The sequence below is a fragment of the Streptomyces sp. NPDC002573 genome, from assembly GCF_042889625.1.
Classification (GTDB): Bacteria; Actinomycetota; Actinomycetes; order Streptomycetales; family Streptomycetaceae; genus Streptomyces; species Streptomyces gibsoniae.
This window is the reverse complement of the sequence record NZ_JBIARC010000067.1, coordinates 1-41,396: the sequence shown is the minus strand read 5'-3', so window position 1 is coordinate 41,396 and position 41,396 is coordinate 1. Positions and strand designations below refer to the sequence as shown.

General features: G+C 69.2%; 29 protein-coding genes and 4 pseudogenes. 11 read left to right on the top strand and 22 right to left on the bottom strand.

Features of this window, described 5'->3' with window-relative positions:
* Nucleotides 1-84 precede the first annotated feature (84 nt).
* Nucleotides 85-369 (top strand): annotated as a pseudogene (locus ACFYX0_RS38095) (carbonic anhydrase); the annotation flags it as partial.
* Nucleotides 370-483: 114 nt separating this feature from the next.
* A complete protein-coding gene (locus ACFYX0_RS38090) occupies nt 484-759 on the top strand; it encodes a hypothetical protein (RefSeq protein WP_388977927.1) in 276 nt (91 codons plus the stop codon).
* A 50-nt stretch (nt 760-809) separates the two neighbouring features.
* Here ACFYX0_RS38090 and ACFYX0_RS38085 read toward each other — a convergent pair whose 3' ends face one another.
* Complete coding sequence (locus tag ACFYX0_RS38085) at nt 810-1,514, bottom strand: hypothetical protein (protein ID WP_388977925.1); 705 nt, start codon at nt 1,512-1,514, stop codon at nt 810-812.
* 200 nt (nt 1,515-1,714) lie between these two features.
* On the opposite strand from ACFYX0_RS38085, the gene ACFYX0_RS38080 reads away from it, so the two are divergent.
* Nucleotides 1,715-3,103 carry an IS1380 family transposase gene (locus tag ACFYX0_RS38080; protein WP_388977923.1) on the top strand — a complete coding sequence of 463 codons (1,389 nt, stop codon included), beginning with the start codon at nt 1,715-1,717 and terminating at the stop codon, nt 3,101-3,103.
* Between the two features lie 324 nt (nt 3,104-3,427).
* On the opposite strand, the gene ribA is transcribed toward ACFYX0_RS38080, so the two are convergent.
* The 12 genes and pseudogenes from ribA to ACFYX0_RS38020 all read right to left on the bottom strand — a co-directional run bounded on the left by ribA (nt 3,428) and on the right by ACFYX0_RS38020 (nt 17,162).
* Nucleotides 3,428-4,105 carry a GTP cyclohydrolase II gene (ribA, locus tag ACFYX0_RS38075; protein WP_388977920.1) on the bottom strand — a complete coding sequence of 226 codons (678 nt, stop codon included), beginning with the start codon at nt 4,103-4,105 and terminating at the stop codon, nt 3,428-3,430.
* 203 nt (nt 4,106-4,308) lie between these two features.
* Nucleotides 4,309-5,358 (bottom strand): zinc-binding dehydrogenase, encoded by a 1,050-nt coding sequence (locus tag ACFYX0_RS38070; protein ID WP_388977917.1) that lies wholly within the window; start codon nt 5,356-5,358, stop codon nt 4,309-4,311.
* 225 nt (nt 5,359-5,583) lie between these two features.
* A complete protein-coding gene (locus ACFYX0_RS38065; RefSeq protein ID WP_388977915.1) occupies nt 5,584-6,654 on the bottom strand; it encodes a tetratricopeptide repeat protein in 1,071 nt (356 codons plus the stop codon).
* Entirely contained in the window at nt 6,651-7,820 is a 1,170-nt protein-coding gene (locus tag ACFYX0_RS38060; RefSeq protein ID WP_388977912.1) for a DUF4331 family protein, read from the bottom strand. The genes ACFYX0_RS38065 and ACFYX0_RS38060 overlap by 4 nt, the downstream gene beginning before the upstream one ends.
* 34 nt (nt 7,821-7,854) lie before the next feature.
* The gene (locus ACFYX0_RS38055) at nt 7,855-9,198 is read right to left on the bottom strand and encodes a Dyp-type peroxidase (protein WP_388977909.1); all 1,344 of its coding nucleotides are present in this window, start codon (nt 9,196-9,198) and stop codon (nt 7,855-7,857) included.
* Nucleotides 9,199-9,298: 100 nt separating this feature from the next.
* On the bottom strand, nt 9,299-9,922 hold the full coding sequence (locus ACFYX0_RS38050; RefSeq protein WP_388977902.1) for a hypothetical protein: 624 nt from the start codon (nt 9,920-9,922) through the stop codon (nt 9,299-9,301).
* Between the two features lie 289 nt (nt 9,923-10,211).
* A complete protein-coding gene (locus ACFYX0_RS38045) occupies nt 10,212-10,799 on the bottom strand; it encodes a TetR/AcrR family transcriptional regulator (protein WP_388977907.1) in 588 nt (195 codons plus the stop codon).
* Between the two features lie 101 nt (nt 10,800-10,900).
* The gene (locus tag ACFYX0_RS38040; RefSeq protein WP_388977904.1) at nt 10,901-12,409 is read right to left on the bottom strand and encodes an MFS transporter; all 1,509 of its coding nucleotides are present in this window, start codon (nt 12,407-12,409) and stop codon (nt 10,901-10,903) included.
* A 43-nt stretch (nt 12,410-12,452) separates the two neighbouring features.
* The gene (locus tag ACFYX0_RS38035) at nt 12,453-13,790 is read right to left on the bottom strand and encodes an NAD(P)/FAD-dependent oxidoreductase (protein WP_388977935.1); all 1,338 of its coding nucleotides are present in this window, start codon (nt 13,788-13,790) and stop codon (nt 12,453-12,455) included.
* A gap of 108 nt (nt 13,791-13,898) precedes the next feature.
* Nucleotides 13,899-14,846, bottom strand: a pseudogene (cydB, locus tag ACFYX0_RS38030) (cytochrome d ubiquinol oxidase subunit II); the annotation flags it as partial.
* Nucleotides 14,847-14,868: 22 nt separating this feature from the next.
* Nucleotides 14,869-16,413 (bottom strand): cytochrome ubiquinol oxidase subunit I, encoded by a 1,545-nt coding sequence (locus tag ACFYX0_RS38025; RefSeq protein WP_388977933.1) that lies wholly within the window; start codon nt 16,411-16,413, stop codon nt 14,869-14,871.
* Between the two features lie 125 nt (nt 16,414-16,538).
* On the bottom strand, nt 16,539-17,162 hold the full coding sequence (locus tag ACFYX0_RS38020) for a hypothetical protein (protein WP_388977902.1): 624 nt from the start codon (nt 17,160-17,162) through the stop codon (nt 16,539-16,541).
* An 884-nt stretch (nt 17,163-18,046) separates the two neighbouring features.
* Here ACFYX0_RS38020 and ACFYX0_RS38015 point away from each other — a divergent pair.
* Nucleotides 18,047-18,448: a hypothetical protein gene (locus ACFYX0_RS38015; protein ID WP_388977900.1), complete on the top strand. Its 402-nt coding sequence runs from the start codon at nt 18,047-18,049 to the stop codon at nt 18,446-18,448.
* Between the two features lie 315 nt (nt 18,449-18,763).
* Nucleotides 18,764-19,843 (top strand): HoxN/HupN/NixA family nickel/cobalt transporter, encoded by a 1,080-nt coding sequence (locus ACFYX0_RS38010; RefSeq protein ID WP_388977930.1) that lies wholly within the window; start codon nt 18,764-18,766, stop codon nt 19,841-19,843.
* Between the two features lie 107 nt (nt 19,844-19,950).
* Here the strand turns inward: ACFYX0_RS38010 and ACFYX0_RS38005 are convergent, their stop codons facing one another.
* From ACFYX0_RS38005 to ACFYX0_RS37980, 6 genes are all read right to left on the bottom strand, one after another.
* Nucleotides 19,951-20,928 (bottom strand): amidohydrolase family protein, encoded by a 978-nt coding sequence (locus tag ACFYX0_RS38005; RefSeq protein ID WP_388977898.1) that lies wholly within the window; start codon nt 20,926-20,928, stop codon nt 19,951-19,953.
* A 169-nt stretch (nt 20,929-21,097) separates the two neighbouring features.
* On the bottom strand, nt 21,098-21,715 hold the full coding sequence (locus ACFYX0_RS38000) for a malonic semialdehyde reductase (RefSeq protein WP_388977896.1): 618 nt from the start codon (nt 21,713-21,715) through the stop codon (nt 21,098-21,100).
* A 149-nt stretch (nt 21,716-21,864) separates the two neighbouring features.
* The gene (locus ACFYX0_RS37995; RefSeq protein ID WP_388977894.1) at nt 21,865-23,883 is read right to left on the bottom strand and encodes an acetoacetate--CoA ligase; all 2,019 of its coding nucleotides are present in this window, start codon (nt 23,881-23,883) and stop codon (nt 21,865-21,867) included.
* On the bottom strand, nt 23,880-25,526 hold the full coding sequence (locus tag ACFYX0_RS37990) for a bifunctional 3-(3-hydroxy-phenyl)propionate/3-hydroxycinnamic acid hydroxylase (protein ID WP_388977891.1): 1,647 nt from the start codon (nt 25,524-25,526) through the stop codon (nt 23,880-23,882). Before ACFYX0_RS37990 ends, ACFYX0_RS37995 begins: the two co-directional genes overlap by 4 nt.
* A complete protein-coding gene (locus tag ACFYX0_RS37985) occupies nt 25,523-26,461 on the bottom strand; it encodes a fumarylacetoacetate hydrolase family protein (protein ID WP_388977888.1) in 939 nt (312 codons plus the stop codon). Before ACFYX0_RS37985 ends, ACFYX0_RS37990 begins: the two co-directional genes overlap by 4 nt.
* On the bottom strand, nt 26,458-27,603 hold the full coding sequence (locus ACFYX0_RS37980; protein ID WP_388977886.1) for a VOC family protein: 1,146 nt from the start codon (nt 27,601-27,603) through the stop codon (nt 26,458-26,460). The genes ACFYX0_RS37985 and ACFYX0_RS37980 overlap by 4 nt, the downstream gene beginning before the upstream one ends.
* Before the next feature lie 138 nt (nt 27,604-27,741).
* On the opposite strand from ACFYX0_RS37980, the gene ACFYX0_RS37975 reads away from it, so the two are divergent.
* Nucleotides 27,742-28,377: a TetR/AcrR family transcriptional regulator gene (locus ACFYX0_RS37975; protein WP_388977883.1), complete on the top strand. Its 636-nt coding sequence runs from the start codon at nt 27,742-27,744 to the stop codon at nt 28,375-28,377.
* Nucleotides 28,378-28,452: 75 nt separating this feature from the next.
* Here ACFYX0_RS37975 and ACFYX0_RS37970 read toward each other — a convergent pair whose 3' ends face one another.
* Entirely contained in the window at nt 28,453-32,595 is a 4,143-nt protein-coding gene (locus ACFYX0_RS37970) for a hypothetical protein (RefSeq protein ID WP_388977880.1), read from the bottom strand.
* A 225-nt stretch (nt 32,596-32,820) separates the two neighbouring features.
* On the opposite strand from ACFYX0_RS37970, the gene ACFYX0_RS37965 reads away from it, so the two are divergent.
* Nucleotides 32,821-33,795: a helix-turn-helix domain-containing protein gene (locus tag ACFYX0_RS37965; protein WP_388977877.1), complete on the top strand. Its 975-nt coding sequence runs from the start codon at nt 32,821-32,823 to the stop codon at nt 33,793-33,795.
* Nucleotides 33,796-33,913: 118 nt separating this feature from the next.
* On the opposite strand, the gene ACFYX0_RS37960 is transcribed toward ACFYX0_RS37965, so the two are convergent.
* Both ACFYX0_RS37960 and ACFYX0_RS37955 read right to left on the bottom strand, forming a co-directional pair.
* Entirely contained in the window at nt 33,914-34,960 is a 1,047-nt protein-coding gene (locus ACFYX0_RS37960; protein WP_388977874.1) for a zinc-binding dehydrogenase, read from the bottom strand.
* A gap of 162 nt (nt 34,961-35,122) precedes the next feature.
* Complete coding sequence (locus ACFYX0_RS37955; protein ID WP_388977872.1) at nt 35,123-38,344, bottom strand: cytochrome P450; 3,222 nt, start codon at nt 38,342-38,344, stop codon at nt 35,123-35,125.
* A 102-nt stretch (nt 38,345-38,446) separates the two neighbouring features.
* On the opposite strand from ACFYX0_RS37955, the gene ACFYX0_RS37950 reads away from it, so the two are divergent.
* From ACFYX0_RS37950 to ACFYX0_RS37935, 4 genes and pseudogenes are all read left to right on the top strand, one after another.
* Nucleotides 38,447-39,106 (top strand): TetR/AcrR family transcriptional regulator, encoded by a 660-nt coding sequence (locus ACFYX0_RS37950; RefSeq protein WP_388977869.1) that lies wholly within the window; start codon nt 38,447-38,449, stop codon nt 39,104-39,106.
* Between the two features lie 81 nt (nt 39,107-39,187).
* On the top strand, nt 39,188-39,775 hold the full coding sequence (locus ACFYX0_RS37945; protein WP_388977866.1) for a TetR/AcrR family transcriptional regulator: 588 nt from the start codon (nt 39,188-39,190) through the stop codon (nt 39,773-39,775).
* Between the two features lie 117 nt (nt 39,776-39,892).
* Nucleotides 39,893-40,267, top strand: a pseudogene (locus tag ACFYX0_RS37940) (hypothetical protein); the annotation flags it as partial.
* Nucleotides 40,268-40,524: 257 nt separating this feature from the next.
* A pseudogene (locus tag ACFYX0_RS37935) lies at nt 40,525-41,356 on the top strand (IS30 family transposase); the annotation flags it as partial.
* Between the last annotated feature and the right edge of the window lie 40 nt (nt 41,357-41,396).

The following is a 41,396-nucleotide window of genomic DNA, read 5'->3' as shown; positions in this document are numbered from 1 at the left end:
GGAGCCGTACCGAACTCCGCCGCTTCGCGGCTCCGGGCCAAGGATGCATTCCCTCCCCGACTAAAGTCGGGGATACCCTGCAAGATCAGGGATGGCATGGCCCCGGCGGGGTACGTCCGGGACGTCGTCGAGCGGGTGACCCCCAGCGTGCTGGCGGCGCGGGCCGCCGGACGGGTCGAGCCCGAGGAGATCCTCGCCGAACACATAAGGCACACCGCCGACCTTCTGCTGGACCGCTCCCGGGTGCTCGCCGAGGAGGTCGCCGCCGGGCAGGCCGCGGTGGCGGGCTTGTGCTACCGCCTGGCCGACGGCAGTGCGCAGCTCGTCGCCTCTCGCGGCCTCGATGCGGCACCCCCCACCGCGTCCTGACCGCCCCCGCCGTGGCTGCTCAGCGTGATTTGCCGCGGTCGGAGAACGCCCGTATACGTGGACGAGGAACCCACCGGGTTCACCGTTCGATCGTCCATGGAAGGACAGCGCCCGATGGCTCACGGAGCCGACCGCGCGCCCAGCACCGTCCCCCACACCGACCTGGCGCGGGCCGCGGGCTGCGAGGTGTGCCGGGGATGGGGAACGGTCGTCACCGACGACTGGCGGCACGAGCTGTGCCCGGCCTGCCAGACCGGTGGGCGCTCAGCCGAATCCGTTAGGAATCCGCCCGACTACATCGACTCCTGGAACAAGAACGCGAAACCCTTCACCTGGACCGCCACCACGACGAGATCCTCGTCAAGGTCCGACTCGTCCAGACCAGCGTGAAGAAACTCGTCAATAACAACGCGAAGTAACGCAATCAGGATCACGAGACACTAGAGATTCTTACCCGTATTGCCGTCGCCATTCGATGAGTCCGGCCGCTTCCTCTCGCCCGGAGCAGTAGCATCCTCTTGCCCGCCCAGCAACTCCAGGAGTGCAGCGTCCGCCTTCTGCCTGTCCTCCTTCGTCAGTTCAATAGGCGCGTTGCTGTAGACGGCGTACCGATGGGGGTCAATGATGTTGGCAGCTCTAAAGGTGAACGTCAAAAGCGGGCGCCACCCCTTTCGGTGTCCAAGTCTCGCTTGTATCTGAACCTTGTAATCACGGGCCTCTGGAACAAATCCGGAAAACGGTGCCTCGAATTCGAGGAAGAGTTGCCGCGCTTCTCTGCCGGCCACGGCGAATCCGGCCGGCAAATTCCGCTCTTCGTCCGACCCGGGCTGGAGACGGGAGGGTGAAGACATCCACAGGAGTGGGAGATGAGAGGCGGGCTCATCAGGGAAGGTCAGCATGAGATCCTGCACGACTATCGGCTTGGCGCCGGTGTTGTGAAGGACGATCGGAAGCCGCAGGCGAGCCATGGAGCAGTCGACAATAGCCGCAAAAGAATGTGGCTCCCACGACTTCAGGCGCCCCTGTCTGGCGTTGAGCCACCAGAATGAGGCGACGGTGAAGAGCAGCGCGCAGACCGACACGAAGCCGGCGCCAGAAAGCGGTGAGGACGCAATCTGATCGGCAGCGGCCATCAGCGGAAGCACAAATTCAGTGTGCCAGCCTCAGGCGAGGCACGCTAACAGAACCTGGTGGCGCGGGGCCCTTGAGCGGCTCAGCTCCTCAACCTGGATCCGCCGATCGGTGACGGGCCGCGGGAGGGGCTGACGCAGAGAGGTGCCCGCTGAGCTGGGATGATGGGAGTTCCTACACAACCATCAGGCCCGACCAACAAGGCACCTCTTAAGTGAAATCCTCCCACAGTCCCGCGGCGACGTTCGCCGCCTTCGATGACCCGAACCTGCTGGCGCACGGCGGGCTGGCTCCGGCGGTGCGCCTGGCCGAGCGGTGCGGCCTGCCGGGCCTGGTGAGCGCGAAGGTCCGCCTCGACGGGGCGGGCAACGGGGCCGGGGCCGCGCCGGACGCGAAGGTGATGTCGCTGGTCGCCGCGATACTCGCCGGGGCGGACAGCATCGACGACACCGACGTGCTGCGGCATGGCGCGATGCGCCGGGCCTTCGCCGGGATGCGCGCACCCTCCACCCTCGGCGGCTTCCTGCGCGCTTTCACCTGGGGACACGTGCGGCAACTGCAGTCCGCGACCCGGGCGTTCACGTGCAACCTGGCCGGGCACTGCAACCTGCGGCCCGGCGGTGACCAGGTGGTCTACCTGGACATCGACTCCAAGGTGAAGCAGGTCTACGGCGCCGGCAAGCAGGGCGCCGAGCACGGATACACCAAGGTCAAAGGCATGCACTTCCAGATCGTCGTCGCCTCCACCCCGCTCGCGGCCCCGGTGATCGTCGCCGAACGGCTGCGCCGAGGCTCGGCCGGCTCCGCGAAGGGCGCCGCCTCGCTGATCGCCGAGGCGATCAAGACGGTGCGGGCCATGGGCGCGACTGGAATGGTCGTGGTCCGCGCCGACTCGGCGTTCTTCTCGCACAAGGTCGTCGCCGCCTGCCGCCGCCACAAGGTGCGGTTCTCCCTCGCGGTCGCGCAGCGCAAGAAGATCCGTGAGCTGATCGCCACGATCCCCGAGGACGCCTGGACGGCGATCAAGTACCCGAAGGCGATCTGGGACAAGGACGAGGAACGCTGGATCTCCGACGCGGAGGTCGCCGAGGTCGAGTACACCGCGTTCACCGGCAAGGCCAAGAAGTACCGGGCCACCGCCCGGCTCCTGGTCCGCCGCGTCAGACGGCTGAACGACGCCCACGCCCCGGACGGGCAGGGCGAGTTGTTCAAGGTCTACCGCTTCCACGCGGTGTTCACCGACAGCCCCTACGAACTCGTGGCCGCCGAGAAGTGCCACCGCGCACACGCCATCGTGGAGCAGGTCTTCGCCGACCTGGAGGACTCCGCGCTTGCTCACCTACCGTCGGGGAAGTTCACCGCGAACGCCGCCTGGCTCACCCTGGCCGCCCTCGCTCACAACCTCACCCGTGCCCTGGGGACGCTCGCCTCCGCATTCCACGGCAGGGCCCGCACCGGCACCATCCGCCGCCAACTCCTGGCCATCCCCGCCAGATTGGCTGGCGGGGCCCGCACCCTGACCTTCCACCTGCCAGAACGCTGGCCCTGGGAAGCGGAGTTCACGGCCCTGTGGACAGCGGTCGGCTGCCGCCTGCGGACCTGACCGACGCGATGCCCTGCCCGTCCACTATCAAGGACCTCGGAGACCCCGCCACCGGGACGGCCACCCGGCGATCACCCGCGTCCACCAGGCGCAAACGCCGACAAATCCGCCCCGAAAATCACAGAGCCGCACTCATCGAATGCGGCTCTGCGGATCCAGGCTCAAGGGAGAGCAGCTAGGAATCCTCAATCCTTGGGCGAAGAAGTGCGCCAGCTCAGCGTCCACGTCAGTATGCCAGGGCTCTCAGTACTGCGTCATGCCTGGTCACGCGCTCCTTCTCGCGGTGGCAACAAGCTTGAGCTACGGCCCGGTGGGCATCGGCCGTCAGCCAACTGTCAGCTCCGTCAGCGGCAGTGTGTGGTGAGTGCGGACTGCCTTGGTGCGGAGGTAGCGGACGTTGTGTGCCGTGCTGAAGACGCCCGTGGGAACGTGGCGGGTCACCGTAAGACCCAGGGTGCGCAGCTGCTCGGCCTTGTCGGGGTTGTTGGACAGCAGGTCCAGTTCACAGATGTTGAGGGCGGTGAGCATCTGCGCGGCTGCCGTGTAGTCGCGGGCGTCCTCCGGAAGGCCGAGGGCCGCATTGGCGTCGTAGGTGTCGAGGCCCTGGTCCTGCAGGGCGTAGGCGTCGAGCTTGTTGTAGAGGCCGATGCCGCGGCCTTCTTGGCGGAGGTAGAGCAGGACGCCGCCGCGCTCGGCGATGCGCTCGACCGCCTCGCGCAGCTGGGGGCCGCAGTCGCAGCGGGCCGAGCCGAAGACGTCGCCCGTGAGGCACTCGGAGTGCAGGCGCACCAGTGGGGGCTGGCCGGGGGCGGGTTCGCCGAGGATGGCCGCGACGTGTTCCTGGCCGTCGGTGAGGCTGTGGAAGGTGGCGAGGTCGGCGGTCACGGCGTAGCCGTCGCCAAAGCGGAGTGGGACTGTCACACGGGTGCGGACCGTGGCTGCCGGGACGCCGGTCGGGCTGCTGACGGCGTTGGGTGCGGTGGCGTTGTGTGCGTCGCGCATGTCGGTGGTCCTTCTCCGGGGCGGCGTTGCGGGTGATGTTCGCGCAATGGGGTCGACGCCGGCGCCGTGGTGGCAGGTCGGTCACGTCGAATGGGCGCCGTCGTTCGGCCTCCTCCTGCGCAACCCGTGTTCTTCATGGGCTGCGCCGGCCGTACACCTTCGGAGAGTGCACGGCCGGCGCGCCCACGCGCTCGGTTGGGGCGTCAGGGGACGAGGATGAGGCGGATCGGGTTGCCGATCTTGTGTTCCAGGCGGTGGATCGCGTCGGGGGCGTCGGCCAGGGGGATGTGGTCGGTGATGGAGGGGGCCAGGTCGAGACGGCCGCTGGAGGCCAGCCGGATCAGTTCGTAGACGTGGTCGAACGAGGATCCGTAGTGTCCGTAGACCTTCTTGTTCTTCAGGTTGAAGGTCATGCGCTCCGAGATCTTCAGCGGCTCGGTGGTGATACCCACCAGGACCAGCGCACCGCGGTCACCGAGGAGGGGCGATGCCTGTTCCCGGACCGGGGGAACGCCGGCGAAGTCGAATGCGTAGTCCAGTCCCAGTCCGTCGGTGGCCCGCAGCACGGCGTCGGAGAAGCCGGGGTCGGACGGGTCGAGCGCGATGTCGGCGCCGAACGCGAGGGCTCGGGCTCGGGCACCGGGCAGCGGGTCGACGGCGATGATCGGCGCGGCACCCATGGTGCGGGCCAGCCGGACGGCATGGGCGCCCACTCCGCCGACTCCCCAGATGCCCACGGACTGGGCGGAGCGCACCTGCACGGTTTCGACCAGGGCCGCGTATGAGGTGGAGACGGCGTCCGGGATGATCGCCGCCTGGTCGAAGGGAAGTGTGTCGGGGATGGGGACGACCGTGTCCTCTCGGGCGATCGTGTACTGGGACCAGCCGCCGTCGTAGTCGACGCCGCGACCGCGGAACTCTGTGCACACGCCGCCCCTGGCACAGCGGGCGCACTGGCCGCAGGGCTGGCCCGCCTGCAGGGCGACCCGTGTGCCGACGGTCAGGTCCCGCTTGAGGCCGGATCCCAGGGCATGGACTACGCCGGAGATCTCGTGTCCCAGGGTGAGCACGTTCTTCGAGCCCAGGTGCAGCGGGGTGATACTTCCGTCGATGAGGTGAAGGTCGGACAGGCACACGCCGGCGGCCTTCACTTCGATCAGTACTTCGCCCGGTCCGGGTTCGGGGATCGGGATCTCCTCCACGAGGAACTTCTTCGTGTCCAGGTGGACGCGTCCTGCCAGCATGGTGTCCATGGTTTGAGGCCTTCTTGAGTTGGTGGTTGCGGGGGTTGGATTGCTGCAGCGCTCCGGGCCCAAAGAGGGATGAGGGCGCGCTGCGTTAGCCGGGGAGGGGGTCCCAGCCCGCAAGAGCCGGACCGCAACGGCCTCTTGCGGGCTGGGGGGACTGGCCGACGGCACGCCTCCGTCCGTCCGGCCGATCCCGTCGGTGCCCCACACCGCGGCATGGCCGCTCAGCGGCTAGGGGGCAGCCTGTGCAACCCGGTTCTGCGCGAGGACGGCGCGCTGGAACAGGGCATGGGAACGGGCGGTCTGGCGGAATGTGAGGTTCTGCAGCGCCAGTTCGAGTCCCCTGTCGGCGTCGCCGCCCACGGTGAGCCAGAAGTCGGCCGCGTGGTCGGCGTAGGCCTCCGGGTGACAGCGCACCAGTTCGTCGTAGCGCGTTGCCGCACGCTCGCGCCACTGCTTCGCCTCCTGGACACGGCCGCTTTTGTGCAACGCGGCCGCGAGGTGGGCGGCGTACTCCGGGTCGTCGCTGGTCCGGGTGAGCGGGCGCAGGAGGGCGACGGCGTCATGAGTCCCTCCGCGCAGCAGCTCAACCTCGGCCAGGTGGCCCAGTGCCGGCGCGTAGCCGGGCACCCGGCGCCGGGCGGCCTCGTACCAGGAGCGAGCCGCATCGAGATCGCCCTCGCGGTGCCACATCACACCGCGCCGGAAGTCCAGCTGAGCGAGCGGGAAGGGCGAGGTCCCCTGATAGTGGCGCCGCGCCTGGTCGAACAGTCGCTCCGCCTCGGCGATCTCCCGTCGGTCTGCCTGCAGCACGGCGAGCGAGCCGAGCGTCGTGAAGTCGCTCTGCCGCTGCGCCGCTGCGCGGATCAGGGCCATGGCATCCGCGTGGCAGCCCAGGGCCTGCAGGATGACGGCGCGTTCCGCGTCCAGTTCGGCCGTGTCCGCCCCGCTTCGGCCCGCCGCGCCGAGGTCGGCGGCGGCGTCGGCGAAGCGGTGCAGGGTGGCCCGCGACCTGGCGCGGGCGAGCAGGGCCGTGCCGTCATCGGGTGCGGTGTGCACGAGCTGCTCGGCGAGTTCTGCGGCGTGTTCGTAGTCGGCGACGCGGCCCAGGAGGTGACCTCGGAGGTTGAGGAGGTCGATCAGCCCCGCCCCCTGGGCCACCGCCAAAGGAGCCTGCGCCTCCCCCGTACCCGTACGACTGAGTCGTACGGCCAGGCCGTCGATCTGCGCGTGCAGATTCATGACGGCGATGGTGCCGTTCGTCGTGACCGGCTCGCACACCTGGGGAGACGCCCCGGTCATGCCGCTTCCTGGGGGGGCATCTGCGCGGCCAGGCGGGCGCCCAGGTCCGGCGGGGTCGGGTTGGGAGCGTTCAGGTAGGGGAAGGTGTGGGTGGCCGGCTGGGTCGCCTGGTCGACGCCGTCGCTCAGACGCTCGCCGTCGATGCCGCCCACCAGCAGGGTGTAGAGGGTGTCCACGATGTCGTCGTTGAGGGAGCGGCCACCGCAGGTCGTGTGCGGGCGGCCGGCGACCAGGGCGGTCTCGATCTCGAACCAGCCGTCTTCGGAGAAGGGCTTGGACAGGTCGACGACGAGGAAGTCCGCGAGCAGCAGCTCGGTCAGCGGGTGGGCACCCTGCTCGTCCAGCGGCCAGTCGGTCTTGCCGTCCAGGCCGTCGAACCAGGCCAGGTTGGCGTTGAACCGCGCGCGGTAGGCGTCCGCGTAGTCGGGCCGGATGTTGAAGGTGTCTTCCTCGTTGTAGAGGTCGCGGATCTCCAGGTCGCGGTTGACCGTGTCGTACTTCTTGCTCGACAGGACCACGTTCTTGATCTCGGGGCGGCCCATGCGCTCCAGCTGGATCGGGCGTCCGCCACCGGCCGTCAGGGTCTCGCCGACGACCGCCACCAGGGAGCCGGCGGCCGAGCCGAGCACCGCGGCGTCGACCTCGAGGACGATGCTCAGCACGTTCAAGTCCTCCAGAACGTTAGGAGCCTCGGGCCTGAGGGCCAGCTTCCCCGTCATATCGGTGGCGATCACGCCCACGAAGTCGATGAAGAACGGGTCGAGCCGCGACCCGGCGAAGATCTTCAGTCCCTCGGCCTCGGTGGGCACCTCGTTGCCGACCTGGAAGACGACCGTGCGGCCGTCGGGTGCCTGGCACCTGCCCATCTGCACCAGGGTGTCGGCGCCGTCGAGCTGCTGGGGGGCGTCGAAGGTGAAGTCGAAGACGTACTCGTCCTCGCCGACGTTGAACGCCGCAGTGGCGCCCTCGCTCACGGACGTGACCGGCCGGACGCGGAAACGGTGGGTGATCACGTCGGAGAACAGGGCCGTAGGGGTCGAGGCCGGGAGCACGTTGAGGACGAGCACCAGGTTCCCCGGCCGCTGCGGGCTCGGGAAGGCGTACACGTCGCAGATGTCGGAGGCAGGGTCCGCTATGGCACGCGGCCCGGAGAAGTGGTCAGCCATGAAAAGCTCCTTGTCGTATGGCTCGCGAGAGATGTCAGGTGTCGAGGTCGGCGATCCAGCGCAGTGCCGAAAGCCCGGGCATGAAGCAGTACTCGCCGCCCCGGTTGACGACGAACGGCGGAAGCCCCTTGAAGCGGCGGCGGATCGGCTCGCGCGGGATGGTGAACTGGCCGTCCTCGTTCCCGCCGATCAGCGGGTCCTTCTCGTCCGGGGCCCCGATGAACTTGCCGTCGTTCAGCCACTGCCGCTGGACGAACTCGAACTGCCGCGCAAGGTGGGCTCCGACGAAGGCGAACATGATGCCGCGGTCGGCGCCGTCGTCCTCCAGCACGCCCTTGGGCAGCGGCGGACCGTAGGTGGTGCCGCGCCTGATCATGCGGTGCAGGCGCACCTCGCCGGTGACGACCGCGTCCCGCGGGTTCATCCGGCGGGCGTGGGAACCCACGGGGCACTTCAGGCCCTGCGGGTCGTCGCCGTACATGAAGTCGTTGTTGCGCGTGGGATCGGCACCGAGTTCCGGATCGTCCTTGTCCGGCGTCAGTGCCAGCGGGGCGCCACTGGGCCAGCGGCCGACGAACTTGGCCGCGATCAGCTCCTCGTCCGCGGGGTCCTTGGCGCGGTCGCGGACGTACTGACGGAACTCGGCCACTCGCGTGTGCAGCTTGCGGAAGACCACATACGTTCCGTTGCGCCCGAGTACTTCGGGCTGCGGAACGGGGGCGATGTCTCCGGTCTCGTCCTCGTATCCAAGGACGAACTCGCCCGCCTTGAGCGGAACTTCGCGCGGATTGGTGCCGGGGATCCCCGTGCCCTCGATCGCCGGCTGCCCGATGCCGTCCCGGAAGCCGAACGGCTCCTTCTCGTCCGGTCCGACGTGCACGTCCTGCTGCCAGACGGCAACGACGCCGGGCAGGTCACGCAGCGCGTCGCGGGCAAGGAGGACGATCGTCTCCAGACGGACGGCATCCGGGGCGAGTGCGGCCAGAATGATGTGCACGTCCTTGGAACCGAGCGGACCCTCCCAGTTCTCCGGTGCACTGTCCCCGACATCCCCGAGTTCGTCCGCCCGCGCGGCCATGCCCTCCTGGAACTCGGGCGGGAAGGTGGCCAGCGATTCCTCGGGCACGCCCAGGGCCTTCAGGCCCTGGAAGCTGAGTGCCACCGCGAGCGAGACCTGACGCTGGGGGTCGAACGTGGCGACCGAGTCGAGGACGGGAGTGAGCCGCCGCAGCAGCTCGCGTCCCTGCCGCCGGTCGTCGATGCGCAGGGCGAGGTAGGAGCCCGCGTAGGGCGTCGGCCGTGGCTCCAGAGCGGCGGCTTGGATGTCGTCGAGGTCCAAGGCGTCGAGCTCGAGGGTGCTGCCCTTGTCCGTGGTCATGATGCCTTCCAGAACTGTGGTGCGTGGGCGCGGTCGTCACGCCGGTGTGGGTCCTGGGAGGGGGCGGGGATGGTGTCGCACCCTCCCAGGGGCGTGGGGGTCAGGCAGCGGCCTGGGCCAGGAGCGGCTTGAGGGCCGGGTGGGCGAGGGCTTCCTCGGCGGCGGGGTTGTCCAGCACTGCCTGGAAGGCGTCGTTGACCTGCTGCGCCTTGACGACCTGCGGCATGGTGAGGGGGCCAAGGGGGTTGAAGTAGGCGGCGGCCTGCTCCTGGCCGTCCTGAAGGATCTTCTTCAGGCGGGCGGTGGAGTTGCGGACGTTCTCCTCGAAGTCCGGGCGGTCCATGTCGGTCAGCGCTTCCATGCCCCCGGCCTGCTCGACCCACGCGAACAGCTCGTCCCACTCGGTGGTGTGCTGCAGCCAGTCCGCGAAGTGCTCGAAGCCCACCGTCAGGATCGCGTCGTCGACGTAGGGGTCCCACTCGGTCTCGAACGTGGTGGCCCACAGCAGCATCCTGCCGCCGTCGAAGACCACGTGCCGGGTGTCACGCAGACCGGTCTTGATGGTCTGCGCCGGGTCCTGGCGGCGCAGCTCCTCCACGAACCGCTGAACCGCCGCCCGGATCTCCTGCTCGTGTCCCGGCTTGATGTGGAAGTAGGTAGCCAGCTCGGAGACCACACCGTCCGTGCGGCCCTTGCCCGCCTTCTTGGTGATCGTAGAGGTCATCGTTTCCTCCGGTAGAAACCTTGCACGCGAAATGCGGTGGCATTTGCGACATGAGGCGATAGGTGCGGAATCGGCGGTTTCGCGACCCGCATGTGAGACAGATTGACTCACAGACACCCTATGAGTCAACCTGTCTCAGAGTGACCTGAGTCACACTGTCTCGAGCAGTTCAAGACATGCGAATGTCCGGCGCCACCGTCTCACCCGGTCGGACGGGGGACATCCAGCGACGCCGGACCGAGCCCGCGGCGAGGGCGGGCCGCCTTCGTTCACACAGGACGCGGCGACGCTACGACCAGCCCCGCAGGGCGGCGTCCACGACGATCTCCACGGTGTCACGCCCCAGGCGGTTCCCGGCGATGAAGCGCTCGAAGAACAGGGGGCCCACCGTGGCCATGGCAAATGTCTCGGGAGTGACGTCGGGGCGAAGCTGGCCGCGCTCGACGGCGGCGGCAACCGCGGGACCGAGGGCGTCGGCGATCTGGTGCATCAGCGTCTGCCGGAGGCGGCGCATGCCTTCGTCGCTCCGCGAGCCGCCGATGACCGCGACAAGGACAGCGCCCGTGTGCTCGTCGTCCAGTCGCTCGGCGAGCACGCCCAGATTGTGGACGAGCTCCGCTCGCGGATCGCCGCCCGAAGCGGCCCGGATCTCCTCAGGCACAGCAGGCAGAGGCGGCATACCGGCTTCCAGTGCGGCCAGACGGAGATCGAGAAGGCCGGGCCAGTGCCGGTAGACAGTGGCCCTGCCGACGCCGGCGCGGGCGGCGACCGCTTGGTGCGTCACGGCCTCCAGCCCACCTTCCGCGAGCAGCTCGGTGGCCGCCCCGACCATGGCCTCGCGACTGCGCAACAGACGCGGATCAGTTCTGACCTGCAACCTACTACTCCCTTCCGTGGGACAATGTGGCTTGCAACGCTCTATGAGTCATTCTGTCTCACAGAAGGGAGGGGGGGAAGCCGGGACGCCCGAGGAGTGCGTCACATGTGGACGACGGGTGCGACGCTCTCGTCGTGCTGGGGTACGCCACGGCGGTAGAGCACAACGGTCACGACCAGGCCGATGGCGAAGACGGCCGCCGACCACCAGTAGGCGGTGGAGTAGCCCTCGAGGCCGGCCTGGGCCAGGACGGCGGGGTCCTTGGGGTTGCGGCCGGAGAGGTAGTGGGTCGCGGCGTCGGAGGCCATCGTGCTGAACAGGGCGACGCCGATGGACCCGCCGACCTGCTGGACGGTGTTGACGGCGGCGGACGCGACCCCGGCATCGGCCGCGGCCACACCGGAAGTGGCCAGGCTCATGGCGGGCGCGATGACCGTGCCCAGTCCCACACCGACGAGCACCAGCTGGGGCAGTACCTGCGCCACGTACCCGCTGTTCAGGTCCAGCTTGGTCATCCAGGCCAGGCCGACGGCCGCAATGGCCATGCCCAGCGGTACCACCGGCTTGGGCCCTATGCGCGGCACCACGACGTTGTTGGCCACGGCGGAGGCGAGCGACGATGCCACGATCATGGGCAGGAAGGCGAAGCCCGTCTTCAGGGCGCTGTAGCCGAGGCTCTGCTGCAGGTAGTAGGTCAGGAACAGGAACACGCCGAACATGCCCGCGCCGGTGACGAAGAGGGCGGCGAAGGAGGCACCGCGGTTACGGTCCAGCAGGACCCGCAGGGGCAGCAGCGGATACACCGCCCTGCTCTGCCACCACACGAAGGCGGCCACCAGTACGGCACCGGCCACCAGCATGCCCCAGGTCGCCGGCGAGCCCCAGCTGTGCGTTTCGGCGTTCGAGAACCCGTAGACCAGGCAGAACAGGCCGGTGGAGACCAGCAGGGTGCCGAGGACGTCGAGCTTGGAGGACGTGTCGCGTGCGCTGCGGTGCAGCAGGGCTGCACCACCGGCGAACGCCACCCCCGCGAAGACCACGTTGACGTACATGGTCCAGCGCCAGTCCAGGTACTGGGTCAGCACTCCCCCGAGGATCAGACCGATGGCTCCGCCGGCACCGGCGACCGAGCCCGCGACGGTGAAGGCCTTCGCCCGCTCGCGCGGTTCGGTGAAGGTGGTCATCAAAAGCGAAAGTGCGGACGGGGCCAGCAGGGCGGCGAACAGGCCCTGGACGGCGCGCGCGATGACGAGCATGGCGAAACCGTTCGCCGCTCCTCCCACCATGGAAGCGGCCGCGAAGCCGGCCAGACCCACCAGGAAGGTCACCTTCTGCCCGACCAGGTCCGCAACCCGGCCGCCGAGCAGGAGCAGGCTGCCGAAGGCCAGCGCATAGGCGGTGACCACCCACTGCCGGTCGGCGTCCGAGAAGCCAAGGTCGTGCTGGGCGGAGGGCAGGGCGATGTTCACGATGGTGCCGTCGAGGACGCCCATCAGCATGGACAGGGAAATGACCAACAGGATCCACCAGCGATGCCGGTGCGAGGGGTCGGTCACGTTCTCAAATGCGGTCTCGGTGCCGCGAGCGGCGGCGGTGGTGTTCTGGGACATGGGGACAGCCCTCCAGGCAGGGACAGAACGAGGGGGGAAGGAATCAGGTACGGCTGCGGGACGACAGGGCCGCCTCGGTGAACGGATCGCGCGGGTGCTCCAGTTCGATGAGGCCGACGGTTTCCCGCTTCAGCAGGGAGGCCAGCGACCAGTCCACGAACACGCGTATCTTGCGGTTCAGCGTCGGCACCCGGCTGCCGTGGTAGAGGCGGTGGAACCACCACGCCGGGCGGCCCTTGAGCTTGAACCTGTTGAACAGGATCGCGACGCCCTTGTGGAGGCCGAGGCCTGCCACCGCGCCGAGGTTCTTGTGCCGGTACTCCTTCAGTGGCCGGCCGCGCAGAGCCGCGATCAGGTTGTCGGCGAGCACCGGGGCCTGCCGTACGGCGTGCTGCGCGTTCGGCGGGCACCACGCGCCCTCTTGCCCGGCCAGGTCAGGGACCTGGGCGTTGTCGCCCGCGGCCCACACGTGGTCGAGGTCCCTGACCTGAAGGGTGGGCAGGGTGTCGACGTGGCCCCGCGGGCCGAGCGGCAGGCCGAAGTGGGTCAGCACGGGGTTGGGGCGGACGCCGGCCGTCCACACGATCGTGGAGGCCTGCGTCTCGACGCCGTTCGCCAGGACCACGTGCTGATCGACGCAGGACTCCATGGAGGTCTCCAGGTACACCTCGATGCCACGCCCCTGAAGCTTCTCCATGGTCCAGACACCGAGGTCCGCACCCATCTCGGGCAGAATGCGGCCGGCGGCCTCGACGAGGATGAAGCGCATGTCCTGCCTGCTGACGTTGCGGTAGTTGCGGGCGGCGTCGCGGGCCATGTCTTCGACCTCTGCGATGGTCTCCACACCGGCGAAGCCGCCACCGACGAAGACGAAGGTCAGGGCCTTGCGCTTCACCGCCTCGTCCGTGGCGGAATCGGCGCGGTCCATCTGGGTGATGACGTGGTTGCGCAGGCTGATGGCCTCCTCGACGGACTTCATGCCGATGCCGTGCTCGGCCAAGCCGGGTATGGGGAACGTCCGGGAGACCGAGCCGAGCGCGACGACGAGGTGATCGAACGGCAACTCGAGCGTGTGACCCACCGCAGTACGGACGTGGGCGACCTTGGCCGCCTGGTCCACGGAGACCATGTGGCCGGTGACGACCTCGGCGCCCGTCAGGACATTGCGCAGCGGCGCGACGAGGTTGCGCGGGGCCACGTTGCCGGCTGCCGCTTCCGGCAGGAAGGGCAGGTAGGTCATGTACGAGCGGGGGTCCACGACCGTGACGGTCGCCTCGCCGCGGCGCAGCTTCTTCAGCAGGCGCATCGCGGTGTAGAGGCCGACGTAGCCGCCGCCGGCGATGAGGATGCGTGGCCTGTCGGGGACAAGGGCGAGGGTCATGGCGGATCCTTGTGCGGGAGAAGGTGCGTGCGAGGGGGCGTGAGCGTGTCCGGGCGGGTCGGTCCGCGGGATGTGATGAGTGCCGATGCGCTTGCGGAACACCCAGTACGTCCAGCCCTGGTAGCCGATGACCAGCGGAGCGAAGACGGCGCCCACCCAGGTCATGATCCCCAGCGTGTACGCCGAGGAGGACGCGTTGGTGACGGTCAGGCTCCAGGCCGGGTTCAGCGTGGAAGGCATGACGTCGGGATAGAGAGTCAGGAACAACGTGGCAGCCGTGGCCGCCACGGTCGCGGCGGAGAAGGTGAACGCCCATCCCTCGCGGCGAGCCCTGGTGCAGGCGAGCGCGATCCCCCATGCGGCGAGCGCGAGGACCACCGTCGCCAGGCTTCGGCCGTTGCCGCGCTCCGCCTGGGTCCAGATCAGGAAGCCGGCGGCGGGCAGCGCGGCCAGGGCGCCGAGCCGGAAGGCGAGTGCGCGAGCCCGGTCCCGGATGTCGCCGACGGTCTTGAGCGCGGCGAACACCGCTCCGTGGACGGTGAATACCGCCAGCAGGGCCAGCGCGCCGAGCACCGCGTAGGGGTGGAACAGCCCGCTCAGCCCGCCGGTGTAGACGTGCCGCCGGTCGATGGCCACCCCGTGGACGATGTTGGCGAAGACCAGTCCCCACAGCAGCGGCGCCAGCAGGGAGCACCAGAAGATCGCGTGGTCCCAGTTGCGCTTCCACCGGATGCCGTCGCGCTTGGCGCGGTACTCGAAACCCACCGCCCGCACGATCAGACAGACCAGGACGGCGAACAGCAGGAGGTCGAAGCCGCTGAACAATGTGGCGTACCAGCCCGGGAATGCGGCGAAGGTCGCGGCGCCGGCCGCGATCATCCACACCTCGTTGCCGTCCCAGACGGGGCCGATGGTGTTGAGCAGCACGCGGCGTTCGGGCTCGTCACGGGCGAGGAGCTTGGTGAGCACGCCGACGCCGAAGTCGAAGCCCTCCAGGACGAAGTAGCCCGTCCAGAAGAAGGCGATCAGCAGGAACCAGAAGTCGTGGAGGTGCATGGCGAAACGTCCTGACGGCCGGTCAGTAGGCGAAGGTGAGGATCTTGTCGTCGTCGGCGGTGGACGACCCGCGCAGCCGGGGGTCACGCTGCGGCGGCTGCTCGTCGAGATGAGGGCCGGCGGTGGCGTACTTGACCATCAGCCTGACCTCGATGACGGCGAGGACTGCGTACAGGAGGGTGAATCCGATCAGGGTGGTGAGCATCTCCGCGGTGCTCACCCCTGGGGAGACGGCGTCGGAGGTGCGCATCAGGCCATAGACCACCCACGGCTGGCGGCCGGACTCCGTGAAGATCCAGCCGAACGAGTTCGCGATCAGCGGGAATCCCAGTGTCCAGACGGCCGCCCGCCACGCCCACGTGGTCAAAAACGGTCCCAGAGCCCGGTTCTTCGTGAGCATGAGGTGCGGGACCTCCTCCGACCGGGTGACGAAGGCCGGGGCGATCCAGCGCCGGTTGCGCGTCAGCCACAGCCCCGCCGCGCCGACGGCGACGGAGGTCATCCCGAAGAGCATCATGAAGCGGTACGAGAAGTACGCCACCGGGACGTTGGGAAGGTAGTCCCCCGGCGAGCCGCCGTACTGCGCCGCCATGGCTGCTGCGGCGTTGTTGATACCGGTGACCGGGGTGTGCGGGTTGCTGTGGGCGAGGAACGACAGCACATACGGGATGTCGATGTCGAAGGCGTTTCGGTGCCTGCCCACGTCCGGGACGGCGGCCACGGAGAACGGGGCGTTCGCCGCGGTGTCCCACAGCCCCTCGCCGGCCGCCATCTTCATCGGCTGCTGATCGATCAGCAGTTTGCCGAGGGTGTCGGCGTCGAGAACGGTGGCGATGCCCGCCACGGTCAGTACCGCGAGGCCGATCCGCAAAGAGGTCCGCATGACGCGGATCCGCCCGCCGTCCACCACGCCGCCCCGGATCTGGGTGCGCTGTGCGCGCCACAGGTGCCAGGCGGCGATACCGGTCACGAACGCTCCGCCGGTGACGAAGGCGGCGGTGATCGCGTGCAGGCTGGCGAACACCGCCGTGGGCTGCAGGAGCACCTCGGAGAAATCGGTCAGCCGGGGTCTGCCGTGGTCCATCCGGTAACCGACCGGGTGCTGCATCCACGAGTTCGCCGCCAGGATGAAGTAGGCCGACAGCACGGTGCCCAGGGACACCATCCAGATGCAGAAGAGGTGCAGGCGACGGGGAAGCCGGTTCCAGCCGAACATCCACAACCCGATGAACGTGGACTCGAAGAAGAAGGCGATGATCGCCTCCATCGACAGCGGTACCCCGAAGATGTCGCCCACGTAGCGGGAGTACGCCGACCAGTTCATGCCGAACTGGAACTCCTGGACGAGACCGGTGACCACGCCCATCACCATGTTGATCAGGAAGAGCTTCCCCCAGAACTTGGTGGCGTGGAAGTACTTCTCCTTCCTCGTGCGCACCCATGCCGTCTCCAGGCCGGCAGTGATGCCGGCCAGGCTGATCGTCAGCGGCACGAAGAGATAGTGGTAGACGGTGGTGATTCCGAACTGCCAGCGGGCTATCGCGTCGGGGCTCATGGCCGTGTGCACTCCCTCCAAGGGGAATCCGTCAGGCGACTTTGTGAACGTGAATACATTCACAAAGTCGCCTGCGGCTAGCGATCTAGGTCCTGGGAGGGGGCGGGGATGGTGTCGCCCCCTCCCAGGGGCGTGGGTCAGGCAGCGGCCTGGGCCAGGAGCGGCTTGAGGGCCGGGTGGGCGAGGGCTTCCTCGGCGGCGGGGTTGTCCAGCACTGCCTGGAAGGCGTCGTTGACCTGCTGCGCCTTGACGACCTGCGGCATGGTGAGGGGGCCAAGGGGGTTGAAGTAGGCGGCGGCCTGCTCCTGGCCGTCCTGAAGGATCTTCTTCAGGCGGGCGGTGGAGTTGCGGACGTTCTCCTCGAAGTCCGGGCGGTCCATGTCGGTCAGCGCTTCCATGCCCCCGGCCTGCTCGACCCACGCGAACAGCTCGTCCCACTCGGTGGTGTGCTGCAGCCAGTCCGCGAAGTGCTCGAAGCCCACCGTCAGGATCGCGTCGTCGACGTAGGGGTCCCACTCGGTCTCGAACGTGGTGGCCCACAGCAGCATCCTGCCGCCGTCGAAGACCACGTGCCGGGTGTCACGCAGACCGGTCTTGATGGTCTGCGCCGGGTCCTGGCGGCGCAGCTCCTCCACGAACCGCTGAACCGCCGCCCGGATCTCCTGCTCGTGTCCCGGCTTGATGTGGAAGTAGGTAGCCAGCTCGGAGACCACACCGTCCGTGCGGCCCTTGCCCGCCTTCTTGGTGATCGTAGAGGTCATCGTTTCCTCCAGTAGAAACCTTGCACGCGAAATGCGGCGGCATAGATGAGGTGTGAGGGCAGTCGCGGGATTTCACCTTTGCGCGGCGCCCTCTGTGAGACAGATTGACTCACAGGACCCCTATGAGTCAACTTGTCTCACAGAGAGCTGCGTCACACCACCGCCTTCGGGCGGGCGCAATGACCGCCGAGCAGGAACTGCGCAAGGACGGCGGGAGAATCCTCAAGGCGTCACGGTCGGGCCGCCATCCGCAGGGCGACACGCCGCGCAGACTCCCGCCGGGAGTGACCCCGTGGCCCGACAGGCCCTCCCGACAGAGCCCCGGAGGCCGTCCGCGTCGACAGCAACACCCCGATCCGGCGCCCCTGAGCCCGCCACTGACGCCGACATGCCCGCATCGGCGCGGAACATCCGCCCGGGAGTCGCCCCCACCCCGGGGCAGCGCGTCCTGCGGTCACCGCCGGGAACGAGGCGACTTTTCACCGCACAACCAAGCCCGGCACCTGACGCGCCGCATGGGGCCGGCGGCGCAATGCGCTCTGGAGAACAAGGCGACAAGCGCGCCGCCGATCCGCGCAGCCTTCACGGCACCAGCCGGCAGCACACCGACAGGGGACCCCGCCCCTTTTTCGCGAGAGGCGCCTTGCACCGCAGACCCGGGTTCGACATTTCCATACGCCGTATGGTCCACTGGGGAAGTTCCATACGGCGTATGGAAAGCAGCGGAGTGCTGCCGCATCGGGCGGCCTCCGCTACGACCAACAGCCGCCGGCCGGCCCTCACGAGGGGTGAACCGCGCCGATGCGGCTTCGACATGGCGCATCGCAGTCACTCGCGCGAGCAATCGCTGGGATTGCCGCTTGCGCCCACCTGAAGGGAAAACCATGAGGAAGCTCACGAAGCGCATTTCTCTCGCTGCCGCCTCCGCCGCGGTCGCGGGTGGAGCCGTCCTTGGTGCCGGCGGCACCGCCTCGGCCGCGGTTCCTGTGTCCGCGAATGTCCAGCACTCAGCCGTCAGCATCAAGGCCGACGACTACCGCTGGGAGCACGGTGTCGCCCACCGGCACCACCACAAGGAGGCCTGCTGCCGGGATGACTCCTACCGCGCCTGGCAGCACGACGACTGCTTCACCCCTTCGCACCGGTACGACCGCCATGGTCACTTCTACCGCTGGGATGACAAGGACTGCGGCTGGAAGTACGACACGAACTACCGGGACGACTGGAACCGGTACGACCACGGCGGGAACCGGTACGACCACGACCGGAGCCACGATCACCGCTGAGAAGGACGCCCTTGCACCTGCGGGCTCAGCTGTGCACGCCCCCCTGATACCTGTCGGCGGGGCGGCCGCCGGTCCCCGCACCGGTGCCCCCTGAACCCGCCCGAGGCAGGGCAGTGGGCGGGAGCGGACTCAACGATCCCTCCCGCCCACCGGGCGAGGCGCCCATGACCCTGTCGCGGACTTCCCTCCACTGGACACCGCGACGGCACACGTCATAACTGACCTGGCGACAGAAGTGAAGGAAGACCACGCATGACAGCCGCGCGCACGGCCCCCGCCAGCCCCCCTTCCCGCTGGCGCCGCATATCCGGCTCAATGAGCCGCGCCGAGTGGGGCCGCGCCGCCGGGATGGCCGCCTTCATCATCACCCTCCATGTCATCGGGTGGTTCACGCTGGTGACGATCGTGAGGCCGGAGCACTACAGCCTGGGTACCAAGGGTTTCGGGATCGGCATCGGGGTGAGCGCCTACACCCTGGGCATGCGGCACGCGTTCGACGCCGACCACATCGCCGCCATCGACAACACCACCCGGAAACTCATGGGCGAGGGCCAACGCCCCCTGTCGGTCGGCTTCTGGTTCTCCCTGGGGCACTCCAGCATCGTGTTCGGGCTGGCCCTCCTGCTCTCCCTGGGCGTCAAATCCCTCGCGGGACCAGTCCGCGACGACAACTCCAAGCTGCACCACGTCACCGAGCTGATCGGCACGACCGTCTCCGGGACGTTCCTCTACATCATCGCCATCGTCAACCTCGTCATTCTCGCTGGCATCTGGCAGGTGTTCCGGCAGATGCGCTCCGGCCACTTCGACGAGGCCGCGCTGGAGCAGCAGCTCAACAACCGCGGCCTCGTCAATCGCCTCCTGGGACGCGTGATGAAGTCGATCACCAAGCCCTGGCAGATGTATCCGCTCGGCCTGCTGTTCGGTCTCGGCTTCGACACCGCCACCGAGGTCGCGCTGCTGGTGCTGGCCAGCTCCGGAGCGGCCTCCGGCCTGCCCTGGTACGCCATCCTCTGCCTGCCGGTCCTCTTCGCGGCCGGCATGAGCCTGCTGGACACCATCGACGGTTCTTTTATGAACTTCGCCTACGGCTGGGCCTTTTCCAAGCCGGTACGCAAGGTCTACTACAACCTCACCATTACCGGCCTGTCCGTCGCCGTCGCGCTGGTCATCGGCACCGCCGAGCTGCTGGGCCTGCTCGCCGACAAGACCGGCCTGCACGGCGCATTCTGGGACTGGATCGGCAGCCTGGACCTGAACATCATCGGTTTCGTCATCGTCGGCCTCTTCTTCGCCACATGGGCTGCTGCCCTGGCCGTGTGGAAGCTCGGCCGCATCGAGGAGAAGTGGACCGCCGGGCTACGTTCCGCCGAGCAGCAGACCGAGTCAACTTGACCCAACTTCAGGGCCGGCTTTCAGGTAGGCGCAGCTGGCTGCCGCGTGGCCTCCCCCGTCTGAGGCACCTGTTGAGCAGGCATCCGCTTCCCCGCAGAGGACACGGTCTAACGCCAGGCCTCTTCTCCGCACGCCGCAGGAAGCAGCTTGGCGGCGTTCTCGCTGGTCAGCTGCCGCCAGGTGGTGCAGTCCGGCTGCTCGGCGGCGTCCACGGACGCGATCTGCGCCAGGACCCCCGCAGCCGGGGTCCAGCAATAGTCGCTTCCGTACAGCAGCCGGTCGTGGCCGAACGCCCGCACGAGCGCCGGGACCTGGTGCGGGAACGGGGTTCCGGCCATGTCGAACCACAGGCGCCGCAGTTGTTCCTGGACCGTGGGACCGTCACCGACACCGTTGGCGAAGGCCGCACGGAACAGCTCCATACGGTCGGCGAGCAGCGACAGGGTGCCGCCGCAATGGGTGATGATCCACTGGATACGGGGATACCGTTGGAGGACTCCGGTGAACACCAGGTCGGCGACCGTGCGGGTGGAGTCGAAGAGGAACTCCAGCATCGGCCGGGGCCGACCCAGTGACACAGCCTCGTGGCAGGGCGGAGAGGTGGGATGGACGAATACGACCGCCTCCCGGCTGTCGAGTTCATTCCAGAGTGGTTCGAACCGCGGATCGCCGAGGTAGATCCCGGCGGCGTTCGTCTCGACGGTGACGCCGTGGCTGCCGAGATGGTCCAGGGCATGAGCGAGTTCGGCCAGTGAGCCGTCCACGTCGGGCAGGGGGAGGGAGGCGAAGTGCCCGAAGCGCTCAGGGTGGGTGCGCACCACATCGGCCCCGAACTCGTTGACCTCACGGGTGAGGGCGCGTGCGGCCCGGTCGTCGCCGAAGTGTGTGCCCGGGGAGGAGAGGGACAGCACGCTGGTGCGGATACCGGCGGAGTCCATGAGCTCGAGGTGCTCGGAGGCGGACCAGGCCGGAAAGTCTCGCATGCCGTCGGGTTGCGCGTATCCGGCCGCTTTGGCCGCCGTCACATAGGAGGGAGTCACGAAGTGGGCGTGCACGTCGACCAGATGGTGCGCTGAGGCGGGCAAGGGACGATCCTCCGATTCATTGGACGGCGATGCGCCGGACATCTGCGGTATTTGACTACTCCCCTCTCTTCAGGGAGGGGAGTAGTCAAGGCATGGCACCTGTCACCACTACGGCGACCGTGCGCGGAAGTTCGGGCTTCGGGTCCTGCACAACCAGGCGGCGGTACCGTCAGGCCCAGGCGACGGCGTCCTCGAGGGGCACGCGGGGCAGCCGCGGGAACCACGGGTCGACACCGGGGTGACCGATGTTCACCACCAGATGCGAGTGCCAGCTGGTGCCGACGAAGAACTCCTTGTCCACTGCTGCCTTGTCGAAGCCTGCCATGGGACCGGCCGCGAGACCGGCGGCGCGCACGGCGAGCAGGAAGACCCCGGTCTGCAGTGCCGAGTTGTAGGAGGCGAGGGTCTCGCGCGTCTCCGTCTGGTCGGCGAACGCCGCTCGCAGCATGTCGCCGCGGGCGGGGAAGACTGTCGGCATCTGCTCGTGGAAGTCGACGTCGTATGCCAGGACCGCCACGGCCGGCGCACTGAGCGTCTTGGCCTTGTTGCCCTCGTCGAGATGCTGGACCAGTCGCTCCTTGCCCTCGCGGGTGCGCACGAAGAGCACACGCAGAGGCTGGCTGTTTGCGGCGCTCGGCGACCAGCGGGCGAGGTCCCAGATCACGGCGAGTTCGTCGTCGGTGACGGCTGTTGCCGCGAAGGTGTTGGCGGTGCGGGCTTCGGTGAACAGCAGCTTTCGCTCGGCGTCGTCGAGGACGTCGAGGGTCCGCGGTTCAGGGTCGGTCATGCTCACGGTTTCTCTCTTACATGGGGTGTGCGGATGGTGTGGTGCCGTGGCGGGTTCTCCGCCCCGGCACCGGTCGGCCGGACAGGGCTTACGGGGCCGGGGGCGGGCTTGCGGTGCTGTCATCTGGGCCTGTGGGCCCACGGCCGAGGTCATGTGTGGGGGGTTGACTGCTTGCTCCGCTCAGCGCCCAGGCGGGCGAAGTAGGAGACCAGGTCGGGGTTGTCGAGTGTGGCGGGGTTGAGGACCTGTTCGGCGGGGGCGCCCTGGAGGAGGCGTTTGACGGGGACCTCGAGTTTCTTGCCGGTCTTCGTGTGCGGAATGGCCGGGACGGCGAGGATCTCGTCGGGGACGTGGCGGGGTGAGGCGCCGGTGCGGATCGCGTCGCGGATCTTCTCGCGCAGGGCATCGTCCAGGGTCACGCCGGGCGCGGGGACGACGAACAGGGGCATCCAGTAGCCGCCGTCGGGTTCCTCCGCGCCGATGACGAGGGCTTCGGTGATCTCGGGGAGGCGTTCGACGATGTCGTGGATGTCGACGCTGCCCAGGCGGACACCGTTGCGGTTGAGCGTGGCGTCGGAGCGGCCGTGGACGATCACCGAACCGTGGGAGGTGTGGGTGATCCAGTCGCCGTGCCGCCATATGCCCGGGTAGGCGGTGAAGTAGGCGTCGCGGTAGCGGCTGCCGTCCGGGTCGTTCCAGAAGTACAGCGGCATCGAGGGCATGGGGCGGGTGACGACGAGTTCGCCGACCTCGTCGCGGACGGGGGTGCCGTGTTCGTCGTAGGCGGCCAGTGCCACGCCGAGGTTGGGGGCGGACAGCTCCCCGGCCCAGACGGGGGTCGTGGGTGCGCTGCCGGCGAAGCCGGAGACGACGTCCGTGCCGCCGCTGGTGGAGGCCAGCTGAATGCCTGCGCCCACGTGGTCGCGGATCCAGGGGTAGGCGGAGGCGGGCAGGGCGGAGCCGGTGCAGCCGATGACGCGGAGGGCCGACAGGTCGTGCGCGGCAGGTTCGATGCCTGCCTTGGCCATGGCCAGCAGGTATTGGGGGCTGGTGCCGAAGACGGTGACCTTGTGGCGGGCCGCCAGCTCCCACAGGATGTCCGGGCGCGTCTGCGGTGCGGGGCTGCCGTCGTAGGTGCAGGTGGCGGCGCCGGTCAGCAGGGTGGAGACGACCAGGTTCCACATCATCCAGTGGGTGGTGGTGTACCACAGCAGGCGGTCCCCGACGCCCAGATCGCTGTGCAGGGCGAGGGTCTTGAGGTGTTCGAGGAGGATTCCGCCGTGCCCGTGGACGATGCCCTTGGGCAGGCCGGTGGTGCCGGAGGAGAAGACGATCCACAGCGGGTGGTCGAACGGGACCGGGGCGATGGTGAGGTACTCGACGCGGGTGGCCGCGTCCTGCCAGGGAACCGTCAGCGCGAAGCGTCTGTCCTGGGGCCATGCGAGACCTACGTGGTCCACGAGAACCGTGCCCTTCAAGGAGGGCAGGGCGGCGGCCAGTTCGAGTGAGGCGGTGCGGCGGTCGTGGGTGGTGCTGTTGAAGAGGTAGCCGTCCGCGGTGATGAGCACCGCCGGTTCGAGTTGGGCGAAGCGGTCGGCGGCGGCCTTGGGTGCGTAGTCCTGGCCGCACACCGACCACACCGCGCCCAGGCTGGCGGTGGCGAGGAAGGCGATGACGGCGTGGGGGGTGTTGGGCAGGTAGCCCACCACCCGGTCGCCCTGTTGGACGCCCAGGTCGCGCAGGGTGGCTGCGACGGAGGCTACCTGGGCGCGCAGTTGCCGGCCCGTGATCTCGTAGCCGGCTCCGGTCTCGTCCAGCGCGGTGATCGCGGGGGCGTCCGGGTGCAGGTTGCGCAGTGCGTGGTGGGCGTAGTTGAGCGTGGCGCCGGAAAACCAGCGGGCGCCGGGCATGGTCTCCTCGCCCAGCACTTGTTCGTACGGGGTGGTTGCATCGATGGCGAAGTACTCCCACAGCGCGGCCCAGAACCCTTCCAGGTCGGTGACGGACCAGCGGTGCAGGGCCTGGTAGTCGGTGGGGTCGGGGATGTCTTCGGCGCCGTGGTGCCGGGCGGCCCAGCGGGCGAAGTCGGCGATCCGGCTGTCGGCAGCTGCGGGCGGGTCGGGGGTGAAGAAGGGTGCCGGATCCGGCGTGGGGTGTGGGGCGGTCATGGTGTGGTGCTCCTCGGCGGGGGGGCGAGCCGGGCATCGGCGCTACCGCGGCTCGCGTGCAGCAGGGAGGCCCAGGTGGCGGTGCCCGTGAAGTCGCTTGTGCCGGCGGGGACGGTGTCCATCACGACGCGGTCGGGGCGCAGCAAGACGGCGTCCGCCCGGCCGCGTGCCAGCCAGGCGGCCAGGGTGCCGCCGTCGCCGAGGCCGCCGACGTGGAAGGTGGGGGCTCCCAGTGCTGTGGCCACGGCCGTCACCTGGGGGGTGGGCGGCGCGGTGGTCAGGACGGCGAAGGAGGTGCCGAGGACGTCATCGAGGCGCATGCGTCCGGCGTTGCCCTCAATCCAAGGCTGCGGGCAGAAGGTACCGGCCAGGACACGGCCGGTCAGCCGGGGGCGGCGCCGTACGAGCGGGCCGGCGGTCAGGGCGGGGCTGAGATCTGCGCTCACTGCCGCGGTCACGCCCGGGATGCGGCAGGCCGCGCCCACGACGGCCCGGCGGAGCGCCGCGCCGCGGTCTTGTCCGCCGGTCATGGCCCAGCCGACGGCGACCGCGACGCGGATCACATGGCGGGCGTGCGGCTTGCGCTCGTGCTCGTAGGTGTCCAGCAGCGCGTCGTCTGCGCCTTGTTGGAGGACGCGGGCGAGTTTCCAGGTGAGGTTGTGGGCGTCGCGCAGGCCTGCGCACAGGCCCTGCCCGATGAAGGGCGGGGTGAGGTGGGCGGCGTCGCCGAGCAGGAAGATGCGTCCTCGGCGCCACCGGTCGGCGAGGCGGGCGCGGAAGGTGTACTGCGCCTGCCGGATCACCTCGAACTCGTCATCGGGCGAGGCATCGGACGGCGGGCCCACCCAGGGGGCGACCAGCTCACGCAGGCGCTCCCGCCCTCCCGGGCCGTCCAGGGACTCGCCGTCGGCCAGGCGGAACTCCCAGCGGTAGCGGTCCTCGCCGACGCGCATGAACGTGGCCGGCTGAGTGGGACAGCAGATCTGTTCGGCGCCTTCCCAGGTGCGCACCGCAAGAGTGGTGCGCACGTCGATGACCCGCCAGCTCTCTTCGAAGTGCAGGTCCTCCCATGCGGCGCCGATGGCGTCGCGGGTGAGGCTGCCCGCGCCGTCGCAGCCGAGGACGGCATCGGCCCACAGGTGCTCCTCCTCGTCGCTGCCGTGGCGGCGGAAGGTGACCCGGACCGGGCCCGTCGAACCGTCTGATCCGTCGGTGTCCCCTGTGCCGGACTGCGTGACGGACACGACCTCCACCCCGCCCCAGAGCTCGGGCTCCGGGCGGCGGGCCAGGGCGGCGCGGAGCAGGCGTTCCAGCTCGGGTTGGTCGAACATGCTGGTCTGCGGGAAGCCGTGGTGTCCTTGCAGGGAGCGCGGGAACTCGGTGATCACGCGGTGCTGGGCGTTCAGCAGTCGCAGCCCGCGCGCCGGGCGGGCGAGGGCGGCGAACTCCTCGTGGATGCCGACGCTCTGCAGGATCCGGCGGATCTCGTCGTCCACGACGACGGCGCGCGGCAGGGGGTAGACGTCCCGGTGGCGTTCCAGGACGAGGCTGCGCACTCCGTGCCGGGCGAGCAGGAGGGCGGCCGTGACGCCCACGGGTCCCCCGCCGATGATCACCACCGGTCTCCGGGATGTGGCCTTCATGGGGCGTCCGTCACGGCGGTGCGCTGCTCGCCGAGGTCGATCCGCCCGTCCGGGGTGGCGATCGTGGCGGTGATGAGGTCACCGTTGCGCAGGTAGAGGGGGTTCTTGGCCTGGCCCTTGAAGAACGCTTTCCACTTCAGCGCGGGCGGCAGCAGCGCACTGATCTTCGCGACCGGTTTGGGCGGGGCCTTCAGGGCCGTGCCGCCGGGCGTGCCGGTCAGCAGCAGGTCGCCCGCATCGAGGGTCTGGAAGCGGGCGAGCAGGGTGAGCGCCTGCGCGGGCCGTACGATCATGTCGGCGAGCGTGCGGTCCTGGCGCGGGACCCCGTTGACCGAGAGGCGCAGCCGCAGGTCGAGCAGATGCGTGAACTCCTCGGGCTCCAGCAGGGCCAGGTACGGACCCGTCGGCGTGAAGGTCGGATAGGACTTGCTCTCGTAGAACTGGGTCTTGGTCAGCTGGACGTCGCGGGCGCTGACGTCGTTGGTCAGGACGAGCCCGGCGACGTAGCGCGGCAGGTCGCCCTCCTCTACGACGGTGCCCACCGGCAGGGGGGCGCCCAGGACGAGGCCGAGTTCCACCTCGTAGTCGAGGAAGTTCACGTGCGCGGGGCGGACGACCGCGTCGTGCGGTCCGCTGACCGAGCCGGAGGCCTTGCGGAAGAAGGTGGGCGGGATCTCGCCGGTGAAGCCCGAATCGCGGGCGTGGCTGCGGTAGTTGACCATCTGGGCGACCACGCGGCAGGGGGTGGTGACCGGAGGCAGGGCCACCAGGTCGGCGACGGGCGTGCCGTTCTCGGCGGAGGCGGCGGCGTCGCGGACCGCGTCCCGGTCGGCGAGCAGCTCGGCGGTGGTGGCAGCCTTGGTCTCGATGCGGACGGCGCGCTCGTCCCGGACGGCCCACCAGCCGTCGGGGGTGCGCAGAACGTTGGTGCTCATGAGCTCATCGCTTTCATCAGGCCCAGCAGGCGTGCGGGGTCGAGTTCGTTGTCGCCGCGCAGGGCCGTCATGACCTCGCGGAGCTTGGCGGGTGAGGGGTTGGCGCCCAGGAAGTCGCGGGTGACCGGGGGGCCCCACTGGGCCAGGCCGCTCGCCGACATCGGCGCCCATCCGGGTTCGAGGTCGCAGGAGAACAGGTCGCCGTCGGCGAAGTGCTCCAGCATGAAGTGGTCGGGGTCGCGCCAGTAGTCGAAGAGCTGGCTGCCCTGGATGTGCCGGCCGATGCCCCAGCTGCGCTTGTAGCCGCGCTCGGCCAGGTACTCCCCGCCGGCGGCGATCGCGTCGAGGTCGGTGACCTGGTAGGCCGAGTGGACATAGCCGGTACCGGGCCCCAGGTGCAGGGCCAGCGTGTGGTGGTCGACCGCCACGCTCCCCTGGTCGCACCGGATGAACGCCATCGTCGGGCCGCGCCCGCGCTGCCCGTCCAGGAACAGGAAGTCGGACACGATCATGCCGAGGGTGTCCAGGTACCAGTCCAGGGTGCGGGCGAACACCCGCGTCTCCAGCACCACATGGCCAAGGCGCTGGATACGGGACGGCTCGCGGGGCGGACGCTGGGTGGCGTTCGTCCGGCGGAATTCGGTACCGGTGTTGAGGGTCAGCGGTGGCTGCTCAGGCAGCGCCGGCAGCTGTTCGGCGCAGTACACGACCCGGACCGGGAGGCCCGAGGGATCGAGCATCGTGATCGACTGCCCGCCACCGGGTACGTCGATGTCCTGGACGGTGCTGCCGGTGGCGCGGGCCAGCCGGTCGAGATCGGCCCGCTCGGCCGCGCGGAACGCCGGCCCGATGAAGCGGGACGCACGCCCGCGGCGGATGACCATGCACGGGGAGCCCCCGAACGTGCCGCGCAGCCACAGCTCCCGCTCGGTGCGGGCGGCGATCGCAAACCCGAAGTCGCGCGCGAAGACCTCGGCCCGGTCCAGGTCCGGTTTCTCGAACTCCAGCCAGGCCAGGTCGGCCACCTTGATCACGGGATTCCGGGCACGTCCGGGGTGCTCGCCGCGCAAGGCGCCCAGCTCACTGTGAAGGTCTTGGTGGGGCGTCTGGGGAGCGGCCCCGTTAACAGGGGTGTGGGACATGGTGTCCTCCAAGCAACACTGCCGTAATGAGGAAATCATCAACTTTGGCGTTCCTCATCGTCAATAGGATGAGGTCAAACAATTGAGGATGTCATCAGTAATGGAAGCCTCATCGCTACGGTTGTTACACTCCTCCGTATGCCGACGTCTGCCCTGCCCAAGAACCGCTTCGAGCGGCGCCGCGCCGAGACCCGCCAGGCGCTCGTCCGCGCGGCCCGGCAGATCCTCGCGGAGACCGGCGACACCAGCGCCAGCATCCAGGCCATCGCCGAGCGCGCGGACGTGGGTTTCGGCTCCTTCTACAACCACTTCGAGTCCAAGACGGAGCTGTTCGACGCCGCAGTGGCGGATGCCCTGGACGAATTCGGGCAGGTGATCGACGAGCGCGTACAAGGCATCGAGGACCCGGCCGAACTCGTCGCCGCGGGCTTCCGGCTCACCGCCCGGATGACCGACTCCCACCCGGAACTCATGCGGATCCTGCGCGACCGCGGTCTGGCCTACATCCACTCCGACCGCGGACTCGCCCCGCGAGCCCTGCGCGACCTGGAGATCGGCATCGCCTCGGGCCGCTTCACCTGCAGGAACGCGACCACCGCCCTGTCCGCCCTGGGCGGCACCCTGATGTCCCTGGTAGCGCTGCGTCTGGACCGGCCCGACCTCGACGGCGACGAGGCCGCCTCCGACCTCGCCGAAATGGTCCTGCGCATGCTCGGCGTCCCCCCGGACGACGCCCATGAGATCACCCGGCACCCGCTGCCCGGCCTCGACTAAGAACCTCGACGACAGCTCAGGGGCCCGGTGTCCAAAAGGACACCGGGCCCCTGCGTGCTCGCACCGGATGGACGGTTACTTCATGGCCGCCAGGGCCGCGTCGACGCCCGCGGTGGGCGAACCGAGGCCGGTGACGGTGTCGTAGCCGGGACCGGCCGTGCACTGTGCACCGCACCGGCCGTTGGAGCCGGAGATGATGTCCCGCAGGTAGCTGCCGCCGAGCGCGTAGACATCGGTGTGGGCGGTGTCGCCGTCCGGACCGGCCGAAGCCAGGTGCCACTTGCCGGCGGCGGCCCGGAGCTGGTCGGCCGAGGCGATGATCGCACCCCAGATCGGGGCGGACAGGCTGGTGCCACCCACCTTCAACCACATCGAATGGGTGGCGCCGCCGTAGGTCATGGTCAGGTAGACCGGCACGCCGGTGGCGGGGTCGGCCACGAAACTCACGTCCGGGGTGGCCCGCAGCGGCGAGGACTGCACGCCGTCCTGGTAGGCCGGGCGCGCCTCGAAGTAGCTCAGGCCGCCGCCGGTGGACCTCCACGCCGTCTCGTCGAGGGTGTTGCCGTCGGCGTCCAGTCGGAGGCTGGTGCCGCCGATGGCCAGGGCGTAGGGGTTGGTGGCGGAGTAGCCGCCGGGGTAGCCGCCGTCCCCGGTGGACTGGACGCAGACCGAGTCGGCCAGCTTGCAGGAGCCGTCGTAGAAGGCCTCTTCCGAGAACTCGCGGGCGCCCCAGCTGTTGCTGACCGCGGCCGGGTGCAGCGCCGCGGCCGCGTCTTCGGCCCGGGACAGCGCGGCCATGCTCGGGTCCTTCCCCTCGACCAGGACGATCTTGGCGTGCGGGGCCACCGAGTGCGCCCACTCGATGTCCAGCGCCTCCTCCTCGTTCCAGCCGGTGTCGACCTCGGGCTCGGCGCTGTCAGCGTAGACCTGCTGGAAGTCGAAACAGTCCGCTCCCGAACCCACCGTGTCGCAGGTGGGCGGCAGGTTGAAGTGCGCGGAGAAGTGGTTCAGGTCGGCCTTCGCCGTCGGATAGTGGTAGGCGTCGACGATCGCGATCGTCTGGCCCGTGCCATCGCCCTCGAGGCCCAGGCGCGCCTGGATCTGCTGCGGGGTGTAGCCGGGGGCGACCTCGGCCGCGTTGTCCTGGCCCACGCTCAGCTTCGTGGCTGCCGGGGTCTTCTTCTGGATCTCGATCGGGACCGAGGCGGTGCCGATCGGCATGCCGAGGTCCTTCAGCGGGCTCGCGCTGCGCATCCGGTCACCCTGGGCCTGAGGGGCCTGGGGGGCGGCCTGCGGGGTTGCGAGAGACGTGCCGCCGCCGCTCGGAGGCGCCGGGATCCGGGTGGGCTCGTCCTCGGAGAGTTTGTAGGTGGTCAGGCCGTGCGGGAAGTAGTCGATGTCGTTGGCGGCGTCACCGATCGCCTGGGCCGAGATGTTCAGGGCTCGCCAGTCGAGCGCGAGACCGATCATGTCGTCGCCCGGGCCGTCGCCCAGCTCCGCTGTTTCCACCTGGCTCGCCCCCAGGGCGAAGTCCGTCGCGCTATAGCGGAGGTACCCGTCGTTGTCCGCGAAGGGCGTGTCGTAGGACCACAGGTTCTGGTAGGCGCCGACGAACGCCTCGGTGCCGCCGACGGACCTGGCGAACACTCCGGAGTGGAAGCCGAAGAAGGTGGGCACGTCATGGGGCTCGCCGCCGTCCGCCGGGTACACGTAGTCGTTGAACTCGCGCATCTCGACCAGGCCGGTCTTCTTGGACGCGACGAAGCCCTGCGACATCCCGGGACTGTCGTAGTTCTTGATCACGGCGCCGGTGCGGGAATCGAGGATCTGGACCAGGTGCTGGTAGGTCGTGTGATCGCCGGTGTAGGCGAAGGCGACACCGTGCCCGTCGGCGCCCGGGATGTTCGGGTCGGCCAGGGCGGGGTCGGTCGGCACGATCGCGACGGCGCCGGAGTCGGTCGGGGTCTCGGTCCAGACCGGGGTGCCGGTGGCGGCGTCCAAGCCGACCGCCGTCGGCGCCGGGTCGGTGGCCTCCGTGGGCAGGCCGATGCCGTGGTGCGTGCCGCCGTACTCGAAGAACAGGTGTCCGGCGCCGTCCGTGGTGACGCTGGAGAAGACCAGGCTCTTGCCCGCCGTGCCCTTCGGCTGGTACGTCCACAGTTTCCTGCCCTGCGCGGTGTACGCGGTCAGGCTGCTGCCCGGGACGACGATCTCAAAGCCGCCGCGGCCGTCGCTCACGACCGTGAGCGAGGCGACGTAGCCGCCGGTGCGCACGTTCGCGCGTACCTCACCGCTGTGCGTGTCCAGTACGGCGAAGCCGTGGTCGGTCGCGGCCACCACCGAGTCGCCGAACACGTCCCTGCCGGGGTTCGGCAGGAGGCGCAGGGCGTGCACCGAGCTGTCGACGGTGGCCCGCCACAGGACGGTCGGCGCAGCCGTCTTCAGGGTCCTGCCGTCGAGGGCGAAGACACCGCGGCTCTGGCCGGCGACGACCAGGTCCTTGGTCCCGTCCCCATTCACGTCCGTGGCGACGGCCGCGTAGGGGTCGCCGGCCAGGGGCATGGCGTGCGACGTACCGTTGCGGGGGTTGACCGTGTAGGCGGTGTCGTCGTAGCCGACGGTGAGGAGTCCGCCCTGGTACGGGGTGAGAGTGTCGCCGGAGACGGCGCCGTCCTGCCGCCAGTCGAGGTGACCGCTCGCGGCGTTCAGTCCGATGAGCTGGGTGTGCTCGGGAGCTGCGGGGGTGGCGGCGGTGGCGGCCTTCGGGTCGGACAGCGAGGCGAACACCTCGCTGCCCTTCGCGTCGGAGGCCAGCGCCATGGTCGGGGCGTTCGGCCCGCCGATCGTGGAGGCCGTGGTGTAGGCCCAGAGGGTGTGGCCCTGAGCGTCCCAGCCGGAGATGGTGCTCTGACCGTCGGACATGTCGGCGTTGATGCCGAGTTCCGCGACAGCGAACCGGGGGCGGCCGTCCTTCGCGTTCGGCAGGACGTGGAAGGCCTCCGGCACGGTGCCCTCACGCGAGGCGAGCACCGTCCGGTCGCCGGTGTGCGCGTCGATCGCGGTCAGGTCCCAGCGCACGGTGTCGAAGGGGTCGTTCTGCTCGACCACCAGAACGCGGTCCGCGCCCGGGTCCTTGACCAGCATGCGCGGGTAGCCGGGCGTCTTGGTGTGTGCCACGACGCTGCCGTCGGAGGTCTTGAGTACCAGCACGTTGCCGTCGGCCGGGTGCGGGCTTCCCAGGTCCATGGGGGTGTCGGACCACGACGCGGCGATCCGGCCGCTTCCCATCGACGTCAGATCGCCCCAGTACGCCCAGGGCGCGCGCGTGGAGTAGGTCCAGTCGGCGGCCCCGGTGAGCTTGCCGTGAGCGGCGCGGCTGAAGCTGTAGGCGGTCAGGTTGCTGCGGCTGTCGCCCTGTTCGGCCACCGGATCACCGCCCCAGTCCGGGCCGACCGTGTTGGCGACGATCAGCTTGCCGTCCTGGACCAGCATGTTGCCGACGTAGCCGGGGACCAGCTTGCTCCACGCCGTGTTTCCGGTACGGCCGTCCAGGACGGTGACGAAGGTTCCGTAGTCCACCTTCGAACCAGGCGAGGAGAACGGCCGGAACGGCCAGTCGCCCACCGCATAGGCGACGGCGACGTCCTCGACACCGTCACCGTTGAAGTCGCCCGTCACATACGGCTGCTTACCGGCGGCCGACATCTCGTAGGGGTTGTAGCCGACATAGAGGTTCGGCAGATACGGGTGCGGCTGGAACCAGTTGTCGGGGATGACCTGCCAGTCCTTGTACAAGGAGGTGGCTCCACGGTGCCACACCTGCTTGCCCTGGGCGTCGTACCGGGAGACGGTGCCGCCGCTGAAGACGCCCACCCAGTCCTTGGTGCCACCGAGCGCCACGCCCTCGGCGAAGCCCCGCGCGGTCTCCCACTGGCCGGTCCGCTCAAAGCCCGGAGCGGTGGAGGCGGTATCCGACCGCTCCTGCGAGCCTGCCGTCGCCTTCGGCGCAGTGCCCGGCAGCGCCGGCGCGGCAGCGGCGGGACCCTCCTGGGCGGCGACCTGCCCAGGCGTGCCGTCGATCCGTGGCTGGTAACGCTTGCTCAGCTTCTCCATCGCGCCGGCGGTCAGCCGGATGTTCTTCGCGCCCTGCGGAGGGCCTGCCTGAGCCGGCGGTGTGACCAGAAAGCCGGCGGCCAGCCCCAGCACGGTAGCGACCATGCCGGAGCGTATGCCTTTGCTACGCATTCTCAAGTGACCACGCGCCTCTCGTGGGGACAAGGGCGGTTGCGTTGCGGAAAGACTGGTGAACCGCCCTGTAGGGATGCCGGTACTGTTCCAGCGCACCCGTCTCACCGGGAGCACAATGGCTGGCCGATACCGGTCAGCGGCCGGTAGCGGCCATACGCCGCCTTTGACCGCGAAACACAGGAGGGAGGCGAGCCTGTGCTGGAACCCCTGGGTCTCGACGATCCGACCGAGCGCACCTACCGCCATCTACTGACCTCGCCGCCACTCACCGCCACCGAACTGGCCAGACATCAGTCCTGCAGCACGGCACAGGCGCGCCGCATGCTGGACGAACTGGTCGCGGCGGGCCTCGCGGTGCCCTCGGCGGTGCGGCCCACCCGCTACGCCCCGCTGGATCCGCGCATCGGCCTGGCCGCCCTGATCCGCACGCGCCGTCTGGAGCTGGAGCGCACGGAGGCCGCGCTGGACGCCTACGGAGCCGAGTTCAACGAGCGCAAGCTGAGCTCCGATCCCAGCCGACTGGTCGAGATCATCGAGGGGCCGACCGCGATCACCGACTGGCTCACCGAATTGATGGCGGGCGCCGACCACGAGGTCCTGTGCTTCGACACCCCGCCGTATCTCACCGCTGACGCGAATGCGTTGCAGGCCGAGGAGGACCTGCTGGCCCGTGGGGTGCGGGCACGGGCGATCTACTCCAGCCAGGTGCTGGCCATCCCCGAGCGCGCGGAACTGCTCCAGCACCTCGTGCTCCTCGGGGAACAGGCCCGGGTGCTTCCCCATGTGCCACTGAAACTGCTGGTCTTCGACCGCCGCGACGCCATCGTGCCGCTCACCACCGGCGCCGACGGCCTGCGCAGTACCGCCGCCCTGGTCCACCGGTCACCGCTGTGCGACGCCCTCGTCGACCTCTTCGAGGCCAGCTGGCAGCAGGCCACCCCCGTATTCGGCAGCAAGGCCCAGGAGACGGAAGACCACCCCGACCTCAGCGAGGCCGACCGCGCTCTGCTCCACCTGCTCCACGCCGGGCTGAAGGACGAGACCATAGCCCGCCAACTCGGCCTCAGCGAACGCACCCTGCGCCGCCGGATCACCGACCTGACCACCCGCCTCGAAGCGACGAGCCGATTCCAGGCAGGCGCGCAGGCGGTCCGCCGCGGGTGGCTCTGAACCCGCTCCGGTGTGGTTCACGGCGCTTGGCGCGACAGACTGTGGGCGCCGGTGCTCCCTCAAGCACCGGCGCCCACTCACCCCTGCCCAGGGTGGCTTGCTGTCCTACTGACAGGCGTCAGGGGACGAGGATGAGGCGGATCGGGTCGCCGATCTTGTTCTCCAGCCGGCTGACCGCGTCGGCGGCCTCGGCGAGCGGGATGTGGTCCGTGATGGAGGGGGCCAGGTCGAGCCGGCCGACCTCCGCCAGCCGGACCAGCTCGGTGACGGACTCGGGGGTGCCGCCGTAGTGGCCGCGGACCTGCTTGCCCAGGTAGTTGAAGGTCAGGCCCTCGCTGATGGTGAGCGGCCTGGGGCTGATGCCGACCAGGATCAGGACTCCGCCCAGGCCGAGCACGGCGGCGGCCTGCTCGCGGACGGCGGGCACGCCGGCGCAGTCGAAGGCGAAGTCCAGGCCGCGTCCGCCGGTGACCGCACGCACCTGGTCAGCGAAGTCGTCGGCGCCCGGGTCCAGGGCCAGGTCCGCGCCGAAGGACAGGGCGCGCTCCCTGGCGCCGGGCAGCGGGTCGACCGCGATGATCGGCGCGGCGCCGGCCAGGCGGGCGACGCGCACGTTGTGCGCGCCGACACCGCCCACGCCCCACACGCCGACGGACTGGGCGGGACGGACACCCGCGGTGGTGACGACGGCGGCGTAGGGGGTGGAGACCGCGTCGGGGATGATCGCGGCCTGATCGAAGGGAAGGCCGTCGGGGATGGGGATGAGGGTGTCCTCGCGGGCGATCGTGTACTGGGCCCAGCCGCCGTCGTAGTCGATGCCCGCGGTGAGCATCTGGGTGCAGGGGCGGCGGCGCACGCAGCCGGCGCACTGGCCGCAGGTCTTGCCGGCCTCCAGGGTGACCCGGGTGCCGACGCTCAGGCCGCGCTTGAGGTCCGGGCCGAGCGTGTGGATCACACCGGACACCTCGTGACCGACGGTGACCACATCGGAGGTGGCGAACAGCGGGACGAGAGAGCCGTCGATCAGGTGCACGTCCGACAGGCAGACCCCTGCGGCCCTCACCTCGACGAGTACCTCGCCCCGACCGGGCACGGGGACAGGGACCTCCTCCACGGCGAACTTCCTTGTGTCCAGGTGGAAGCGCCCGGCGAGCATGGTGTCCATGAAGATCTGCTTTCTGTGTGCGGCATCGGCTGGCGGTTCGGGCCGATGGGTGCCGTGTGGTGTCTCAATGGCTTGTGGTGGCCGGGAGGCGTACGGCCGGCAGCGGGGGTGTCGCTCGCCTCCCGGCGGCTGGGGGTCGCACGCCGTGACGGCGTGCGATGGTCAGGCGAAGACGTCCTGCTGGTAGCGCTCGTCGGCTTCGAGCTGGGCGAGCCACTGCTGGGCGGTCTCGTCGTCGCTGCCGGTGTGCTTGCGGTGGATGGCGGCGAGGGCTTCCCGGACGGCGGGTGCCATGCGGCGGCCGTCACCGCAGACGTAGATGTACGCGCCGTCCTCGATGGCCTGCCATACCGTGTCGGCGGCATTGGCGATGGCGTTCTGCACGAACCGGGCCGGGTGGCCGGTCACCGCGGAGTAGGCGGTGTGGACCTGGGCGATCTGGGCCTGCTCCCAGTGCTGCATCTCCTGGCGGTAGAAGTAGTCGTGCTCGGGGTGGCGGCAGCCGACGAACACCTGCGACAGGCCCACCTGCGTGCCGTTCGCCTGCTGCCAGGCCCGCTCCTCCAGGAAGCCGCGCAGCGGCGCGATGCCGGTGCCGGGGCCGATCAGGATCAGCGGCGTGGCCGGGTCGGCCGGCGGGGCGAACGTCGGGGAGGGCACGCGCACGTAGCCGTAGACGACGTCACCGGGCCTCAGCTGTGCCATGTAGGCGGAGCAGGTGCCGCGATACTGGCCCTCACCGGACAACGCGGGGCCCTCCAGCAGGCCGACGGTCAGCCGGACGTGGCGCGGGTTGGCCAGCGGGGCGGAGGAGATGGAGTAGAAGCGGGGACGGATCGGGCCCAGCATCTCCAGGAACACCGCCAGCGGCAGCTCGACAGCGGGGAAGCGCTCCAGCAGGCCCAGCACCGAGACCCGCTTGCCGAGGATCTCGCTCTGGTAGCGCTCCTCAGCCTCCTCCGTGTCGGCCGTGTAGGCCTGCAGCTGCGGCCGGGTCCACGGGCACTGGGTGTGCTCGGCCAGGATGCGCACCTGGGAGCGGGTGGCCACATCCTGCAGCTCCAAAAACTCGGTGAACAGCAGGCCCGCGGTGACGGGCGTGCCCACCGGCAGGTGCGTGCGGCCGCCGCCGGGCTGGTCGAGCCGGAGCACCTGGTCGCGGTCGACGGCCAGGCGCGCCAGCGCCCGGTTGACCAGGGACGGCTCGTTCTTGGTGAAGACGGCGAGGTGGTTGCCGGTCTCGTAGGTGACGCCCTCGGGCAGCTCCACGGTGAGGGACTTCGCGGACGGGCGCGGCGGCTCGATCTGGAAGTCCCACAGCCCGGTCGCGTCGGACACGAGTTCCTCGTTGGCGACCACGGTCAGGGGGTAGGCCTGCTCGGAGACGATGGCGGGGCGCACGTCCGCCTCGGTGAGCAGCTGGACCTGGTAGCGCGGCGCGCCGTCGTCGGAGGTGTCGGCGGCGTACTCCTCGGCCAGGGTGGCCCACAGGGTGTCCATCCAGCGACTGGCCATGCCGTCGAAGTCGCCGGCGGCATCTGCGATGCCGCGCTCGATGACGGGGGTGGCCCCGGCGGCCAGCAGGGCGGCCTCGATCCGCTTGGGGAAGGCCTGGTAGGTGGCCACCCACTGGGTGTTGCCTGCGCCCAGCAGTGCGAACCGCACGTTCGACAGTGAGTCCTCGCCCAGCCCGGTCGCGATCAGGTCATCGAAGCGCTGGGCGTTGTCGGGTGCCTTGCCGTTGTAGCTGGCGGCGACGACGACCAGGAGTCCCTCGGTGGGCAGGTTGTCGCACAGCTCGTCCAGGCTCACCAGGGTCGTGCCGAATCCGGAGCGCTCGCTGCGGTCGGCGATGGTGCGCGCCAGGTCCTCGCACGAGCCCAGGCTGGAGGCGTAGGCGACGGTCAGGTTCACCCCGACACCGCTGACCGCTGCCTGCGCCTGCGTGTCACCGGTCTGCAGGTCCGCGGCGCCGAAAACGGTCCGCTCGTGCTCCTGACGACGGCGGACGATCAGCTCGAAGTTGCCGGGCTTGCGCGTCAGCGCCTCGCGGACGTCCATCTTGTAGTCGCTGGTGTCCGAGAGCTTGAACTTCTGCAGCACCAGCGCAAGCGCCAGGCGGGCCTCGGTGAGCGCGAACTGCCGGCCGATGCAGGCACGCACACCGTTGCCGAACGGCTTGTAGGCGTGCGGGTGCTGCCGGACCCGGTTCTCCGGCAGCCACCGGTCGATGTCGAACTCGTCCGGCCGCTCCCACGCCTTGGGGTGGGTGTGCAGCGGGCCTTCAAGGATGCTGACCCGTGTGCCCTTCTTCAGCTCGTAGCGGCCGCCGATGACGGTGTCCTCGATGGGCGCCTTGGCGATCATCGGGATGGGAGCCCACAGCCGCAGGGTCTCCTCCAGGATCCGCGGGATGACGTCCAGCTGCATGATCGTGTCGTAGTCCGGCACGGTGTCGCCCGGCAGCAGGCGGTCCACCTCGGCATACGCCTGGGCCAGGGCGTGCGGGTTGCGCATCAGCGAGTACGTGGCGAACGACAGCAGACCACTGGTGGTCTCATGCCCGGCGATCAGGAACGTCAGCACCTGGTCACGCACGTTGTCGACGTCCAGCCGCTTGCCGGTCTCCGGGTCGGTGGCCTCAAGCATCAGGCCCAACAGGTCGTCCTCACCGCTGCCCTTGCCCTCCTGGCGCTCCTTGATCACGCTCTCGACCAGTTCGCGCATCGCCTGGATGTTCTCGTCGTACTTCTTGGCATCGGCCCTGCGCAGCTTGGTCATCATCGGCAGTTCCTGAGAGCGCCGCATCGACTCGGTCAGCGCGCCCAGCATCGCGTTGAGGAACGGGTGCAGCCCCTCCTTGTCGAAGGAGTCGAACCGGTAGCCGAATCCCGACAGGGCGATGGTGTCCAGCGTCAGGCGGGTGTAGTCGTCGGTGATGTTGACCGGCTTGCCTTCCCGGCGCTCCCACTTGCCCACCAGGTTCTGGGCGATCTCCAGCATCTGCCCGAAGTAGTTCCTCATGGCCCGCTGGCTGAAGGCCGGCAGCAGGATCCGGTGTGCCCTGCCCCATTCCTCTTCGTGCTGGTGGGCGGTGAACAGGCCGGCGCCGGCGAAGTCCCGGATGTGGTGCAGCGGCGTCTTGTCGATCTGCTTGAAGAACCGCGTCTCGTCGCTGACCTCGGCCACCAGGTCGGGGTCGTAGACGAAGACCTGCTCGATGCCGGCGATGTCCATGCCGTAGATGCCCTCGGGGAACTGCTTGGACAGCTCGCCGAAGTACTCGACGGGGTTGGTGTCGGGGATCTGCGGCGTGTTGCCGAGGAGGGGAACCCCGCGCGGGGACCGGATGGGGCGAAGGTCGTTCGCGGAGTGGGTGGTCATGGCTTGCTCCTTTGTGTGGAGAGGGGGAAGGGCAAGGGCGCCGGTCTATGCCGCGACGCACCGCAGAAACGTACGTCGTATGGAAGTGATACCATACTAAGTATGGAAACGGCGAAGCGCACCCCCCGAGGGACCAAGAAAAGAGACACACCCCTGACCGAGGCCGGGATCTACGCCGCCGCCCTGCGGCTCATCGACGCCGACGGGGTGGAGACCCTCACCATGCGCAAGCTCGCGGCCGCGCTGGACGCCAACCCGATGTCGCTGTACCACCACGTACCCAACAAGGAGGCGCTACTGCGCGGCGTCGCGAGCATGGTCGGCGCCCAGTTCCGCACCGTGACGCAGAAGGACCGCCCCTGGCAGGAGCGCATCCGCCAACTCGCCGAGGACTTCCGCGCTCTGGCGCACCGTCACCCGAAGCTCATGACCTATTCGTTCGGGCAGCCGGACTTCGTCCAGCCCGAAGACCCCTTCTGGCTCGCACTCACCGACGTGCTGGCGAGTGCCGGGGTACCGCGGCAGGAAGTGTCCCGAATCGCCGCGGTCATCTGCGCCGCCGTGTTCGGTGTGCTGATTGCCGAGATCAACGGCGCGCTTCGCCGGTGGTCGACCCTGCCGCCGGCCCCCGGCGCAACAGGGGAGGGCGAGTCTGTGGACGCCGACTCCGAAGGCGATCACATGTTCTATACGGCGCTCAACGCGATCATTACATCCGTCCACATGACCGAATTGAAGTCATACATGATGCGGACAAACTGAGGCGCGCCCAACGCGCGCGCGTACCGACGCGGGTCGGATGTCATCGATCGCCCAGACCGTCTGACAGAAGGATGTAAGAGGGTGGAAGTTCGCACTGATCCGCGCCTGTTGCGCAGTCGCGAGGCCATCGTGGCAGCGGCCACAGCATTGCTCACGGAAAGTGGACTGGAGGCCGTGACGCACCAGACGGTCGCCACTCGCGCAGGCGTCGGCCGCGCCACCGTCTATCGACACTGGCCCAGCCTGCTCGACCTCCGACTCACCGCGCTGGAAGCCGGCATACCCCCTCCGCCACCGGCACCTGAGCACCTTCGGGTCGCCTCCGGCAACGATCCGCGAGAGGAACTCATCCACCGCCTCGGCGAACTGGCCGAACCCTGGGAGGAAGAGCAGGCAGGCGCCGTCCTTGCGGCGATCCTCGGCGGCTCACGGCACGACGAAGACATCCGCCGCCTCCGGGAGTCGCTGGTGCACCAGATCGCCGAAGCCCTGCGTCCCGCCGTCACCGCGGCCGTCCAGCGCGGCCGACTCCGGCCTGACGTCACCCCCGAGACGTTTGCCATGGCCACTGCCGGACCCCTCTTCTTCGAGCGCTTTCTCGCCGGGAACGGCCTGGACCGCGACGCAGTGAGCGCCGTTGTCGACGCCGCCTTGAAGGGCTGGTCCTGAAAGAGCGTTTTCGGCACTCTGCTTGGCGGGCCGCTCAGTCGGTGGACAAGCCCCCTTCCCGGTCAGGCGGCGCGTAGCCGCAGACCAAAACCAGGCCGGCAGGAAGATCTGGTGCCCATGGCCCACTTCTCCTCGTGCCGGTGGGCTGCGAGCAGGCCCGCCCCGGAGAAAGTCCCGGACGTGGTACAGCGGCGTCTTCTCGGCCTGTCGGCAGAACCGCGTCTCGTCGCAGACCTCCGCCACCAAGTCCGGGGCGTAGACGAGGACCTGGCCGACGCCGGCGATGTCCATGCCGTAGACGACCCAGGGAAACTACATTCCATACTTAGTATGGAATTGGACCGTACGCGGTATGGAAAAGCGAGGCGTCCCCCGCGCGGCACCAGGAAGAGAGACGCGCCTCTGACCGAGGCCGGGATCTACGCCGCCGCCCTGCAGCTCATCGACGCGGACGGCGTCGAGGCGCTCACCATGCGCAAACTCGCCACCGCGCTGGACGCCAACCCGATGTCGCTGTACCACCACGTGCCCAACAAGGACGCCCTGCTGCGCGGCGTGGCGAGAATGGTCGGCGCCCAGTTCCGCACCGTGACACTGCAGGACGCCCCCTGGCAGGAGCGCATCCGCCTGCTCGCCACGGATTTCCGGGAACTGGCGCACCGCCACCCCAACCTGATGGCCTACTCGTTCGGCCAACCGGACTTCATCCAGCCCGAAGACCCCTTCTGGACCGCACTCACCGCGACCCTGCCCGCCGCAGGGCGACGTCGTGGAGCCCGGAGCAGATCGCGAACCGGCTCAAGGCCGACTTCCCCGATGATGACTCCATGCGCATCTCGCACGAGGCGATCTATCAGGCCCTCTACATCCAGGGGCGCGGCGCCCTCAAGCGCGAGCTGGTCGCCTGTCTGCGCACCGGGCGTGCGCTCCGTGTTCCGCGAGCGCGCTCCCGGCAGCGCGCCAACGGCCACGTCACAGCCGACGTGGTGATCAGCGAGCGGCCTGCCGAGGCCGAGGACCGCGCCGTCCCGGGTCACTGGGAGGGCGATCTCATCATCGGCACCGGCCGGTCTGCGATCGGCACGCCAGTGGAGCGCACGACGAGGTTCACCATGCTGCTGCACCTACCGCGGATGGACGGCTACGGTGCAGAACCACAGGTCAAGAACGGCCCGGCGCTGGCCGGCCGCGGCGCCCAAGCCGTGAAAGACGCCATCGCCGGCATGATCACCACGCTGCCCGAGCAGCTGCGCCGCTCGCTGACCTGGGACCGCGGCAAGGAGCTGGCCCAGCATGCCCAAACTCCGTATCGACACCGGGCTGCAGGTCTACTTCGCCGACCCGCACAGCCCCTGGCAACGCGGCACCAACGAAAACACCAACGGACTGCTTCGCCAGTACTTCCCGAAGGGCACGGACCTGTCGCGACGGGATGCCGACGAGCTTGAGGCCGTTGCTCACGCCCTCAACAACAGGCCGCGGAAAACCCTCGATTGGAAGACACCCGCCGAAGCCCTGAACCTGGATCCATCGATCGGTGACCGGCTGACGGTGCCCCCATGGAGAGGACGTGCCTTGTGACCTGCGAGGATGGGAGTTCTCTAGGCTTCCAACCCGCAGC

Bases quoted from the DNA above. Each gene is read 5' to 3' on its own strand.
- ACFYX0_RS38020 (WP_388977902.1), bottom strand. From the start codon at position 17,162: ATGACCTCTACGATCACCAAGAAGGCGGGCAAGGGCCGCACGGACGGT.
- ACFYX0_RS38000 (WP_388977896.1), bottom strand. From the start codon at position 21,715: ATGACCGACCCTGAACCGCGGACCCTCGACGTCCTCGACGACGCCGAG.
- ACFYX0_RS38040 (WP_388977904.1), bottom strand. From the start codon at position 12,409: ATGTCCCAGAACACCACCGCCGCCGCTCGCGGCACCGAGACCGCATTT.
- ACFYX0_RS38065 (WP_388977915.1), bottom strand. From the start codon at position 6,654: ATGACCGGGGCGTCTCCCCAGGTGTGCGAGCCGGTCACGACGAACGGC.
- ACFYX0_RS37950 (WP_388977869.1), top strand. From the start codon at position 38,447: ATGGAAACGGCGAAGCGCACCCCCCGAGGGACCAAGAAAAGAGACACA.
- ACFYX0_RS37995 (WP_388977894.1), bottom strand. From the start codon at position 23,883: ATGACCGCCCCACACCCCACGCCGGATCCGGCACCCTTCTTCACCCCC.
- ACFYX0_RS38055 (WP_388977909.1), bottom strand. From the start codon at position 9,198: ATGACCACGGACAAGGGCAGCACCCTCGAGCTCGACGCCTTGGACCTC.
- ACFYX0_RS38050 (WP_388977902.1), bottom strand. From the start codon at position 9,922: ATGACCTCTACGATCACCAAGAAGGCGGGCAAGGGCCGCACGGACGGT.
- ACFYX0_RS37955 (WP_388977872.1), bottom strand. From the start codon at position 38,344: ATGACCACCCACTCCGCGAACGACCTTCGCCCCATCCGGTCCCCGCGC.
- ACFYX0_RS37960 (WP_388977874.1), bottom strand. From the start codon at position 34,960: ATGGACACCATGCTCGCCGGGCGCTTCCACCTGGACACAAGGAAGTTC.
- ACFYX0_RS37980 (WP_388977886.1), bottom strand. From the start codon at position 27,603: ATGTCCCACACCCCTGTTAACGGGGCCGCTCCCCAGACGCCCCACCAA.
- ACFYX0_RS37990 (WP_388977891.1), bottom strand. From the start codon at position 25,526: ATGAAGGCCACATCCCGGAGACCGGTGGTGATCATCGGCGGGGGACCC.
- ACFYX0_RS38035 (WP_388977935.1), bottom strand. From the start codon at position 13,790: ATGACCCTCGCCCTTGTCCCCGACAGGCCACGCATCCTCATCGCCGGC.
- ACFYX0_RS38070 (WP_388977917.1), bottom strand. From the start codon at position 5,358: ATGGACACCATGCTGGCAGGACGCGTCCACCTGGACACGAAGAAGTTC.
- ACFYX0_RS38010 (WP_388977930.1), top strand. From the start codon at position 18,764: ATGAGCCGCGCCGAGTGGGGCCGCGCCGCCGGGATGGCCGCCTTCATC.
- ACFYX0_RS38060 (WP_388977912.1), bottom strand. From the start codon at position 7,820: ATGGCTGACCACTTCTCCGGGCCGCGTGCCATAGCGGACCCTGCCTCC.
- ACFYX0_RS37975 (WP_388977883.1), top strand. From the start codon at position 27,742: ATGCCGACGTCTGCCCTGCCCAAGAACCGCTTCGAGCGGCGCCGCGCC.
- ACFYX0_RS38090 (WP_388977927.1), top strand. From the start codon at position 484: ATGGCTCACGGAGCCGACCGCGCGCCCAGCACCGTCCCCCACACCGAC.
- ribA (WP_388977920.1), bottom strand. From the start codon at position 4,105: ATGCGCGACGCACACAACGCCACCGCACCCAACGCCGTCAGCAGCCCG.
- ACFYX0_RS37985 (WP_388977888.1), bottom strand. From the start codon at position 26,461: ATGAGCACCAACGTTCTGCGCACCCCCGACGGCTGGTGGGCCGTCCGG.
- ACFYX0_RS38015 (WP_388977900.1), top strand. From the start codon at position 18,047: ATGAGGAAGCTCACGAAGCGCATTTCTCTCGCTGCCGCCTCCGCCGCG.
- ACFYX0_RS37970 (WP_388977880.1), bottom strand. From the start codon at position 32,595: ATGGTCGCTACCGTGCTGGGGCTGGCCGCCGGCTTTCTGGTCACACCG.